At 63.4% G+C, this 49,810-nt stretch carries 53 protein-coding genes and 1 pseudogene; 27 read left to right on the top strand and 27 right to left on the bottom strand.

From position 1 onward, the window contains the following. Both X738_RS88865 and X738_RS88870 read left to right on the top strand, forming a co-directional pair. Positions 1–626 (top strand): annotated as a pseudogene (locus X738_RS88865) (hypothetical protein); the annotation flags it as partial. Between the two features lie 2 nt (positions 627–628). After that, a complete protein-coding gene (locus X738_RS88870) occupies positions 629–910 on the top strand; it encodes a DUF805 domain-containing protein (protein ID WP_023803320.1) in 282 nt (93 codons plus the stop codon). A 60-nt stretch (positions 911–970) separates the two neighbouring features. Here the strand turns inward: X738_RS88870 and leuB are convergent, their stop codons facing one another. The 3 genes from leuB to X738_RS76590 form a co-directional block, all read right to left on the bottom strand. Then, on the bottom strand, positions 971–2,074 hold the full coding sequence (gene leuB / locus X738_RS76580; protein ID WP_023803321.1) for a 3-isopropylmalate dehydrogenase: 1,104 nt from the start codon (positions 2,072–2,074) through the stop codon (positions 971–973). Positions 2,075–2,297: 223 nt separating this feature from the next. Continuing rightward, entirely contained in the window at positions 2,298–2,675 is a 378-nt protein-coding gene (locus X738_RS76585; RefSeq protein WP_023803323.1) for a RidA family protein, read from the bottom strand. Positions 2,676–3,496: 821 nt separating this feature from the next. Beyond that, positions 3,497–4,720 carry an argininosuccinate synthase gene (locus X738_RS76590; RefSeq protein WP_023803324.1) on the bottom strand — a complete coding sequence of 408 codons (1,224 nt, stop codon included), beginning with the start codon at positions 4,718–4,720 and terminating at the stop codon, positions 3,497–3,499. A 171-nt stretch (positions 4,721–4,891) separates the two neighbouring features. Here X738_RS76590 and X738_RS76595 point away from each other — a divergent pair, with 171 nt between their 5' ends. Further along, positions 4,892–5,533, top strand: coding sequence for a LysE family translocator (locus X738_RS76595; RefSeq protein WP_023803325.1), 642 nt, complete (start codon positions 4,892–4,894; stop codon positions 5,531–5,533). Here the strand turns inward: X738_RS76595 and X738_RS76600 are convergent. The 5 genes from X738_RS76600 to X738_RS76620 form a co-directional block, all read right to left on the bottom strand. Then, positions 5,505–5,984, bottom strand: a complete 480-nt coding sequence (locus X738_RS76600; RefSeq protein ID WP_023803326.1) for a hypothetical protein — start codon at positions 5,982–5,984, stop codon at positions 5,505–5,507. The genes X738_RS76595 and X738_RS76600 overlap by 29 nt on opposite strands. Beyond that, positions 5,981–7,216 (bottom strand): 23S rRNA (adenine(2503)-C(2))-methyltransferase RlmN, encoded by a 1,236-nt coding sequence (rlmN, locus tag X738_RS76605; RefSeq protein ID WP_023803327.1) that lies wholly within the window; start codon positions 7,214–7,216, stop codon positions 5,981–5,983. The genes X738_RS76600 and rlmN overlap by 4 nt, the downstream gene beginning before the upstream one ends. Positions 7,217–7,397: 181 nt before the next feature. Continuing rightward, complete coding sequence (locus tag X738_RS76610; protein WP_023803328.1) at positions 7,398–7,901, bottom strand: invasion associated locus B family protein; 504 nt, start codon at positions 7,899–7,901, stop codon at positions 7,398–7,400. A 234-nt stretch (positions 7,902–8,135) separates the two neighbouring features. After that, positions 8,136–8,498 carry a YkvA family protein gene (locus X738_RS76615; protein WP_023803329.1) on the bottom strand — a complete coding sequence of 121 codons (363 nt, stop codon included), beginning with the start codon at positions 8,496–8,498 and terminating at the stop codon, positions 8,136–8,138. Positions 8,499–8,614: 116 nt separating this feature from the next. Continuing rightward, a complete protein-coding gene (locus tag X738_RS76620; protein WP_023803330.1) occupies positions 8,615–8,935 on the bottom strand; it encodes a 4a-hydroxytetrahydrobiopterin dehydratase in 321 nt (106 codons plus the stop codon). A gap of 52 nt (positions 8,936–8,987) precedes the next feature. Between X738_RS76620 and X738_RS76625 the strand changes: the two genes are divergently transcribed. Continuing rightward, a complete protein-coding gene (locus X738_RS76625; RefSeq protein ID WP_023803331.1) occupies positions 8,988–9,506 on the top strand; it encodes a low molecular weight protein-tyrosine-phosphatase in 519 nt (172 codons plus the stop codon). Here X738_RS76625 and thpR read toward each other — a convergent pair. Both thpR and X738_RS76635 read right to left on the bottom strand, forming a co-directional pair. Then, a complete protein-coding gene (gene thpR / locus X738_RS76630; protein WP_023803332.1) occupies positions 9,410–10,006 on the bottom strand; it encodes an RNA 2',3'-cyclic phosphodiesterase in 597 nt (198 codons plus the stop codon). The two genes, X738_RS76625 and thpR, sit on opposite strands and share 97 nt — an antisense overlap. Positions 10,007–10,144: 138 nt before the next feature. After that, on the bottom strand, positions 10,145–10,789 hold the full coding sequence (locus tag X738_RS76635; protein WP_031256803.1) for an arylesterase: 645 nt from the start codon (positions 10,787–10,789) through the stop codon (positions 10,145–10,147). Between the two features lie 84 nt (positions 10,790–10,873). On the opposite strand from X738_RS76635, the gene X738_RS76640 reads away from it, so the two are divergent. The 4 genes from X738_RS76640 (at position 10,874) to X738_RS76655 (ending at position 15,948) form a co-directional block, all read left to right on the top strand. Further along, positions 10,874–11,569 carry an ABC transporter ATP-binding protein gene (locus X738_RS76640; protein ID WP_023803334.1) on the top strand — a complete coding sequence of 232 codons (696 nt, stop codon included), beginning with the start codon at positions 10,874–10,876 and terminating at the stop codon, positions 11,567–11,569. 169 nt (positions 11,570–11,738) lie between these two features. Next, positions 11,739–14,237, top strand: coding sequence for an ABC transporter permease (locus X738_RS76645; protein ID WP_084833937.1), 2,499 nt, complete (start codon positions 11,739–11,741; stop codon positions 14,235–14,237). A 241-nt stretch (positions 14,238–14,478) separates the two neighbouring features. Beyond that, the gene (locus X738_RS76650) at positions 14,479–15,258 is read left to right on the top strand and encodes a Bax inhibitor-1/YccA family protein (RefSeq protein ID WP_023803336.1); all 780 of its coding nucleotides are present in this window, start codon (positions 14,479–14,481) and stop codon (positions 15,256–15,258) included. Positions 15,259–15,375: 117 nt separating this feature from the next. Continuing rightward, positions 15,376–15,948, top strand: a complete 573-nt coding sequence (locus X738_RS76655) for a GNAT family N-acetyltransferase (RefSeq protein WP_023803337.1) — start codon at positions 15,376–15,378, stop codon at positions 15,946–15,948. On the opposite strand, the gene X738_RS76660 is transcribed toward X738_RS76655, so the two are convergent. The 3 genes from X738_RS76660 to X738_RS76665 are packed head-to-tail and all read right to left on the bottom strand — an operon-like array spanning position 15,949 to position 17,574. Further along, positions 15,949–16,335 carry a DUF2794 domain-containing protein gene (locus X738_RS76660; protein ID WP_023803338.1) on the bottom strand — a complete coding sequence of 129 codons (387 nt, stop codon included), beginning with the start codon at positions 16,333–16,335 and terminating at the stop codon, positions 15,949–15,951. A 28-nt stretch (positions 16,336–16,363) separates the two neighbouring features. Beyond that, positions 16,364–16,783: a hypothetical protein gene (locus tag X738_RS85475; RefSeq protein ID WP_156942737.1), complete on the bottom strand. Its 420-nt coding sequence runs from the start codon at positions 16,781–16,783 to the stop codon at positions 16,364–16,366. Further along, positions 16,780–17,574 carry a DUF1223 domain-containing protein gene (locus X738_RS76665; protein WP_031256806.1) on the bottom strand — a complete coding sequence of 265 codons (795 nt, stop codon included), beginning with the start codon at positions 17,572–17,574 and terminating at the stop codon, positions 16,780–16,782. Before X738_RS76665 ends, X738_RS85475 begins: the two co-directional genes overlap by 4 nt. A gap of 178 nt (positions 17,575–17,752) precedes the next feature. On the opposite strand from X738_RS76665, the gene X738_RS76670 reads away from it, so the two are divergent. After that, positions 17,753–18,421: a ceramidase domain-containing protein gene (locus X738_RS76670; RefSeq protein WP_023803340.1), complete on the top strand. Its 669-nt coding sequence runs from the start codon at positions 17,753–17,755 to the stop codon at positions 18,419–18,421. Positions 18,422–18,685: 264 nt separating this feature from the next. Here the strand turns inward: X738_RS76670 and acnA are convergent, their stop codons facing one another. Next, complete coding sequence (gene acnA / locus X738_RS76675; protein WP_023803341.1) at positions 18,686–21,376, bottom strand: aconitate hydratase AcnA; 2,691 nt, start codon at positions 21,374–21,376, stop codon at positions 18,686–18,688. A 285-nt stretch (positions 21,377–21,661) separates the two neighbouring features. Between acnA and ccmA the strand changes: the two genes are divergently transcribed. The 4 genes from ccmA to X738_RS76695 all read left to right on the top strand — a co-directional run bounded on the left by ccmA (position 21,662) and on the right by X738_RS76695 (position 23,867). Beyond that, positions 21,662–22,270 carry a heme ABC exporter ATP-binding protein CcmA gene (gene ccmA / locus X738_RS76680; RefSeq protein WP_023803342.1) on the top strand — a complete coding sequence of 203 codons (609 nt, stop codon included), beginning with the start codon at positions 21,662–21,664 and terminating at the stop codon, positions 22,268–22,270. 39 nt (positions 22,271–22,309) lie between these two features. Next, positions 22,310–22,975: a heme exporter protein CcmB gene (ccmB, locus tag X738_RS76685; protein ID WP_023803343.1), complete on the top strand. Its 666-nt coding sequence runs from the start codon at positions 22,310–22,312 to the stop codon at positions 22,973–22,975. A 149-nt stretch (positions 22,976–23,124) separates the two neighbouring features. Further along, a complete protein-coding gene (gene ccmD, locus X738_RS76690) occupies positions 23,125–23,292 on the top strand; it encodes a heme exporter protein CcmD (protein WP_023803344.1) in 168 nt (55 codons plus the stop codon). Next, the gene (locus X738_RS76695; RefSeq protein ID WP_023803345.1) at positions 23,289–23,867 is read left to right on the top strand and encodes a DsbE family thiol:disulfide interchange protein; all 579 of its coding nucleotides are present in this window, start codon (positions 23,289–23,291) and stop codon (positions 23,865–23,867) included. The genes ccmD and X738_RS76695 overlap by 4 nt, the downstream gene beginning before the upstream one ends. An 89-nt stretch (positions 23,868–23,956) precedes the next feature. Here the strand turns inward: X738_RS76695 and X738_RS86695 are convergent, their stop codons facing one another. Next, on the bottom strand, positions 23,957–24,277 hold the full coding sequence (locus X738_RS86695) for a hypothetical protein (protein ID WP_210163897.1): 321 nt from the start codon (positions 24,275–24,277) through the stop codon (positions 23,957–23,959). Positions 24,278–24,420: 143 nt separating this feature from the next. Here X738_RS86695 and X738_RS76700 point away from each other — a divergent pair, with 143 nt between their 5' ends. Then, positions 24,421–25,338 (top strand): SMP-30/gluconolactonase/LRE family protein, encoded by a 918-nt coding sequence (locus X738_RS76700; RefSeq protein ID WP_023803348.1) that lies wholly within the window; start codon positions 24,421–24,423, stop codon positions 25,336–25,338. A gap of 222 nt (positions 25,339–25,560) precedes the next feature. Here the strand turns inward: X738_RS76700 and X738_RS76705 are convergent, their stop codons facing one another. From X738_RS76705 to X738_RS76740, 8 genes are all read right to left on the bottom strand, one after another. Further along, the gene (locus tag X738_RS76705) at positions 25,561–26,094 is read right to left on the bottom strand and encodes an NADPH-dependent FMN reductase (RefSeq protein ID WP_023803349.1); all 534 of its coding nucleotides are present in this window, start codon (positions 26,092–26,094) and stop codon (positions 25,561–25,563) included. A gap of 39 nt (positions 26,095–26,133) precedes the next feature. Further along, complete coding sequence (locus tag X738_RS76710; RefSeq protein WP_023803350.1) at positions 26,134–26,754, bottom strand: pyridoxamine 5'-phosphate oxidase family protein; 621 nt, start codon at positions 26,752–26,754, stop codon at positions 26,134–26,136. 18 nt (positions 26,755–26,772) lie between these two features. Beyond that, complete coding sequence (locus tag X738_RS76715) at positions 26,773–27,447, bottom strand: septation protein A (protein ID WP_023803351.1); 675 nt, start codon at positions 27,445–27,447, stop codon at positions 26,773–26,775. A gap of 62 nt (positions 27,448–27,509) precedes the next feature. Continuing rightward, entirely contained in the window at positions 27,510–29,360 is a 1,851-nt protein-coding gene (gene ftsY, locus X738_RS76720; RefSeq protein WP_023803352.1) for a signal recognition particle-docking protein FtsY, read from the bottom strand. An 11-nt stretch (positions 29,361–29,371) separates the two neighbouring features. Then, positions 29,372–30,709, bottom strand: a complete 1,338-nt coding sequence (mtaB, locus tag X738_RS76725; protein ID WP_023803353.1) for a tRNA (N(6)-L-threonylcarbamoyladenosine(37)-C(2))-methylthiotransferase MtaB — start codon at positions 30,707–30,709, stop codon at positions 29,372–29,374. After that, entirely contained in the window at positions 30,709–31,593 is an 885-nt protein-coding gene (gene dapF / locus X738_RS76730) for a diaminopimelate epimerase (RefSeq protein WP_023803354.1), read from the bottom strand. Before dapF ends, mtaB begins: the two co-directional genes overlap by 1 nt. A 175-nt stretch (positions 31,594–31,768) precedes the next feature. After that, positions 31,769–31,930, bottom strand: coding sequence for a DUF1328 family protein (locus X738_RS82015; protein ID WP_023803355.1), 162 nt, complete (start codon positions 31,928–31,930; stop codon positions 31,769–31,771). A 91-nt stretch (positions 31,931–32,021) separates the two neighbouring features. After that, the gene (locus X738_RS76740) at positions 32,022–33,032 is read right to left on the bottom strand and encodes an MBL fold metallo-hydrolase (RefSeq protein WP_031256807.1); all 1,011 of its coding nucleotides are present in this window, start codon (positions 33,030–33,032) and stop codon (positions 32,022–32,024) included. A 293-nt stretch (positions 33,033–33,325) separates the two neighbouring features. On the opposite strand from X738_RS76740, the gene X738_RS76745 reads away from it, so the two are divergent. Continuing rightward, the gene (locus tag X738_RS76745; protein WP_023803357.1) at positions 33,326–33,874 is read left to right on the top strand and encodes a protease inhibitor Inh/omp19 family protein; all 549 of its coding nucleotides are present in this window, start codon (positions 33,326–33,328) and stop codon (positions 33,872–33,874) included. A 141-nt stretch (positions 33,875–34,015) separates the two neighbouring features. Then, positions 34,016–35,218 (top strand): cell division protein ZapE, encoded by a 1,203-nt coding sequence (zapE, locus tag X738_RS76750; protein ID WP_023803358.1) that lies wholly within the window; start codon positions 34,016–34,018, stop codon positions 35,216–35,218. A 154-nt stretch (positions 35,219–35,372) separates the two neighbouring features. Here the strand turns inward: zapE and X738_RS87810 are convergent, their stop codons facing one another. Next, positions 35,373–35,531 carry a GNAT family N-acetyltransferase gene (locus X738_RS87810; protein ID WP_023803359.1) on the bottom strand — a complete coding sequence of 53 codons (159 nt, stop codon included), beginning with the start codon at positions 35,529–35,531 and terminating at the stop codon, positions 35,373–35,375. Between the two features lie 45 nt (positions 35,532–35,576). Next, positions 35,577–35,792: a hypothetical protein gene (locus tag X738_RS87815; protein ID WP_245277842.1), complete on the bottom strand. Its 216-nt coding sequence runs from the start codon at positions 35,790–35,792 to the stop codon at positions 35,577–35,579. Positions 35,793–36,031: 239 nt separating this feature from the next. Between X738_RS87815 and mdh the strand changes: the two genes are divergently transcribed. The 11 genes from mdh (at position 36,032) to lpdA (ending at position 47,217) form a co-directional block, all read left to right on the top strand. Then, positions 36,032–37,000: a malate dehydrogenase gene (gene mdh, locus X738_RS76760; RefSeq protein ID WP_023803361.1), complete on the top strand. Its 969-nt coding sequence runs from the start codon at positions 36,032–36,034 to the stop codon at positions 36,998–37,000. A 47-nt stretch (positions 37,001–37,047) separates the two neighbouring features. Then, positions 37,048–38,241, top strand: coding sequence for an ADP-forming succinate--CoA ligase subunit beta (sucC, locus tag X738_RS76765; RefSeq protein ID WP_023803362.1), 1,194 nt, complete (start codon positions 37,048–37,050; stop codon positions 38,239–38,241). Positions 38,242–38,245: 4 nt separating this feature from the next. Continuing rightward, positions 38,246–38,617 (top strand): cupin domain-containing protein, encoded by a 372-nt coding sequence (locus X738_RS76770; RefSeq protein WP_023803363.1) that lies wholly within the window; start codon positions 38,246–38,248, stop codon positions 38,615–38,617. A gap of 22 nt (positions 38,618–38,639) precedes the next feature. Next, complete coding sequence (locus X738_RS76775; RefSeq protein WP_023803364.1) at positions 38,640–38,870, top strand: hypothetical protein; 231 nt, start codon at positions 38,640–38,642, stop codon at positions 38,868–38,870. After that, a complete protein-coding gene (locus tag X738_RS76780) occupies positions 38,860–39,054 on the top strand; it encodes a hypothetical protein (protein WP_023803365.1) in 195 nt (64 codons plus the stop codon). The genes X738_RS76775 and X738_RS76780 overlap by 11 nt, the downstream gene beginning before the upstream one ends. A 15-nt stretch (positions 39,055–39,069) precedes the next feature. Then, the gene (gene sucD / locus X738_RS76785; RefSeq protein ID WP_023803366.1) at positions 39,070–39,972 is read left to right on the top strand and encodes a succinate--CoA ligase subunit alpha; all 903 of its coding nucleotides are present in this window, start codon (positions 39,070–39,072) and stop codon (positions 39,970–39,972) included. A gap of 148 nt (positions 39,973–40,120) precedes the next feature. Beyond that, positions 40,121–43,105 (top strand): 2-oxoglutarate dehydrogenase E1 component, encoded by a 2,985-nt coding sequence (locus X738_RS76790; RefSeq protein WP_023803367.1) that lies wholly within the window; start codon positions 40,121–40,123, stop codon positions 43,103–43,105. Between the two features lie 50 nt (positions 43,106–43,155). After that, on the top strand, positions 43,156–44,463 hold the full coding sequence (gene odhB, locus X738_RS76795) for a 2-oxoglutarate dehydrogenase complex dihydrolipoyllysine-residue succinyltransferase (RefSeq protein ID WP_023803368.1): 1,308 nt from the start codon (positions 43,156–43,158) through the stop codon (positions 44,461–44,463). 68 nt (positions 44,464–44,531) lie between these two features. Next, the gene (locus tag X738_RS76800) at positions 44,532–45,020 is read left to right on the top strand and encodes a hypothetical protein (RefSeq protein ID WP_023803369.1); all 489 of its coding nucleotides are present in this window, start codon (positions 44,532–44,534) and stop codon (positions 45,018–45,020) included. Next, on the top strand, positions 45,017–45,772 hold the full coding sequence (locus X738_RS76805) for an SDR family oxidoreductase (protein WP_023803370.1): 756 nt from the start codon (positions 45,017–45,019) through the stop codon (positions 45,770–45,772). Before X738_RS76800 ends, X738_RS76805 begins: the two co-directional genes overlap by 4 nt. A gap of 38 nt (positions 45,773–45,810) precedes the next feature. After that, positions 45,811–47,217 (top strand): dihydrolipoyl dehydrogenase, encoded by a 1,407-nt coding sequence (gene lpdA / locus X738_RS76810; RefSeq protein WP_023803371.1) that lies wholly within the window; start codon positions 45,811–45,813, stop codon positions 47,215–47,217. Between the two features lie 713 nt (positions 47,218–47,930). On the opposite strand, the gene X738_RS76820 is transcribed toward lpdA, so the two are convergent. After that, entirely contained in the window at positions 47,931–48,998 is a 1,068-nt protein-coding gene (locus X738_RS76820) for a TraB/GumN family protein (protein ID WP_023803373.1), read from the bottom strand. Between the two features lie 114 nt (positions 48,999–49,112). Further along, positions 49,113–49,810 (bottom strand): tyrosine recombinase XerC (locus X738_RS76825; RefSeq protein WP_023803374.1); only part of this gene is annotated, 698 nt, incomplete at its 5' end.

Consider the following 49,810-nt stretch of genomic DNA (forward strand, 5'->3'; position numbering starts at 1 on the left):
GCGGCGGACACGACAGGGGGAAAACTGTAACCCATGTATCCGGTTCAAAGTGTTACCCATCTATCAACTGGACACAGGGCGATGAGGGGCGGCGCAGACTTCGACGATTGGTCGTCTCCAACACGAGTCGCGCGCTATCTTTTGTCTGGAGCGATGCTCCCGCGCACGCACCCCTTGCGGTCTGCCGCAACTTTGAACAGTCTGGCCAGCGGGACGAGGGGCAGGACATGCGCGGCGAAGTGCTTCACTATGACGAGGATCAGGGTTTTGGTTTCGTCTCCGGGGCCGACGGCAACCGCTACACGTTCGCGCGCGAGGATCTGCGCCGAGAGGCGACGATACGCAGGGGCACGGCCATCGAGTTCCAGCCGGCTGGCGGACGGGCACGCGAGGTTTTTTCGATCCGTGTCCAGGCTGCCAGTCCGACGGACGCAACCGTGGCCCCGTCTCAGGCCGGAAATGCGCCCGTGGCGCCGCAACATTTCGGCCGTTTCGCTGAAAATGCTCCCGCCACCGACCTTTGGAGCTACTTCCGGCGGGGCCTGACTGAAAATTACTTCAATTTCGCCGGCCGTGCCCGCCGCAAGAATATTGGGGCTATTGCCTGTTCTGGGCGATCGCGCTGATCGTGGTCGTCGGCGTCGGCCTCTTCATCGACGACGCGATGGGCGATCTTGACGAATTGCCGGCAGCGACGGTCGGTCTTTGCGGCGCGTTTGTGCTGGCGACAATCCCGCCTTGGATCGGACTGAACGTGCGTCGCCTGCACGACATCGGCCTGACCGGCTGGCTTTTTCTGGCGGTGCTCATCCCGACCATTGGCTGGCTGATCATCCTGGTCTTCGCGCTGATCCCGACGCAGGCCCGTGAAAATCAGTGGGGCCCGGTGCCGGCGGGGGTCAGGGCCTAGCTGGTCGACACAGCGATTTTGAGGGACTGGAAGCCGGGCGGACGTCGATCGCCAGCAGGCTTAGCCCAGGAATCTGGCGATGATCGCGTCGCCCATCTCAGCGGTGCCGACCTCGGTCATGCCAGGGGAAAGAATATCCCTAGTGCGCAAGCCCTGGTCGAGCACGGCGGCGATGGCGCTTTCCAGGCGATCGGCCTCAGCCACCATGCCGAAGGAATAGCGCATGGACATGGCGAAGGAGGCGATCATGGCGATCGGGTTGGCGATGCCCTTGCCCGCGATGTCGGGCGCCGAACCGTGCACCGGTTCGTAGAGCGCCTTGCGCTTTTTCGTCTTGGCATCCGGCGCGCCGAGCGACGCCGAAGGCAGCATGCCGATCGAGCCGGTCAGCATGGCGGCGATGTCGGACAGCATGTCGCCGAACAGATTGTCGGTGACGATGACGTCGAATTGTTTCGGCCAGCGCACCAGCTGCATGCCGCCGGCATCGGCCAGCATGTGGTCGAGCTTGACGTCGCCATATCTGGCCTTGTGCGTCTGCGTGACGACCTCGTTCCACAGCACGCCCGACTTCATCACATTGCGCTTTTCCATCGAGGTGACGTGGTTCTTGCGCGTGCGTGCCAGCTCGAAGGCGACGCCCGAGATGCGCTCGATCTCGAAGGTGTCGTAGACTTGGGTGTCGATGCCGCGCTTCTGGCCGTTGCCGAGGTCGATGATCTGCTTGGGCTCGCCGAAATAGACGCCGCCAGTGAGCTCGCGCACGATCAGAATGTCGAGCCCCTCGACCACCTCCTGCTTGAGCGAGGAGGATGCCGCCAGCGCCGGATAGCAGATGGCCGGCCTGAGATTGGCGAACAGCTCCATGTCCTTGCGCAGCCGCAGCAGTCCGGCTTCCGGGCGCACCTCATACGGCACCGCATCCCATTTCGGCCCGCCGACGGCGCCGAACAGCACCGCGTCGGCGGCCATCGCCTTGGCCATGTCGGCATCGGAAATCGCCGCGCCATGCGCGTCATAGGCGCAGCCGCCGACCAGCCCCTCATCGGTGACAAAACCGCTGTCGAGCTTGTCGTTCATGACGGCGATCAGCTTCTTCACTTCGGCCATCGCCTCGGGGCCGATGCCATCGCCGGCGAGCAGGAGAAGATTTTTCGAAGCCATCCGGAACCGTCCTAATTGTGGCGCATGAAATCGGAATCGATTTCGCAAAGCATCATGCGCAGAAACAAAATTCTACAGCGTCCCTTTTCGCGGCCAAAGGACGCGCGGCGCTGTCGTGAGCCGCGGCCTTGCTAAACGCCCAGTGGGCTATGTGCAAGCCTTTGCATCCTTGTCGATGAACGCGCCTCGAAAGGTCGCGCAAGCTCCTGCACCGCCGTCGAACTCAGCGCTTGAGTGCCGTCACTTCGATCTCGATCTTCATTTCCGGCTTGTTGAGCTGACAGACGATCATCGTCGCCGCCGGCCTGATGTCGCCAAAAGCCTCGCCGAGGATCGGAAAGACGATGTCGACGAAGGCCGCGTCGGAGATGTAGTAATGCGCCCGCACCACATCGGCCATCTCAAAACCGCCGTCCTGCAACGCCTTGGCAATCGTCGCCAGGCAATTGCGCGTCTGCGCCTCGACCGTCTCCGGCATCGACATGGTCGCATAGTCGTAGCCCGTTGTTCCGGAAACGAAACACCAGTCGTCCTGTACCACGGCACGCGAATAACCGGCGGCCTTCTCGAAGGGCGAGCCGGTGGAGATCAGTTTTCGCATGGTTCCCTCGCATATTCTTCAGGCGATATTGAGCTGAAGACGTGCCTTCCGGCTATGGGCCAGGCGGGGTGGATCGACAGCGCAAACCGTTATAGGCAGGCATGTCGGCCCTGCGTTCGATCGCAGCGAGGTCGAGCGAGCGGCTCGAACTCCTCAAGGCCCCACCAGAAAGGCAGCGGAACAGGCATCGGCCAACGCAGTGGTCTCCGTCCCGAAAGCCGAGCGGCAGCGAACGTCGATTGTTTCAGCGGCGATTTCATGGCAGGGCGCAAGGACATTCAAGATTGGCCGAAACATCCTCCACTTCGTCATCCTAGGGCGAAGCAAGGAGCGAAGCGACGCGGCGCAGACCCTTGGATCCATGCCGTCACCTCGCGGCAGTGCTCCTGCGGACCAGAACCGAACGCTACCACCCCGTTCCGCGCTCGACCCTTCTGGATTGGTCTTCTCGATCAGTTCGATCTTCCATTGGCGCAGCGGTGGACGCAAGCGCCGTTCTGAGCCGCTGCATTCTTGGGCTGATGTCACGGAATGGATCCCAGGGTCTGCGCTGCGTCGCTTCGCTCCTTGCTTCGCCCTGGGATGACGAGGGCGTAGGAGCTCACGGCTTGTCGCAGACGCTGGNTGTCACGGAATGGATCCCAGGGTCTGCGCCGCGTCGCTTCGCTCCTTGCTTCGCCCTGGGATGACGAGGGCGTAGGAGCTCACGGCTTGTCGCAGACGCTGGTGATTGGCAGCTGGGGCAGGCGGCCGCCAACGACCGTCCATCGTCTCTTTCGGGCTCTGTCTAAGAGCCAAAGCCCTCCGTGCAGAGAAACTGGCTAGCTTTTTCGGCCCCGCGCCGCCAGCGTCCGCAACCTCAGCGCGTTGAGGCGGATGAAGCCTTCGGCGTCCTTCTGGTCGTAGGCGCCGCGGTCGTCCTCGAAGGTGACCAGCGCGTCGGAATAGAGCGTCTTGTTCGACTTGCGGCCGGTGACGATGACGTTGCCCTTGTAGAGTTTCAGCCGCACCGTGCCTTCGACGTCTTCCTGGCTCTTGTCGATCATCGCCTGCAGCATCAGCCGCTCGGGCGCGAACCAGAAGCCGTTGTAGATCAGCTCGGCGTAGCGCGGCATGAACTCGTCCTTGAGGTGGGCGGCGCCGCGGTCGAGCGTGATCGATTCGATCGCCCGGTGGGCTGATATCAGGATGGTGCCGCCGGGGGTCTCGTAGACGCCGCGTGATTTCATGCCGACGAAACGGTTCTCGACAAGGTCGAGCCGGCCGATGCCGTTGTCGCGGCCGAGATCGTTGAGCGCCGCCAGCATCGTCGCCGGCGATAGTTTCTTGCCGTCGAGCGCGATCGGATCGCCCTTCAGGAATTCGATTTCGATCTCGGTGACCTTGTCCGGCGCGTCCATCGGCGAGATGGTGCGCTGGTGGACGAATTCCGGCGGCTCGCTCCACGGGTCCTCCAGCACTTTGCCTTCGGAGGACGAATGCAGAAGATTGGCGTCGACGGAAAACGGCGCGTCGCCCTTCTTGTCCTTCGGCACCGGGATCTGGTGCTGCTCGGCGAAGTTGATCAGGTCGGTGCGCGACTTGAACGACCAGTCGCGCCATGGCGCGATGACCTTGATGTCGGGATTGAGCGCATAGGCCGAAAGCTCGAAACGGACCTGATCGTTGCCCTTGCCGGTTGCGCCATGCGCAATCGCATCGGCGCCGGTTTCTTTTGCGATCTCGACCAGGTGCTTGGAGATCAGCGGCCGGGCGATCGAGGTGCCGAGCAAATAGGTGCCTTCATAGACGGCGTTGGCGCGGAACATCGGGAAGACGAAGTCGGAGACGAACTCCTCGCGCACGTCGACGATGCGAATGTCCTTGATGCCCATCATCTCGGCCTTGCGCTGCGCCGGCTCCAGTTCGCCGCCCTGGCCGAGATCGGCGGTGAAGGTGACCACCTCGGCGCCAAGCTCGGTCTGCAGCCATTTCAGGATGATGGAGGTGTCAAGGCCGCCGGAATAGGCGAGCACGACCTTCTTGACGGCTTTTGCTTTCGACATTTGGCTGTTCCGCGACAGGGTTCTTTGCGGGCGAGGTATCACGGCCTTTCCGGGCTGCGCAAGAGACGAACGGTCCCTTGGTCGCTGCTGGCATACTGGATCAGGCCAGTCGCTGGTGCGGAGAAGACGCTTGCGGTATAGGCTGCGCTTTCTTTATCCAGGGGCCCGCAGATGTCCTTCATTCCCGACACCACCACGCTGATCCAGTTCGCCATCGCCACCGTGATCCTGGCGATCACGCCGGGCCCCGACATGACGCTGTTCGTGTCGCGCACGCTGAGCCATGGCCGCGCCACCGGCTTTGCCTCGATGGCCGGCGCGCTGTTCGGCACGCTGATCCACACCACGCTGGTGGTGGTAGGAATCTCGGCGTTGATCGTCGCCTCGCCGATGTCTTTCCTGGCCCTGAAGATCTTCGGCGCTGCCTATCTCGTCTTCCTGGCGTGGCAAGCGATCACCAAGGGATCGGCGTTTTCGCCCGAGAAGAAGAGCGGGCCGGAGATTTCGCTGTTTCGCGCCTGGGCGGCAGGGCTCGGCGTCAATCTGCTCAACCCGAAGATCATCCTGTTCTTCATGACCTTCCTGCCGCAGTTCGTCTCGGCCCATGATCCCAACGCGCCCGAAAAACTGTTCTTCCTCGGCGCGATGTTCGTCGTTTTGTCGATTCCGGTAACAGCGCCGATGGTCTTTGCGGCAGAAAAATTCTCGGCCGCGATGAAAGCAAGCCCGCGGGTGACGCGCGCCGTCGACTATCTGTTCGCCGGGGTGTTTTCGGCCTTCGCGCTCAAGATCCTGACCGCCCAGGCGAAGTAGACCTTCCGGCTTGGCGCCAGCTTCCGGCCGAGCGCCCGGCGCTCAGCCAGTAGAAAATGCCGCCGACCATGCCGCTGCCGATCACGGCAGCGACGACGCGCGGGTCGGTGATCTCGAAGTTGGCGTCGGCGGTCTGGTGGGCGAAGCCGAGGAAGACCGCCGCGACCACCGCGCCCGCCAGCGCATAGAACAGCCAGTCGCGCCGTCCGAGGATTTCCGAGACGAGAATCGCCACCGCTGCCGGCATAAAGGCGAAATAGGCGACGAACAGCGCAACGAAGGGGATTGAAAAATACAGCGAGGCCGTCGCCGCCGGCTGCACATGCTCCGGCGTATAGCCCAGCGACGCCAGGAACATGACGTTGAGGAAAGCGCTGGCCGCTAGCGCGGCAACGCCATAACCGATCAGGATGATGGCGAAGCGGATGAAGTAGGCGACAAGGCGGGTCACGCCTCGCCGTGCCCCGCGATCATCATTGCTTCCAGCGCGAGCCGATCGACCTTGCGCATGCGCTCGGATTCCGACTTGAGCTGGCCGCAGGCGGCGAGGATATCGCGGCCGCGCGGCGTGCGGATCGGCGAGGCATAGCCGGCATTGTTGATGTAGTCGGCGAATTTCTCGATGGTCTCCCAGTCCGAGCACTGGTAGTTGGTGCCCGGCCACGGATTGAACGGGATCAGATTGATCTTGGCCGGAATGCCTTTGAGCAGCTTGATCAGTCCCTTGGCGTCCTCGATCGAATCGTTGACGTCCTTCAGCATCACATATTCGAAGGTGATGCGGCGGGCGTTCGACAGGCCGGGATAGGCGCGGCAGGCGGCGATCAGCTCTTTCAAGGGATATTTTTTGTTGATCGGCACCAAAAGGTCGCGCAGATCGTCATTGGTGGCGTGCAGCGAGATCGCCAGCATGACACCGATCTCGTCGCCGGTGCGGAAGATCTCCGGCACGACGCCGGAAGTCGACAGCGTGATGCGTCTCTTCGACAGGGAAAGCCCGTCGCCGTCGGACGCGATCAGCAGCGCCTTCTTCACCGCCTCGAAATTGTAGAGCGGCTCGCCCATGCCCATCATGACGATGTTGGACACTTTCCGGCCCTCGGCCGGAACGACCGCGCCATCGGGCGTGTCGCGGTCGGGGAAATCGCCGAGCCGGTCGCGGGCGGTCAGAAGCTGGGCGAGGATTTCCTCCGCGGTCAGGTTGCGCACCAGCTTCTGCGTGCCGGTGTGGCAAAAGGAGCAGGTCAGCGTGCAACCGACCTGTGAGGAGATGCAGAGCGTGCCGCGGCCTTCTTCGGGAATGTAGACGGTCTCGATCTCGACCGGCCGGCCGGCGCCGCGCGGCGGAAAGCGAAACAGCCATTTGCGCGTGCCGTCGGAGGAAATCTGCTCCTCGACGATCTCGGGCCTGGCGACGGTAAAATGCTTGTCGAGCTCGGCGCGCAGATCCTTGGAGATGTTGAACATACCGGCAAAGTCGGAGACGCCGCGCACATACATCCAGTGCCAGAGCTGCTGGGCGCGCATCCTGGCCTGGCGCTCCGGCACGATGCCTGATGCAACGAGCGCAGCGCCAAGCTCGGCGCGGGTCAGGCCGATCAGCGACGGTTTTTCCGCCGGCGCGGCGCGGGGGCGCAACGCGTCACGGGCGCCTTCAGTGGTAAGGTCGAATGAGAGGGTCATTGTTGCGCCAATATAAGCGATTTACGGCCGATTACAGCATCGTGCCCGAAATGAAGCGCGGCGCATAGCACAGCTTGACGGCGGAGTCATGCAGGGGCGATCTTTACCTTCTTCCCACAAGGGGGGGAAGGGAGAGCCGTGCCAGGCCCGGACCCGGCCGCTCACTCAAACCCGGCTTTGGCTATTTGCACTTGGCGATGGACGACAGCGCCGCCGAAATGCCTTTCAGCGAAAAGACATAGGTGGTGGTGTTGCCGCGGCCGGACTTCGCCTGCACCTTCATGTCGCTGCCGGTTTTCATCGCGGCGATCAGCACCGGCTCCTCGGCGGCGTTTTCGACCCAGGCCGACTTGCCGCGGGTGAACATCGAAAAGCTCTTGCCGTCGATGGTGACGGTGGCCTTGGAGTTTTCCTGGAAATTGTAGCCGGCGATGAATTGCGGCTCGTAAGACACTTGCTGTCCCGGCCGCTGGCTGACGAAGAAGAACATGTCGCCATGGTCAAGCGTCGGCGGCTGCTTGTCGGTCGGCACGGTCAACACATAGCAAACCTTGCCGCCCGACGCCTGGTAGCTGTAGGTGCCCCAGGCATTGTGCTGGCCGATTTTGGTTGCCGACTGCGCCAGAGCCGGCGCTGTCATGGCCACCAGTGCCAGGCTCGAAATTGTAGCAATCAATCCGCGCATCGCTTTTCCCATATATGGTGCGGAGGCAGGCCGGCTCGGCGTCCTGCCCGTCGCTTCATTTTGATTTAATCTGGGTTACCAAACGGTGAAGTTCCCTCAGGAAAAGGACATCCACCCCAGGAAACCGCCGCCATCCTTGCGCCCGTCGCTCGAAAGCGGCAGTTGCAACGTCCCTTTCGCGACTTGGATGCCACGAAAGCGGCAAGAGTTTGACTTTTCTGCCTTATCGCCGGCTCAGCCGTTGTCGGCAATCGCCTGTTTGGCGGCGAGCCGATGCGCTGATGTGATGTGGGCTTTGACGGTGGTGATCGCGGCGGTCAGCACGGCGATGTCGTCGGTAAAGCCCAGTCCGAGGACGAAGTCGGGGATGACGTCAGCCGGCAGCACGAAATAGCCCAGCGCCGCCACCAGGATGCCCTTGGCGCGCAGCGGCGTGTTCTTGTCCATGGCGCAGTAGTAGGCGGCGACCAGTTCCTCCATGAACGGGATCTGCCGGGCAGCCCGCTTGGCCGTGCGCCAGAATTTCTCGCGCACTTCGCTCTCGTCGCCCGGCTTGCCGCCAAAGCCGAAGAAATCAAAACCTGATTTTTGCGCCATCAGTCTCTCCTAACGAGGCTGCGCATGGCGTTCCACGCGCGCCTGCCAGCGGAAAATGTGGTGAAAGCCCCAGTCCACTACAAGAGCCCGGCCGTTCCGCGGCCTGAAAAATCAGGCTACGGCGTCGACAGATCTCCAACGACCTGACCGAAATAGCGGCTCATCGTCCTGGCCAGTTCTAAGTCGAGCGCGGTCAGGCCGCCGGCATCATGGGTGTTCAGCGTCACGTTCACGGTGTTGTAGACGTTCGACCAGTCGGGGTGATGGTCGATCGTCTCCGCCGCCAAGGCGACGCGGGTCATGAAGGCGAAGGCTTCGGAAAAATCGCTGAAGGTGAAGCTGCGCGTGATCGAGCCGCCATCCTCGGCCAGCGACCAGCCGTCGAGCCCGGCCAGCGCCTCGGCGACCGCCTCCCTGCCCAGTTTCTCTCTCGCCATGGTCGCTTCCCGTGCTATCTGGATTTGCAGTCTTCAGCATAGTGCCGGATCGATGAGCCCCAAGCCGATAAAATCCATTCTCTTTGTCTGTCTCGGCAATATCTGCCGCTCGCCACTGGCGGAGGGCGTGTTGCGCGCCGTCCTGGCAGAGCGCGGCCTCGATCGGGATATCCTGCTCGATTCGGCCGGGACCAGCGACTGGGAAGCCGGTTCGGCACCCGACCCGCGCTCGATCTCGATCGCCAAGCGGCACGGCGTCGATATTTCCGGACAGACGGCGCGCAAGCTGGCGCCGGACGATTTTTCGCGTTTCGACCTCATTCTCGCCATGGACCGATCGAATCTCCGGGATCTTAAAGCGCTGGTGCCTGCCGCCATGCGCGACCGTGTCCATCTGTTCCTCGAGTTCGCCGAGGGAAAGGTGGGCGACGTGCCGGACCCCTATCATCAGGGGCCGGAGGCGTTTGCCTCGGTCTACCGCATGATCCGCGAAGCGTCGGAGGCGCTGGCGACGCGGCTCGATGCACGGGCATCGGCGCCCGACAGCGGCCAGGCCTCCTCGACGATGTAGGGTCCGCCGCCGACCGAATCGCGCGACGACATCAGGACGAAGCGGCCGACACGGAAGGGCAGCGTCGAAAAATTGCCGCGCGCCGAAAGATACTGGGCGACGTCGAGCGGGCTCGAATTGCGCAACCTGGCCAGCGTCACATGCGGCATGAATTTGCGCGGGTCGGCGGGGATGCCGAGGCGCTGGCAGATGCGCTCGATCTCGGCTTGCAGCGCCGCAAGATCGGGCGAGAAGGAGACGCCGGCCCACACCGCGTGCGGTTTTTTCTGGCCGAAGGCGCCGACGCCGGACAGTGTCAGCGCGAAGGATGGGCGGTGGACACGGTCGAGCGCGTTGGCGATCTCGTCGGCGACATGGCCCTCGACATCGCCAATGAAGCGCAGCGTCATATGGTAGTTCTCGACGTCGATCCAACGGGCCCCGGGCAGGCCGCCCCGGAGCAGGGACAGCGAAAGGGCGGCATCACGCGGTATTTCGAGGGCGGTGAAAAGACGCGGCATGGCAAGCCTCCTGTCCTCGAATCGAACTCTGCCCCTAGCGAATCATCGAAAATCGAGCGGGGCAAGCGGTTTGTTGGTTGCACCTGGCCTAAAATCAAATCGTGCGGGAATGCGGAGCTTCATCGAAATCCGGTCCCTTCAAGAGTTGCCCTTAACCACGGCAATGGCTTTCTCGACATCCGGCAGTACGCGCTCGACCATGCGGTCGATGCCCTTGGCATTCGGGTGCAGGCCGTCCTCAAGTTGCATAGCTGGTTCGCCGGCGACGCCGTCGAGAAAGAATGGATAGAGCGGGACGCCGTGTTTTTCCGCCAGTTTCGGGAAGATCGCGTCAAAGCCGTTCTGGTAGTCGGCGCCGAGATTGGGGGCGGCGCGCATGCCGGCCAGCAGCACGGCGATGTTGCGCTGCTTCAGCTTCGCCAGCATGGCGTCGAGATTTTTTTGGGTGATATCGGGAGAAACGCCGCGCAGCATGTCGTTGGCACCGAGTTCGAGAATGACAAGCTGCGTGCCGTCCGGCACCGACCAGTCGAGCCGCGACAGGCCGCCACTCGACGTATCGCCGGATACGCCGGCATTGGCGACGGTCACATCGTGGCCCTTGGCGCGGAGTGCTGCCTCAAGTTTCCGGGTGAAGCCTTCGTCCGGTCCGAGGCCAAAGCCTGCCATCAGGCTATCGCCGAAACCGACGATCGTGAACGGCTCGGCGCGCGCCGATGAAACGGCGCCGCAAATTTCGAGGAAAAGGAAGAAGGCTGCGGCAAGTCGGTGTTTGAAAGCCATGCGGCCGGGCCCCATATGACCGAGAACATTATACTGGCGGTAGGCGGAATTCTGCCCTCCCTTTCCATATAGGACGATTTTATTTTGACAGAAGCCGTCATCGCGCTGAAAAATGTATCGCTGACGCTCGGCGAAGGAGCGTCTTCCGTCCATGTGCTGAAAGGGGTCAGCCTTGACGTGTCAAGTGGCGAGGCGACCGGCATCGTCGGGCCGTCGGGCTCGGGAAAGTCGACGCTGCTGATGGTTTTGGCCGGTTTGGAAAGGGTCGATTCGGGTACGGTACGGATTGCCGGCGAATTGCTGAACGGCAAGAGCGAAGACCAGATCGCATCGTTTCGTGGGCGAAACATTGGCATTGTCTTCCAGTCCTTCCACCTCATTCCCAACATGACAGCGCACGAAAATGTCGCAGTGCCGCTGGAACTAGCCGGCCATGCCGATCCGTTCGGGGTGGCGGCGCGGGAGCTCGAGGCGGTGGGCCTGAGTGACCGCGTCACTCACTATCCCGGCGAATTGTCCGGCGGCGAACAGCAGCGTGTGGCGATCGCCCGGGCGCTGGCGCCTTCGCCGCGCATCCTGATCGCTGACGAGCCGACCGGCAATCTGGACCAGGCGACGGGACGGCAGGTCGCCGATCTCCTGTTCGCCAAAGCGGCCGAGCGCGTCATGACGCTGGTGCTGGTCACCCACGATCCGGCGCTCGCCGCACGCTGCTCCCGGCAGGTATCGATGCGGTCGGGCCGGATCGAGGATGCGCCATTGCTTAAAGTGACGGCGTAGCGCAATGGCTGATAAGACCCCCTCATCCGGCCCTTCGGGCCACCTTCTCCCCGGCGGGGCGGTGGCGACCTCTTCTCCCCTCGGGGAGAAGGTGGCCGCGAAGCGGCCGGATGAGGGGGTCCCTTGGGCGCGCACCTTTTCACTCGCCTTCCGCTTCTCGCTGCGCGAGATGCGCGGCGGGCTGTCCGGCTTCCTGATCTTCCTTGCCTGCATTGCGCTTGGCGTCGCGGCGATCGGCGGCGTCAATTCGGTGGCCCGGGCGATTACCGCCGGTGTCGCCAACGAAGGCCAGTCGCTGCTCGGCGGCGATCTTCGTTTCCAGCTCAATCAGCGCGCCGCGACGCAAGCCGAGCAGGTCTTTCTTGACGGGCTGGGCACGGTTTCGCACAGCGCCAACATGCGCTCGATGGCGCGGCTCGAGGACGGCTCCGACCAGGCGCTGGTCGAAGCCAAGGCGGTCGACGGCGCTTATCCGCTCTATGGCGCGCTGCAGACCGAGCCGGCGCTGGCGAAGCAGGAATTGTTCGGCGAAAAATCCGGTGTTTTCGGTGCCGCCGCACCCGACCTTTTGTTCGAGCGGCTGAACCTTCGGATCGGCGATCGGCTGAAGCTGGGCAGCGCCACCTTCGAACTGCGCGTCCGGCTCGTCAACGAGCCGGACGCGGTATCCGACGGGTTCGGCTTTGCGCCGCGGCTGATGATCTCGACGGACGGGCTTGCCGCTTCCGGTTTGATCCAGCCCGGCAGCCTGGTTGAGAACGCCTACAAGGTCCGCCTGTCCGTCGGCACCAGCGAGGCGGGCATAAAAGCCATTCAGGATCAGGCGGCGGAGGATTTTCCCGAGTCCGGCTGGTCGATCCGCACGCGCAGCAATGCAGCACCGGCATTGTCCGCCAATATCGAACGGTTTTCGCAGTTCCTGACGCTGGTCGGGCTGACGGCGCTGGTGGTCGGCGGCGTCGGCGTGGCCAATGCGGTGCGCGCCTATCTCGACGGCAAGCGCGGCGTCATTGCCACCTTCAAGAGCCTGGGAGCTTCGGGCGGTTTCGTCTTTGCCGTCTACCTGGTGCAGATCCTGATGATCGCCGTGCTTGGCATCACGCTCGGCGTCGTGCTTGGCGCGCTGATGCCGTTCGCGGCGAGCGCGGCGCTGCAGTCGATCATTCCGGTGCCGGCGGAAGGCGGATTCTATCCCGGCGCGCTCGGCATGGCGGCGCTGTTCGGGCTGCTGGTGACGCTGGCTTTCGCCTTGCTGCCGCTCGGCCGGGCGCGCGACGTGCCGGCGACGGCGCTGTTTCGTGAAATGGGTTTTGAGGGCCGCGGTTTTCCGCGCCCGCTCTACACGGCGGCGGCGCTCGGCATCGCGCTGCTGCTGGCGGCGCTGGCCATTCTGTTTTCCGGCGACCGCTACATCGCCTCGATCTTCGTCGGCGCCACCATTTTTGCTTTTTTGGTGCTGCGCCTTGTCGGCGCGCTGGTGCAGTGGGCCGCCAAAAGGAGCCCGCGCGTTGGCTCGACGGTGCTCAGGCTCGCCATCGGCAACATCCATCGGCCGGGCGCCTTGACGCCGTCGGTGGTGCTGTCGTTGGGACTGGGGCTGACGCTTCTGGTGACGCTGGCGCTGATCGACGGCAATCTCAGGCGGCAGATTTCCGGCAGCCTGCCGGAGCGGGCGCCGAACTTCTTCTTCGTCGATATCCAGAGCAGCGATGTCGATGCGTTCTCGGAGCTAGTCGGCAGGGAGGCGCCGCAAGGCACGCTGGTCAAGGTGCCGATGCTGCGCGGCCGGGTGATGGCGCTGAACGGCGTCGACGTCGACAAGGTCAAGGTCCCGGCGGAAGGGGCCTGGGTGCTGCGCGGCGATCGCGGGCTGACCTACGAGGCCAGAATTCCTGCGAATGCGACGCTGACCGAAGGGACATGGTGGCCGGACAATTATGCCGGCGAGCCGCTGGTGTCGTTTTCGGCCGAGGAAGGCAAAGAGATCGGGCTGAAACTCGGCGATACCGTCACCGTCAACGTGCTTGGCCGCAACGTGACAGCGAAGATCGCCAATTTCCGCCAGGTCGAGTGGGAGACGATGGGCATCAATTTCGTCATGGTGTTTTCGCCCAGCACATTTGCCGGCGCGCCGCACAGCTGGCTGGCGACGCTCACCGAAAAGGGCGCGTCGCCGGCCGACGATGCCCGTCTTCTCAACGCTGTCACCCGTGCCTTTCCCGCGGTGACGACAGTCAGGGTCAAGGACGCGCTCGACATCGTCAATCGGCTGGTGGCGCAACTCGGCACCGCTATCAGGGCCGCGGCTGGGGTGGCGCTGATCGCCTCGGTGCTGGTGCTGGCCGGCGCGTTGGCGGCCGGCAACCGCGCCCGCATCCACGATGCGGTGGTGCTGAAGACGCTGGGCGCCACCAGGAAGACGCTGATCGCGGCCTTTTCGCTGGAATACATGCTGATCGGCCTCGCCACGGCGATCTTCGCGCTGGCGGCAGGCGGCATTGCGGCGTGGTTCGTTGTCGCGCGCGTCATGACGCTGCCATCGCATTTCATGCCCGATGTGGCGGTGGCAACCATTGTCTTTGCCTTGCTGGTCACGGTCGGCATCGGCCTCGCGGGCACCTGGCGGGTGCTGGGCCACAAGGCGGCGCCGGTGCTGCGCAATCTCTGATCTGCAAGGGTCGGCAAGCTCAACGCGACCGGGATTTGGTTAAATCTTGTTAATGTTGGGCTTCGGACGGCCGATAAATCCGGATTTTTGCTACTTCACGAAGCATTACGCCCGGTTACGGTCTTGTTCTTGACGCCAATAACCATCATATTTCGCGGCAGGCATGCTGGAGCCCCGCCAGCGGCGCCTCGGTCCAAATCGACCGGACACCGGACGGGGCAGAAGCAATATGAGGATTTCCATGGCTGAACCCGTTCGCAATTATCAGGCGCGTGCCGTGCCCGGCGTCGGCGTCGATGCTGCTATCGACCAGGGCCTGCGCGCTTATATGATCAAGGTCTACAATCTGATGGGGCTTGGCCTCCTCATCACCGGCCTCGCCGCGGTCGGAACGATCATGCTGGCCACCACCACCGATCCGGCTTCGGCGGTCGCTACGCTGCCGAACGGCGACATGCTGACGTCCTTCGGCTACGCGATCTTCGGCTCGCCGCTGAAATGGCTGGTGATCTTTGCCCCGCTGGCAGCGGTGCTGTTCCTGTCGTTCCGCGTCCAGTCGATGAGCGTTTCGGCCGCGCAGACGACATTCTGGGTCTATGCCGGCCTCGTCGGCCTGTCGCTGTCGTCGATCTTCCTGGTCTACACGACCGCCAGCATCTCGCAGACCTTCTTCGCCACCGCCGCCGCCTTTGGCGGACTGTCGCTCTACGGCTACACGACCAAGCGCGATCTTTCCGGGCTCGGTTCGTTCCTGATCATGGGCGTGGTCGGTCTGATCATCGCAAGTGTGATCAACATCTTCCTGCAGTCGTCGGCGCTTTCCTTCGCCGTTTCGGCGATCGGCGTGCTGGTCTTCGCAGGGCTGACCGCCTACGACACGCAGAACATCAAGGAGATGTATTTCGAGGGCGACGAGACTGATGTCGCCGGCCGCAAGGCGATCATGGGCGCTCTGAGGCTCTATCTCGACTTCATCAACCTGTTCATGTTCCTGCTGCAGTTCATGGGCGATCGCCGTTAACACCGGTCCCTTGCGTCTGTGGACCAGCGAATCTGGAAAGGGCGGCCCAACGGCCGCCCTTTCCTTTTATGCCGGCCTTTGCTGTTATAGAAGGCAGATGAACGGCTTGCATAAATTATGAGCAGCATCACGATACGCGGCGCGACAGCGGTGGATCTCGACCGGATCACCGACATCTATGCCGATGCGGTGATGCACGGCACGGCGAGCTACGAACTGGAGCCGCCCGACCGTGCCGAGGTGGGCGAGCGCTTCGACAGTATGATAGCCGGCGGCTTTCCCTATCTGGTGGCGGAAAAAGACGGCATCGTGCTCGGCTATGCCTATGCCGGGCCCTTCCGGGCGCGGCCTGCGTACCGGTTCATCGTCGAAGATTCTGTCTATGTCGCGCCCGAGGCCAAGGGCCATGGCATCGGGCTGAAGCTGATGCAGGGGCTGATCGCGGCGGCCGAGGCGGCGGGCTTCCGCCAGATCATCGCGGTGATCGGCGACGGTCGGCCGGACAGTGTCTCGGTCCGGCTGCATGAAAAGCTCGGCTTTCGCCATTCGGGCCGTCTGGAAGCCTCCGGCTACAAGCACGGACGCTGGCTCGACACGGTGTTCATGCAACTGCCGATCAATGGCGGGTCTCAGGCTCCGCCTGATCCCAACTCACTGCCGGAACGGAGATTCCGGAAGCACAACAAGTAGTTAGGCCTCGACCAGCTTCAGCGTTCGGTCGAAGACGCCAAGCACGCGGCCAAGTTCCTGGCCGCGCTTGAGGATGCGGCCGCCGGCGGCAATGACGGCGAAAGCGCCTTGCCGGCGCGCCAGCTTCGGATCCTTGACGATCTGGAACAGCGGCACCTCGCTGGTGCGACGGAAGACGGAAAAGACGGCGCGGTCGGCAAGATGATCGATGGCGTAGTCGCGCCATTCATTGGCGGCGACCATGCGCCCGTAAAGCCTCAGGATCTGGTCCAATTCACGCCGGTCGAACCGCACCGGCTGGTCGAGGCGTTCACGTCTTGCCTCATGCAGCGGGATCAGTATTGCGGATGCGTCCCCATCCTCCGTCCCACTGCCGTGATCAGTCATGCCTCGATCCCTTCGAATGAATCTTACACTAATCAAAGTTGGCGCTTTCGCCATGGAATTGCAAGCCCAACTGGGCAAAGGCTGGCGGCGCAACGTTTCCGCGGTGTCCAGTCACGTTTATAAAAACGCCCGTTGAAATTGGTGATGCTTCGCCACAATCCTGCCTTCTTTTAACCGCGCTAATGCCCCAATCTCCGACGAATTTACGGGTGTTGCCTGAGACGGTTCGGTCCGGCACTGGCTCGTAAACCCCAAGCCCCCCGCCCACGGGTCTGCGTCGGATCGAACCAACCTCGGTTTCTCCCTTGGAGAAATCGAGCGCGACGATCCCAAAACCTAAATGACCGGCGTCAGAAGCAAGCTGACGTCGGTTTTTTATTTTATTGGCAGTGAATGCGCGGCCTTCCCTTCTCCCCCTACAAGGGGAGAAGGAGAGGTCACCGCTCAAGGCTTGTGGATCAGGGCGGCGCCCAGGATGGGACCCGGCATGCCGTCCTTGCCCACCGATTGCAGCAGCACGGCGCAGCCGCCCTTCTTGGCAATCACGCTCATCGGCAATTCGTAGCGATGCGCCTTGCCGTGCCACATGCCGGCGGTCTGGATGCCGGAGACGGCGTTCCAATAAGTCATGCTGCGGCCGGTGTTTTCGCCCTTGCCGATCTTGATGGTCTGCGGCGGATCGAAATAGACGATGACGACATGGGCATCGCTGGGGCCGCTCCCGGCATCGCCGGCGTCGATGATGACGCGGTCGCTGGTCCGGCTGACCTTGATGCCGACCTGCATGCCTTCGCCGGATGTTTTCATGCGGGCGAGGGCGCCGTCGACTTCCTCGCGGCGGGCGCCGTTGACATGGCTGCGGCCATTGATGACGGCCTGCGGCGTATAGACCGAGCGGCTGCCGAAGGCACGCATATACTCATACTGCCGCTCGGTGTTCTCCTTGCGGCTCAGCGTGTCCTTCCAACCGAGATAATCCCAGTAGTCGACGTGATAGGCGAGCGCGACGATGTTCTCCTTGGCGGCAAGCTCGGCGAAAAATGCATCGGCCGGCAGGCAGGAACTGCAGCCCTGGCTGGTGAAGAGCTCGACCACGCCCAAGGGCTGGCCGACCAGGGATTTATCTGTCTGGGAGCGGTCGGCCTCGCCGGCAAGCGCATTGGCGGCAAGTCCAGCTCCGGCAAGCACCGAGAGGGCCAGCGCAAACGCCGCAAGCCGCAATGGTCTTCGAGGTGTCATGGCCGTTTCGACTCCCGCCGGTGATGGCCGGCTTTGTTCTGGTTGGCGAAATATGTGGCAGAAGTGGCAGTCAACGGGAAGTCACGTTGCGGTGAAATTCTACCGTTGCGACAAACTGCAAGGGCGCTCCAGGATGGGCTACACTTTAAGGTAGATACCGATTCGGGCGACAATCAGCATGTGGCAAACTCTCCTGACGCCGGTCGACCTGTACTGCGAGCGGGTCGGGCCACAGTTCTGGGCCGAACCGGTCAACCCACTGACCAATATGGCTTTTCTTGTCGCCGGGCTATGGGGTGTCCGGGAGGTGCGCCGGCGCGGCACAGGCATCTTCGCCGAAATGCTGGCCTGGTGGGTGGTGGCGATCGGCATCGGCTCGGCGCTGTTCCACACCTTTGCCAACCATGCCATGGTCTGGGCCGACGTGCTGCCGATCGCCGGGTTCACGCTGGCCTACACGCTGTTCAACCTGCGCCGTTTCCTCGCTATGCAATGGGGCAAGGCGATCGCCATCTTCTTCGCCTTCTATGCCGTCACCGGGTTGTTGACCTGGGCCGTGCCGGACTGGCTGCGCCAGGCATCGAACGGCACGACCGGCTACCTGCCGCCCTTCCTGGCGCTCGCCTTCTTCGGCGCCTGGGTGGCGGCGAGCGGCAACCGCGCCGGCTGGTACAATCTGGCGGGCTCGGCGATCTTCGTCGCGTCGGTCATCTTCAGGACGATCGATCCGCTGGTCTGCGGCAGCTTCCCGCTCGGCACGCATTTCCTGTGGCACATCCTCAACGGGCTGATGCTCGGCGTGCTGCTGGCGGCGGCGGCGCGGTTCGGTAGGGGAATAGGGGAATAGGGGAATAGGGGAATAGGGGAATAGGTATTGTCTTCCCTACTCCCTTACTGCCTTACTGCCTTACTGCCTTACTGCCTTACTGCCTTACTGCCTTACTGCCTTACTGCCTTACTGCCTTACTGCCTTACTGCCTTACTGCCTTACTGCCTTACTGCCTTACTGCCTTACTGCCTTACTGCCTTACTGCCCTACTCCCTTACTCCCTTACTCCCTTACTCCCTTACTGCCCTACTCCCTTACTCCCTTACTCCCTTACTCCCCTCTCTATGCTGCCAGATCGCGCAGCACATATTGCAGGATGCCGCCGTTCTTGAAGTAGTCGAGTTCGTCCAGCGTATCGATGCGGCAGATGATCGGAATGTTCTTCACCGTGCCGTCGCCATAAGTGATCTTCGCGATCATCTTCTGACGCGGCTTGATGGCGCTCAGTCCGTCGATTTCGACCAGTTCGTCGCCCTTGAGGTTGAGCGAGGCCCATGAGGTGCCTTCCTCGAAGACGAAGGGGATGACCCCCATGCCGACCAGGTTCGAGCGGTGGATGCGCTCGAAGGACTGAGCGATGACGGCGCGAACACCCAACAGGTTGGTGCCTTTGGCCGCCCAGTCGCGCGACGAGCCGTTGCCGTATTCGACACCGGCGAAGATGACCAGCGGCACGCCTTCCTTCTTGTACTCCATGGCGGCGTCGTAGATCGATTTCTCTTCCTTCGACGGATAGTGGATCGTGTAGCCGCCCTCGCGGCCGTTCTCACCCAGCATGTGGTTGCGGATGCGGATATTGGCGAAGGTGCCGCGCATCATCACCTCGTGATTGCCGCGCCGTGTGCCGTATTGATTGAAGTCGGCAACGCCGACGCCATGATCGATGAGGTACTTGCCGGCCGGCGAGGCCGCCTTGATCGAGCCGGCCGGTGAGATGTGGTCGGTGGTGATCTTGTCGCCGAACAGGCCGAGCACGCGGGCGCCCTTGATGTCGCCGATCGTGCCGAAGCCCGATGTCATGCCAGCGAAGTAGGGCGGGTTCTGCACATAGGTCGAATTGTTGTCCCAGGAATAGGTCTGGCCTTCCGGCGCCTTGACGTTCTGCCAGTATTCGTCGCCCTTGAAGACGTCGGCATATTTGCGGGCGAACAGTTCGCGCGTCACGTTCTTCTCGATGAACTCCTGGATCTCGACCGAGCTCGGCCAGATGTCCCTGAGGTAGACCGGGTTGCCGTCGCGGTCCTCGCCGAGCGGTTCGGTGGTCAGATCCTTGGTCACGGTCCCGGCCAGTGCGTGGGCGACGACCAGCGGCGGCGAAGCGAGGTAGTTCGCCTGCACGTCGGGCGAGACGCGGCCTTCGAAATTGCGGTTGCCGGAAAGCACCGCGGCAGCAATCAAGCCCTTGTCGTTGATGGTTCTGGAGATCGGCGCCGGCAACGGGCCGGAATTGCCGATGCAGGTGGTGCAGCCGAAGCCGACCAGATTGAAGCCGATCTGGTCCAGTTCCTTCTGCAGGCTGGATTTCTCCAGATATTCGGCGACGACCTGGCTGCCCGGCGCCAGCGATGTCTTGACCCACGGCTTCTGCTTGAGTCCGAGCCGGTTGGCGTTGCGTGCCAGCAACCCGGCGCCGATCAGCACGCTCGGGTTCGACGTGTTGGTGCAGGAGGTGATGGCGGCAATGACGACGTCGCCATGGCCAAGGTCGTAGTCGTTGCCCTCGACGGCATAGCGCTTGTCGATTTCGACCGCCTTCTTGTACTCGGTTTCCATCGCCTTGACAAAGCCGGCCGGAATGCCTTCGAGCGCGACCCGGCCCTCTGGACGCTTGGGTCCGGCCATCGACGGCACGACACTGCCGAGATCGAGCTCGAGCAGGTCGGTGAAGACCGGATCGGCCGACCCGGTATCGCGCCACATGCCTTGCGCCTTGGCGTATGCCTCGACCAGCGCGATGCGGTTTTCCTCGCGGCCGGACATGGTGAGGTAGCGGATGGTTTCGCCATCGACCGGAAAGAAGCCGCAGGTCGCGCCATATTCGGGCGCCATGTTGCCGATGGTGGCGCGGTCGGCCAGCGTCATGTTGGACAGACCCGGACCGAAGAATTCGACGAACTTGCCGACGACGCCCTTCTTGCGCAGCATCTGGGTGACGGTGAGCACGAGATCGGTGGCGGTGACGCCTTCCCTGAGCCTGCCGGTGAGCCGGAACCCGATGACTTCGGGCAACAGCATGGAGACGGGTTGGCCAAGCATCGCGGCCTCGGCCTCGATGCCGCCGACGCCCCAGCCGAGCACGCCAAGGCCGTTGATCATGGTGGTGTGCGAATCGGTGCCGACGCAGGTGTCGGGATAGGCGGTGGTTTCGCCGCCTTCAGTGTTGGTCCACACGACCTGGCCGAGATATTCGAGATTGACCTGGTGGCAGATGCCGGTGCCGGGCGGCACGACGCGGAAGTTGCGGAAGGCCTGCTGGCCCCATTTCAGGAATTTGTAGCGTTCCTCGTTGCGCTCGTATTCAAGCTCGACATTCCTGGCGAAAGCCATCGGCGTGCCGAACTCATCGACGATGACCGAGTGGTCGATGACCAGGTCGACCGGCACCAGCGGATTGATCTTCTGCGGGTCGCCGCCGAGCGAGGCCATGGCATCGCGCATGGCGGCCAGGTCGACCACGGCCGGAACGCCGGTGAAATCCTGCATCAGCACGCGGGCCGGGCGATAGGCGATCTCGACCCCGGCGGTGCCCCTGTCGGTCAGCCAGCCGGCAACCGCCTGGATGCTCTCCTTGGTGACGGAACGGCCGTCCTCGTTGCGCAGCAGGTTCTCCAGCAGCACCTTCATCGAATAGGGCAACTGGGCGATGCCGGTGAGGCCGTTCTTCTCGGCCTCGACGAGATCGTAATAAACATAGTCGGAGCCGCCCGCGGTCAGCGTGCGACGGCAATTGAAACTATCGAGGGATTTTGACACGTGCGATCCGTCCTTGTCTGTTCAGCCTGAAAGGGAACGGACGCCGATGGCATGCAATCACGCGCAAAGGTGCGGGTACGGCCATTTCCGCTGTCCGTTCCCAGCCAACCCGAGCCGTTCAAGGCGGCGCGTGCGCTGGTTCGGCGCTAATTCGCTTCCCGTGCCGACCGCTGGCACGGATGCCCCGCATATAGAGAATTTCCTGGAATAGTTCTAGACAGTCGAACGGCTATTTTGTGCGATGCGGCAGCTGCCGTGGCGCGATGTTTTCGGGACGGGCATGGAATGCGGCTGATCGCCGAAAATCTGGGCGGCGAACGCGGCGGCGAGGCGGTTTTTTCCGGCATCAACTTTGCCCTTGGCAAAGGCCAGGCGCTGATCGTCACCGGGCCGAACGGCGCGGGGAAATCGACACTGCTCAGGATAGTTGCCGGATTGCTGCCGGTGGTGGCAGGCCGTTTACTTGTCGAAGGCGGCGGTGAGGATTTTCCGTCGGTCGCCTCGGCCTGCCACTATCTCGGCCACCAGAACGCGATGAAGACGGCGCTGAGCGTGGCGGAAAATCTGCGCTTCTGGCGCGATTTTTCGGGCGCGGATTTTTTGAGCGCCGAAGAGGCGCTGGCAATGGTCGGGCTTGACGGTATCGGCCATCTGCCGTTCGGCTATCTCTCCACCGGGCAACGCCGCCGCGCGGCGATCGCAAAACTGCTGGTCAGCCGGCGGCCGCTGTGGCTGCTCGACGAGCCGACGGCCGGATTGGACAAGGCTTCGGAAGAGCGATTCGGCGGGCTGATGCGGGAGCATCTGGACGAGGGCGGAATCATTATTGCGGCGACGCATCTGCCACTGGGGTTGGAGGGGGCACAGGAATTGAGGATGGGGGAAACTCGGTAATGTCGGCGTTCCCGCCCCTGGGCAAGGGCATCTAAAACCATGCTAGCCCTCTTCCTGCGCGACATTCGCCTGAGTATCCGGGCCGGCGGCGGGGCGCTGACCGGCGTGATCTTCTTTCTCGCGGTGATCGCCACGATCCCCTTCGGCGTTGGGCCAGACCTCAATCTGCTTGCCCGCATCGGCCCGGCGATCCTGTGGATCGGCGCCTTGCTGGCTTGCCTGCTCGGTCTCGACCGATTGTTCCAGGCCGACCGGGAAGACGGCTCGCTCGATCTGCTGGTGCTCGGCGACGACCGGCAGATGCTGGCGCTGACCGTGCTGACGAAATGCCTGGCGCATTGGGCAGGAAGCGTGCTGCCGCTGGTCATCGCCGCACCCCTGCTCGGCCTATTCATGAATATGGAGCCGATCGGCATCGGCGCCACGGCGCTGACCCTTCTGGTCGGCACGCCGGCGATTACCTTCATCGGCGCTGCCGGTGCGGCGGTGGCGGTGGCACTGCCGCGCGGCGGGCTGCTGATCTCGGTGCTGGTGCTGCCGCTGACCATCCCGGTGCTGATCTTCGGCGTCTCGGCAAGCTATGGCGCGGTGGCGAACCCTGATCCGTTTCTGCAGCCTTTCCTCATTCTTGCCGCGCTGACCTTGTTTCTTGCCGTGCTGGGGCCGGTTGCGGCAGCGTTGGCGCTGCGCCATGGAACCGACTGATTTGGCCGGCCATGTTGGTGATTACAGGGCGTCAAAGGCTGCGGCGCTGCTGTCGATTGCGAAGCCGATGGCGCAGGGTTAAAGGAAGGCATGTTGGAACGAAGCGAAATGGTCCGGCTGAAAGGTTTTGCACCGGAGGAGCGACCCCTATGAGCGCGCATGCGCTCTATGTGACCGCTGCCTATGCCATTACGGCCGTGGTGCTGGCCGGGCTGATCGGCTGGATCCTGCTCGACCAGCGTGCACGCAGACGAGACCTCGCCGAGCTGGAAGCGTCCGGCGTGCGGCGGCGCTCCGACAAGGCGGGGAAATCATGAGCATGGAGACGGAAACGCCGGCGCGCTCACGCCGCCTGATCGTGCTGTTGCCGCTGCTGATTTTCCTCGGGCTGGCGGGGCTGTTCCTGACGCAGCTGCTGTCCGGCCGCGACACTTCGGAAGTGCCATCGGCGCTGATCGGCCTGCCGGCGCCGCAGACCAATCTGCCGGCGCTGGAGGGCATGAATTTGCCGGGGCTCGATTCCAGGCAGTTTGCCGGCAAGGTCACGCTCGTCAACGTCTTCGCGTCGTGGTGCGGGCCGTGCCGCGACGAACATCCGCTGCTGCTGGCGCTGTCGCAGGACAAGCGCTTCGTCATCGCCGCCCTCAACTACAAGGACCAGCCGGAAAACGCCCGCCGGTTCCTCGGCGATCTCGGCAACCCGTTCCAGGCGATCGGCGTCGACACGGCAGGGCGCGCGGCGATCGACTGGGGGGTCTACGGCGTGCCGGAAACCTTCGTCGTCGGCAAGGACGGCAAGATCGCCTACAAGCACGTCGGCCCGCTGACGCCGGGCTCAGCACAAGCGCTGCTGCTGCCGGAGATCGAGAAGGCGCTGGCAGCACCCGGCTGATGGCCCCGCCGTTTCGTCATCCTTGGGTCTTCACTCCGCTTTGCGTCGTTACGCCCAAGGATTACGAACGTGATAGGTCGACCGAAGATTCAGCCGTAGACCTGCTTGTGGACCTGGTAGAGCATTTCGCTGCGGTCGGCGCGCATGTCGGCCAGATCGCGGCTGGAAAACGAATCGATTTCGGCGATGAGGCGGTTGTATTGCCGGCGCTTGGCGATGCTGGTGCGAGCGCGGCTCATTAGGCTGTCGAGAATCATAGCGAGGTTCCTTCTGTGCCGCATTGTTGCGGCAGGTTGTTCCTCCCTGATCGATACGCAGCATGACATAGTTATGGTGCATCGCAAAAAGAAGATGTTGCAATGCACCATTGCGCTGGGCGCATAGCCGGTTAACGGCGCATGGGCGGTCATTTGGGTTTTGCCATCTGTGCAAGGGCGGCGTTGCCCGTCTCCGTCAAGATGCGGTGAGACCGGTATCAACGATCTTGCCATATCGATCGCCGGCTGGCTTGATCGCGCCGGCACCAACGATTTGCACGACCCGGGAGAAAACCATGGCCGCCGAAGACTACGAAATTCTCGATCCACGCTTTGCGCGGCTGTTCAACGGCAATGCGCAGGTGGACAAGCTGTTCACCGGATGCCGGTGGGCCGAAGGACCGGCCTGGTTTGCGGCCGGCCGTTATGTGGTCTGGTCCGACATCCCCAACAACCGGATGCTGCGCTACGACGAGACCGACGGCAGCGTCAGCGTGTTCCGCCAGCCGTCGGGCAATTCCAACGGCAACACCGTCGACCGGCAGGGCCGGCTGGTCACTTGCGAGCATTCGGGCCGCCGCGTCAGCCGCACCGAGCATGACGGCTCGATCACCACCATCGCCGACAAATGGCGCGGCAAGCGGCTGAACTCGCCCAACGATGCGGTGGTCAAGTCCGACGGTTCGATCTGGTTCACCGACCCGACCTACGGCATCGATACGGATTATGAGGGCGAGAAGGCCGAGAGCGAGATCGGCGCCTGCCATGTCTACCGGGCCGACCCCGGCACCGGCGAGATCGAAGCGGTGATCACCGACATGGTCAGGCCCAACGGGCTTGCCTTCTCGCTCGACGAGAGCAAGCTCTATGTCGTCGATACCGGTCGCACGCATGGCGCGCAGAATCCGGCGCATATGCGGGTGTTCGATGTCGACGGGGCCGGCAAGAAGGTCTCAGGCGGAAAGGTCTTCGCCGATTGCACGGCCGGCCTGTTCGATGGTTTCAGGCTCGACGACCAGGGGCGCATCTGGACCAGTGCCGCCGACGGCATCCATTGCTACGATCCGGACGGGACGCTGATCGGCAAGATCAAGGTGCCGGAAGTCGTCGCCAATTGCGTGTTCGGCGGCAACAAGCTGAACTGCCTCTACATCGCCGGCACGACCTCGCTCTACATGGTCCGGCTGATGGTCAACGGCGCAAAGACATTTTGAGCGGCCGCGGGGTTTTCGAAGAGGTCGCTGCGCGCGACTGGTTCGGCGGCGAGACCAATGTCGAGACGTTGAGACGGAAGGAAGTTTGCGAGAGGCTGCGGGACAGCGCCCCCCTCTGCCCTGCCGGGCATCTCCCCCACGTAGGGGGAGATCGGCAGCTTTGTCGCCGACGCCCTTAGCGTTCGCTCCGCCCCGGGACAACGAAAGCACGGTGGCCGCCGCTTAACGCGACCGGATGAAATCGGCGAAGGCCGAAATGGCGTTGTGCATTGCCAGTTGGCTTGCCGGCTCCGATAGGATTTTGTCCACCTCCGGTGGCCTCTTGCCGAGCAGGGCGATTTCGAGCGCGGTGTCTTCAAAAAGCGCGAAAGACATGGTGCGCATGATCTCGGCCAGAGCCGCGCGGGCAAACAGCGAGCGCGGCGAGGCGTGCACCAGCATGGCCGGCTTGGCGACAGCGGCGTCGCGCGACACCAGCCAGTCGAGCGCGTTCTTCAGCCCGCCCGGCACCCCATGGGCATACTCAGGGCAGGAGACGATCACACCGTCAGCGGCGGTGACCGCGTCGATCAGCGCGGATGCTTGCGGTGGCGTCCGCTCGCCTTCGTCATCCGGATTGAAAATCGGCAAGCGGCCTAGCCCGTCATAGACGATGACGCGGCAGCCGGTCGGCGCATTTTGCGCCAAACCCGCGGTCAACGCTGAATTGGTTGAGGCGGCGCGCAGGCTGCCAGAGATTGCAAGGATGTTGAGCAAAGGAATGGAGATCAGCTTGGACGATTCGTGGTCGGCACACTACCACATGGTGTGTTTGTATTCTTCGTCCAGCCAGCGGTCGGTCGCCTCGGCCGAATCGGCAAGCGCCAGCTGGTCGCGCAGGATCTGGCCGAGCGTCGGCAGCGTCGCGCGGTCGTACCAGGTTTCCGGCTTCCACAGATCGGAGCGCATGAAAGCCTTGGCGCAATGCATGTAGGCGGCCTTGACCGTCACCAGGACGACGCTTTGCGGTTCCTTGCCGTCGACGGCGAGCCGCTCGCGCAAAGCCGCATCGACGGTGATGCGGGCGTCGCCGTTGACGCGCAGCGTCTCGTTCATGCCCGGGATGAGGAAGAGCAGCCCGACCGAAGGGTTGAGAAGAATGTTCTCCAGCGTGTCGAGCCGGTAGTTGCCTGGCCGGTCGGGGATGGCGATGGTCTTCTCGTCGAGCACGGCGGCAAAGCCCGGCCTATCGCCCTTCGGCGTCACATCGGCATTGCCGGCGCCGTCCGAGGAGCCAATCAGCACGAAGGGGCTTTTGCCGATGAAGGAACGGCCGTGGCCATCCAGCGCCTTCAGTTCCTTGCGGATCGAGCCGTCGGTCGGCCGAGGCGTCTTGTAGATCGTTCTCAGCTCTTCGCGCGTGGTGACGAATTCCATGCCCTCTCCTTAAAATCGTTACTTGCCGGGCTTCCCTTCCGTTCCGGTCTTGCCTTCAAGCGAATGGCGCATGATCAGCGGCATCTGGCTGAAGGTGAAAAGAAGGGTGATCGGCATGATGCCCCAGACCTTGAAGGTAACCCAGGCGTCGGTGGAAAAATTCCGCCAGACCACTTCGTTGACAAGGGCCAGGAACAGGAAAAACAGGCCCCAGCGGAAGGTGAGTTTCTTCCAGCCCTCGGCATCGAGGCTGAAGGCCGAATCGAAGACGTAGCCGAGCAGCGACTTGCCGAAGAACAGGCCGCCGAGCAGCACGCCGCCGAACAGCATGTTGACGATTGTCGGCTTCATCTTGATGAAGATGTCGTCCTGCAGGTAGAGCGTCAGCGCGCCGAAGACGAAGACGACGACGCCCGACACCATCGGCATGATCGGCAAGGTGCGGGTGAGCAGCCAGGACGCGGCCAGCGCGATCGCGGTCGCGGCCATGAACAGGCCGGTGGCGACGAAGATCGGTCCGCCGAATTCGGCCAGCACCGGAAACTTCTGCGACAGCCATGCGCCACGGGCGTTGGCGAAGAAGAACACCATCAACGGGCCGAGCTCCAGCACCAGCTTGAGCAGAGGATTGACGCCTTCCTTCTTCTGTTTCTGCGGGTCGGACGGGTCGCGTTCGAGGATGCGCGGGTTCATAGGCTTTCCTTCTTGCGCATGATCCTGGTCCAAAAGTCTGCAACTTTTTGGGATCAAGCTTGTTACGCCACTCCAGCGATCGCCCTGGCGAACTCGCTTGCGGAGAATGGTTCGAGGTCGTCGACCTGTTCGCCGACGCCGATGAAATAAACCGGCAATTTATGCTTTGCCGCAATCGCCACCAGAATACCGCCGCGTGCCGTGCCGTCCAGCTTGGTCATCACCAGGCCGTTGACGCCGGCGACATTGCGGAAGATCTCGACCTGATTGAGCGCGTTCTGGCCGGTGGTGGCGTCGACCGTCTGCAGCACGGTGTGCGGCGCCTCCGGATCGAGCTTGCCCAGCACCCGGACGATCTTTTCGAGTTCCGCCATCAGCTCGGTCTTGTTCTGCAGCCGCCCGGCGGTGTCGATGATCAGCACGTCGGAGCCGGCTTGCCTGGCCTGTTCGAAGGCATCGTAGGCGAGGCCGGCGGCGTCGGCGCCAAGCTTCGAGGCGATGACCGGCGACTTGGTGCGCTCGCCCCAGATCTTCAATTGCTCGATCGCGGCGGCACGGAACGTGTCGCCGGCGGCGAGCATCACCGACAGGCCGCCGTCGGTGAGCTTTGCCGCCAGCTTGCCGATGGTCGTGGTCTTGCCGGTGCCGTTGACGCCGACGACAAGGATGACATGCGGCTTGTGGCTGAGGTCGAGCTCCAGCGGCAAGGCGACATGGGTCAGCACCTTCTCCACCTCGGTCGCCATGATGGCGCGGACTTCCGTCTCGGAGACGTCCTTGCCGTAGCGGCTGGCAGCCAGCGAATCGGTGATGCGCAAAGCCGTCTCCATGCCGAGATCGGCGCGGATCAGCACGTCCTCCAGATCCTGCAGCGTGTCCTCGTCGAGCTTGCGCTTGGTGAAGACGCCGGCGATGTTGCCTGACAGTTCCCGGGAAGAGCGGGCGAGCCCCTCCTTCATGCGCTGGAACCACGAGCGTTTCGGTGCCGGTTCCGGCGCCTTCTGCGGTTCGGCTCTCTGCTCGACCTTCCTGGTGACGGTGACCTTGCCGGGAGCCGGCTTTGGCTCCGGCGGCGGTTGTGGAACGGGCTCGCGCTTTACCTCCGCCTCGATGGCCGAGGTCCCGAGCGAAGCTCGGGGGTGGGGGTGACTGGCGCTGGCGCCGGCGCTGTCACCCCACCCCGCCGCTTCGCGGCGACCCTCCCCATCGAGGCGAGGGTGGGGCGCTGGAATGGCTTCAGGTTCGGGCGCGATCTCGGTAAGGACCGGCTTCGCCTCGATCGGCGCTGGCTGGCGAATGGGGGGCGGGATTTCGGCCGTCGGTGCGGCATCTTGCGCAGGTCCGCGCTGCCCCTCACCCTTACCCTCTCCCCGTGAAGGACGGGGAGAGGGGGGCGTCAGCGCAGCCGCTTCTTCCTCGGCCTCTGCGGGAGTGGTTCCGGCGGCGCGATCAGCACCCTTCTCCCCGTCCCTATACGGGGAGAAGGTGCCGGCAGGCGGATGAGGGGCGGCGCCAGCCGCTGATGATGGAAGCTGAGTGGACGCTTCGACGGACGCAGGTTCGGGTTGTTTCTTCGGGGCGATTTCCGGCTGCTCGGGCTCAGGAACGTCCTGCGGCTCCGGAGTTGGCTCGGGAATGACGGGAGCAGCCGGAATCTGCTCTGGCTCTTCGACCGGATCAGGCTCCGGCTGAGCAGGCTCGGCCTCTTCAACAGGCACCGGCTGTGCCGGAGGCGCAGCTTCGGGCCAAGGCTCTTCGCGTTTCAAAAATTCCGGAACGGCTTGCTCGGCCGCCGGTTTCAGTGCCTCGAGCGCGTCCCATTTGATCGGCGGCAGCGGTGCGGTCTCGTCGATCCGCTCCTCGACCACTTCCTTCTTGCCGAACGAAAATATCTTCTTGAGAAAACCAGCCATGTTCTTGCGTCTCAGGCGGCGCGGGCGGCAAGCGGCGCCGCGATCAGTCTGACACCGTCATCGCCGGCGATATCGGCCTTAACGATTTCGCCCGGCGCACCCTCGGAGATCGCGGCAAGCGTAAACCCTTCGGTGCGGCCGAGCCCGTCGCGCTCGATCAGGATCGACTGGCGTGTTCCGGCGAGCGAGGAAAGGTGGCTGCGATAGGCGGTGTCACCGGCGGCGCGCAGCCGTGCCGCACGCTGCTTGACCAGTTCGCGGCGAAGCTGCGGCATGCGCGCGGCGGGGGTGCCTTCGCGCGGCGAAAACGGAAAAACGTGGAGATGCGTCAGCCCGCATTCCTCGACGATCTCCAGCGATTTTTCGAACATGGCGTCCGTCTCGGTCGGGAAGCCGGCGATGATGTCGGCGCCGAAGACGATACCGGGACGCAATTTGCGCAAATCCTGGCAAAAACGGATCGACTGATCCCGGTTGTGCCGGCGCTTCATCCGTTTCAGGATCATGTCGTCACCGGACTGCAGCGACAGATGCAGATGCGGCATCAGCCGAGGCTCGGTGGCGATGGCGTCGAGCAGATCGTCGTCAGCCTCGATCGAATCGATCGAGGAAAGGCGCAGGCGTTTCACGTCAGGCACCTGCTTCAGGATTGTCTTGACCAATTTGCCGAGTTTCGGGCTACCCGGCAGGTCGGCGCCGAAACTGGTCATGTCGACGCCGGTCAGCACGATCTCGGCATAGCCATTGCCGCACAGCCGCTTGACCTGCTCGACCACGGCGCCCATCGGCACCGAGCGCGAATTGCCGCGGCCATAGGGGATGATGCAGAAGGTGCAGCGGTGGTCGCAGCCGTTCTGAACCTGGACGAACGCCCGCGCCCGGCCTTCGATGGCGTCGACCATGTGGCCGGCCGTCTCGCGCACCGAAAAGATATCGTTGACGCGAGCCTTCTCGGTGTCGTTGACGCCGAAATCCGGCAGCGCGCGATAGGAATGCGCCTTCAGCTTTTCCTCATTGCCAAGGACGAGATCGACCTCGTCCATGGCGACGAAATTCTGCGGCTCGGTCTGCGCGGCGCAGCCGGTGACGATGATGCGGGCCTGCGGGTTCTCGCGGCGGGCCTTGCGGATCGACTGTTTCGCCTGGCGCACCGCCTCGCCGGTGACGGCGCAGGTGTTGAAGATGATGGCGCCGCCTTCCAGCGCGCCAAGGCCGGCGCTTTCCGCCTCTCGCCGCATCACCTCGGATTCGTAGGTGTTCAGCCGGCAGCCGAAGGTGACGACGTCAATACCCTTGGAGAAAACGGGATTCCCGGAAAGAGCGGGACCCTTCTTGGCAAGGGGAGCCATCAGGCGGCGCTTTCGGTGTCGCGGGCCCACACGCCGGTCGCCGGGTCGAAGCTGCCGGAAAATTCCCATTCGGCGGCGCCGGTGAGGATGACGTGGTCGTCGCCGCGCCACTCGACATGCAAGGAGCCGCCGCCGGGCGTCACCAGGGAGACGCTGCGTCCGGTCCGCCTGGTGCGCGCGGCAGCGACGGCGGCGGCACAGGCCGCTGTGCCGCAGGCCTTGGTCAGGCCGGCGCCGCGCTCCCAGGTGCGGATGACCATCGTCTCGGTCGAGGTCACCCGCGCGATGGTGATGTTGGCGCGTTCGGGGAAGATCGGGTGGTTTTCGAGCAGCGGACCGAAGCGGTCGAGCTCATAGGACCAGACGTCGCGGTCGACCCAGAAGATGGCGTGCGGATTGCCCATCGACACGACCGAGGGCGAGTGCAGCACCGGCGCGTCGATCGGGCCGACCTGCAGCTCGATCATGCGGGTATCGCGGAATTCCTCGGCGAGCGGAATATCCTGCCAGCCGAAATGCGGCTTGCCCATGTCGACCGAGATCAGCCCGTCGGCATGTTCTTCAGCGTTGAGGATGCCGGCGACGGTCTCGAAGGCGAATGTCTTCTGGCCGGTCTCGGCGGCAAGCGCCTGCACCACGCAGCGCATGCCGTTGCCGCAGGCCTGCGCGCCGGTTCCGTCGGAATTCAGGATGTCGATGAAAAAGGCAGTGCCCGGCGTTCTGGCGTCGTGGATCGCCATGATCTGATCGAACTTCGTCGCGGCATCGGCATTGAGCGCAAGGGCGGCAGCCGGCGCCACCCGGTCGGCGCGACCACGCATGTCGGCAACGATGATTTCGTTGCCGATGCCGTTCATCTTGGCGAAGAGCGCAGTGCTTGCCATGGTTCGAAAGGTCTCATGCCGGTTTGGCGCCTATATGGCGGATAGCGGCCGGAATTACCAGTGCGAGACGCCAGCGCGACGTGCGTCGACTTGGACGCACAAAGTACGCACTGACATTTTTAAACCTGCGCATCGTGCTTCCTGAAAATCGATCCGATTTTCGGGCGGATGCGGTCTATGCCACCGCCAAGACGCCAAGCATGACCAGCAGGAAGATGATCAACACAATGCCGATGAGAATGCGGGCGCCGGTGGCGGCGGCTCCGGCCAATGCCGGCATGCCGAGCAGGCTGGCCGCGGCCGCGATTATCAGAAGAATCACAATCCATTTGATCATCGGAAATCCCTCGCAGCCGACGGTTGTGGACCACCACCAACGCGTTTACGACGTCCCGGGTTCCCCCGGGGGCCTCTGAGGGGTCGCCAGCCTAGAGCGCCGGCACGTCCCAGACTTCGCCGGGACGCAGGGCGCGAAAGCGTTCTTGCGGGACACCTTGATCGTTGAGGGCCTCACCCAGCTTTCTTGCCGGCTCGTCGATCGGCTCGTTGGTGAGCCGGAACGTGCCCCAATGGCAGCCGGCGGCATAGGCGGCGTTGCACAACAGCATGCCTTGCACCGCCTCCTCCGGGTTCTGGTGGTGTGGCGCCATGAACCAGCGCGGCTCGTAGGCGCCGATCGGCAGGATGGCGAGGCGGAAGCCGCCGTGCCTTGCGGCCATCAGCCGGTAGTTGATGCCATCGTGGAAACCGGTGTCGCCGGCGAAATAGACCTTCCCGCCCGGCGTCTGGACCACAAAACCCGCCCACAGCGCCATGCGCCGGTCGCGGGTGCCGCGCGCCGACCAGTGGTGCACCGGCTCGACATGGACGGCGACGTCGTTGCCGATCTCGACCCGCTCGCCCCAGTCATGCACGGAAAGCCGCATTCCGGGAACGCCATCGTCGATGATGGCGTCGTTGCCGAGCGGCGTCAGCACCAGCGGGTCATGCTTTGTCTTCAGCCGCTTCAGCGTAGCGAGGTCCAGATGGTCGTAGTGGTTATGGCTGACCAATACGAGATCGATCGGCGGCAGACTGGAAAAGGCGATGCCGGGCGGATTGACCCGTTTCGGCCCGGCAAAGGGGAGCGGCGAGGCGCGCCGCGACCAGACCGGGTCGGTGAGGATGTTCAGGCCGGCTGTCTGGATGAGCAGCGTGGAATGGCCGACCATGGTCAGCCTCAGTTCGGAGCCGTCGACCCGTTTGGCCGGTGTCGCCTGATGAAACGGACTTGGATTCGCCGACGGCCATTTCGAGCGTTCGCCGCCCAGCTGCCACTTCAAAAGATCGGAAAAGCGGGCAGGCAACTTGCCGTTGGGATTGAAGAACAAGGTGCCGTCGAAATGATCGCTGGGCGGCCCGCTATAGTAGCGGTTGGCCGCCCTTTTCCTCGCAGCCAAGATTTCGCCTCCGGCAAGGTTCGGTTTCATCAGAGATAGGACCGAAGCGGGCTGGCGCAAGCATTTGGCGGCCGGACGCCAGGGGCAGGCCTGTCCTGGCAAACCGCTGCGCAGTCTCGCGTCAGACCCCCAGGACAGGTTTTCGGGCGGCACGCATTTGTGGCAAAGTTGCAACAGGTGCCGCCGCAAATGCTATTTTAACTATACAGGGTTGAAATTTTGCCACCTTCTCCGTCTTGGTAAGGGGGATATTGTGCGGACGGCAGCCCGGCCGGATCCGACGGAGGTTTGAAATGAATTTTTCGAAAACCGGTCTGCTTGCCGTATCGCTGGCCGCGCTCTTTGCGAGCGGCTGTTCAACGTCACGGTTCTCGCCGATGGACCAGCAGCCGGCGCCGCTGCAAGCCGCGCCCTCCGGCACGGTGACCGCAAACCAGCTGCCGCCGCCGGCGTCGCCTGGCACCGCCGACCCGTCGAAATTTCCGACGGCGCCGCAAGGCACGCTAAACCCGCAGGTCGCCTCGCTGCCGCCGGACGGAACGGCTCCGGCCGGAGCCCCGGATCTTACCGCAAGCAGCGTCGCCGGCGTGTGGAAGGCCAGCGTGTCCGGCCAGAGCTGCCAGGTGGCGACGCCGCAAACCAAATTCGGCTCCGGCTATCGGGCTGGACCACTGCATTGCCCGGCACCGATCGACGGCATCAAATCCTGGAACGTCGCCGGCAAGCAGTTGACGCTGTACGACGCGAACGGCGGCACGCTGGCACGGCTCTATTCCTCGGGCGGAGAGAAATTCGACGGCCAGACTTCCAACGGCCTGCCGATCTCGCTTACAAGAGGCTGACCCGCCCGCCCTTATTGTTTTTACGCGATTCCGAAAACCGCTACACGCTTTTCCCGGAATTGCTCTCTTTTGTTTTTACGCAATTCCGGACAGAAAACCGCTACACATTTTTCTTGGAATTGCTCCGGAACGACGTGACCGATGCATCTGCGTGACGGCCTTCAGACCCATGCGACCGTCCGGCAGCGTTACGACCATTGGGTCGATACGGGCGTGATCGACCGCGATCCGGCGCAGGAGCGGGTCGTCGCGGCACTCGATCGGTTGATCGACGAGATTTCGGCAAAACGGCTGGCGCACAAATCGAGCGCGCTGGGCTGGCTGTTCGCTCGCAAGCGCGAGACGCGCGAGGCCGTCAAGGGCCTCTATATCCACGGCGGCGTCGGCCGTGGCAAGACCATGCTGATGGACATGTTCTTCGAGCTGGTGCCGGTCCGGCGCAAGCGCCGTGTGCATTTCAACGACTTCATGGCCGATGTGCAAGACCGCATCCAGAAGCACCGGCAGGCGCGTAAAGAGGGCACCGTCAGGGAAGACGACCCGATCGCGCCGGTGGCCCGCGCGTTGGCCGAGGAAGCCTGGGTGCTGTGCTTCGACGAGTTTTCCGTCACCGACATCGCCGATGCCATGATCCTGTCGCGGCTGTTCTCGGCGCTGTTTGCCAACGGCGTCGTGCTGGTCGCCACGTCCAATGTCGCGCCGCAGGATCTCTACGGCGACGGCTTGAACCGCAAGCTTTTCCTTCCCTTCATCGGAATCCTGGAGCGGCATGCGCAGGTGATTGCCCTCGATGCCGACAAGGACTATCGGCTGGACAAGCTCAGCCGCCTGCCGGTCTATGTCACCCCTGCCGATGCCGCGGCCGATGCTGTCCTCGACGAGGCCTGGAAAGTGATGACGCATGGCAGGCCGACGCAGGCAGCGGCCCTGACGGTAAAGGGCCGGCAGGTCGTCGTGCCGCGCGCCGCCGGCGAAGCGGCGCGGTTTTCATTTGCCGATCTCTGCGAAAACCCGCTCGGTGCCCGCGATTTCCTGGCGATTGCCAGCCGCTTCTCGACCGTCTTCATCGATCATGTGCCGGTGCTTGGCGAAGGCATGCGCAACGAGGCGAAGCGCTTCATCCTGCTGATCGACACGCTCTACGACCATCATGTGCGGCTGGTGGTGAGCGCCGCCGCACCGCCAGCGGAGCTGTATACGGCTAGGCGCGGCAACGAGGTCTTCGAGTTTGAGCGCACCGCGTCGCGGCTGATCGAGATGCAGAGCCACGAATGGCTGGAAGACTGGGTGGAGAGGCAGAAGGCGCGGGTGGTGCCTGCGGAGGCGAGGCAGGTTCGGGCCTGAACCCCAAGGGCCCCTCAAGGGGGGAGATCAGATGTCGCCTCGACCTTCGCCAGTTTCCAGCGTTGTGGAAGAGGCCCGTCGTCAAAACCGCCGATCTCCCCCCATGTGGGGGAGATGTCCGGCAGGACAGAGGGGGGCGCTGTCCCGCCGGCGTCTATAGTCGATACACATACATGACGAACGCCTCCGCCGGCCCGTGCGGCTCCTTGCGCGACTCATAAAGCGCCTGGGCCGCCACATTGTCCGGCTCGGTGCCGACCCAGGCCTCCTCGCAGCCATGCTCCCGGCCGAGCTCAAACATGGCGTCGAGCATCTTCGTCGCTATGGCCTGGCGCTGGAAGGCCGGCGCACGCCGACTTCAGAGTTCGCTCACCTTGTCCGGGTGGCGGTGGATGACGGCCGCGCATTGGCCGACGACTGTGCCATCGGCCAATGCCACGATCATGAAATGACCGGGTTCGCGGAGATACGCTGCCAACCGATCCAGCCTGACGGGTTCATCGAACACATCTTCGGCGACCCGCATCACAAGGGCGTCATCGCCGGAAAACAGCCTTCCTATTTCCATCTTCAATGCGTAACTTTCCCAAGTCGGCTCAATTCTTTTGACGTTTACGTAAATCCCAATCCATCTAACCGATTGAAAAATCTCACTCCAAAATAATCGTTTGAATATTTTATGCGCCGGGGCTATTGGGTGCGGCGAAATCCTTGCGGCTTCCCCGCTGCATTCCGGCCTCCTTCCTCGACGCCGTCATCCAATTCGTTAAGGGATTTGGGCGCCGTCACAGTCTAAAGGGAAAACATCCTGACATGGCACGCAACAAGACAGCGCTCATCGGCTCGGGCATGATCGGCGGCACGCTCGCCCACATGATCGGCCTCAAGGATCTCGGCGACGTTGTGCTGTTCGATATCGCCGAGGGCATCCCGCAAGGCAAAGGGCTGGATATCGCGCAGTCGTCGCCGGTCGATGGGTTCGATTCGAGGCTGACCGGCGTCAACGATTATGCCGGCATAGAGGGTGCCGACGTCTGCATCGTCACCGCCGGTGTGCCGCGCAAGCCGGGCATGAGCCGCGACGACCTTCTCGGCATCAATCTGAAGGTCATGGAGCAGGTTGGCGCGGGTCTCAAGAAATACGCGCCGAAAGCCTTCGTCATCTGCATCACCAACCCGCTCGACGCCATGGTCTGGGCGCTGCAGAAGTTTTCCGGCCTGCCGAAGAGCCATGTCGTGGGCATGGCCGGCGTGCTCGACAGTTCGCGCTTTCGCTATTTCCTGGCCGAAGAATTCAAGGTGTCGGTCGAGGATGTCACCGCCTTCGTGCTCGGCGGCCATGGCGATTCCATGGTGCCGATGATCCGCTATTCGACGGTCGCCGGCATCCCGCTGCCCGACCTCATCAAGATGGGCTGGACCTCGAAGGAAAAGCTCGACCAGATCGTGCAGCGCACCCGCGACGGCGGCGCCGAGATCGTCGGCCTGCTCAAGACCGGCTCGGCCTTCTACGCACCGGCCGCCTCGGCGATCGCCATGGCCGAAGCCTATCTCAAGGACAAGAAGCGCGTGCTGCCCTGTGCTGCGCATCTCTCCGGCCAGTATGGTGTCAAGAACACCTATGTCGGCGTGCCGGTGGTGATCGGCGCCGGCGGTGTCGAGCGCGTCATCGAGATCGAGCTCGGCAAGGCCGAGCAGAAGATGTTCGACAATTCGGTGGCGGCGGTGCAGGGCCTGTGCGAGGCTTGCGTCAAGATCGCTCCGCAACTCGCCGCCAAATGATCCGCCGCCAAGTGACCCGCCAGTAAAGTGATCTGGAGACAACGCGCATGAACATCCATGAATATCAGGGCAAGGCGCTGCTGAAGGGCTTTGGCGCACCGGTGGCCGAAGGCGTGCCGGTGTTTGGGGCAAGCGAGGCGGAAGCTGCCGCCAAGGCACTGCCCGGCCCGCTCTATGTGGTAAAAAGCCAGATCCATGCCGGCGGTCGCGGCAAGGGCAAGTTCAGGGAACTCGGCCCCGACGCCAAGGGCGGCGTCAGGCTGGCGAAATCGGTGGCCGAAGTGGTCGCCAACGCCAAGGAAATGCTTGGCCACACGCTGGTCACCAAGCAGACCGGCCCGGCGGGCAAGCAGGTCAACCGCCTCTACATCGAGGATGGCGCCGACATCGAGCGCGAGCTCTATCTGTCGCTGCTGGTCGACCGCTCCGTCGGTCGCATCGCCTTCGTCGTTTCGACCGAGGGCGGCATGGACATCGAGGCGGTCGCCCACGACACGCCGGAAAAGATCATCACCGTCGCCATCGACCCGGAAAAAGGCATAACGGCGGATGATTTGAAAGAACTCAACGGCGCGCTGAAGCTCGACGGCGACGCCGCCAAGGACGGCGAGACGTTGTTCCCGATCCTCTACAAAGCTTTCGTCGAGAAGGACATGAGCCTGCTCGAAGTCAACCCGCTGATCGTCATGAAGAATGGCCGGTTGCGCGTGCTCGACGCAAAAGTGTCGTTCGACAACAACGCGCTGTTCCGCCATCCCGACGTGATGGAGCTGCGCGACATCACCGAAGAGGACGAGAAGGAGATCGAGGCGTCGAAATACGACCTCGCCTACGTCGCGCTCGACGGCAATATCGGCTGCATGGTCAACGGCGCCGGCCTCGCCATGGCGACGATGGATATCATCAAGCTCTACGGCGCCGAGCCCGCCAACTTCCTCGACGTCGGCGGCGGTGCGTCGAAGGAGAAGGTGACGGCGGCGTTCAAGATCATCACCAAGGACCCGGCGGTCAAAGGCATCCTGATCAACATCTTCGGCGGCATCATGAAGTGCGACATCATTGCCGAGGGCGTTATCGCGGCGGTCAAGGAAGTCGGTCTGCAAGTGCCGCTGGTGGTGCGGCTGGAAGGCACCAATGCCGAGCTCGGCAAGAAGATCATCAACGACAGCGGGCTCAACGTCGTCTCGGCCGACGACCTAGACGACGCAGCCAAGAAAATCGTGGCGGCGGTGAAGGGCTGATCTGGTGCCTCCGCACAAGATAAACCTGGTCGAGGCGGCGGATCAGAAGATCAAAAAGGTTTTCGATCCGCATATCGCCGGCGACGTCAACGACGCCCAGGTCAAGATCGCCAAATTCGGTGACGTCTTCGACTGGCACGCGCATGACGACGAGGACGAAGCCTTCCTGGTGCTGCGCGGCCGCATCGCCATCGATTTTCGCGACGGCACGGTGGAGCTTGGCAGCGGCGAGTTCATCGTCGTGCCGCGCACCATTGAGCACCGGCCGCGCTCGCTGAGCGAACAGCCGGTGGTGCTGATGTTCGAGCCGGCGACGACGCTCAACACCGGCAACGCCAAGAGCGACCTCACAGTCGCCGATCTCAAGCGGCTTTAGGGAGCTTGTGCGGGGAAGAGAAATGAAGAACATCACTCTGGCGGTCGAAGACGAGGTTCTGGAGCAGGTCAAGCTGACGGCCGCTGAACAGGGCACGACCGTCGACGCCTTGGTGCGGGAGTTTTTCGCGACAGTGGCCGCGAAGCGCCATGCCAACGACGGGGCTCGGCAAGCCCTGCTTAGGCTTGCCTACGAGGCTTCAGGCGACATGGGCAGCAAGACTTGGAACCGGGCAGCTCTCCATGACCGCTGAGTGCCGCCTCGACACGAACATTCTCGTCTGTGCCGCCATCGGACACGATTCCAAGCGCGCGGAGTATGGCGCAATCATCGCCGCCGCCGAGCGCCTTGGCGTCAAGACACTTTACACCGAAGACCTCAACCACGGGCAGGCCTACGGATCCGTGGTCGCCGTCAACCCCTTCCGCACTCACTGATCAGGTCGCTAAAAAATGTCCATTCTCGTCGACAAGAACACCAAGGTGCTCGTGCAGGGCCTGACCGGCAAGACCGGCACGTTCCATACCGAACAGGCGCTGGCCTATCACGGGACAAAAATGGTCGGCGGCATCCACCCGAAGAAGGGTGGCGAGACGTGGACCGGCGCCGCGGGCGAGAGCTTGCCGATCTTTTCCACCGTCGCTGAAGGCAAGGCGAAGACCGGCGCCAATGCATCTGTCGTCTATGTGCCGCCGGCAGGCGCCGCCGAGGCGATCCTGGAGGCGATCGAAGCCGAAATCCCGCTGATCATCTGCATCACTGAGGGCATCCCGGTGATCGACATGATCAAGGTCAAGGCGCGGCTCGACCGCTCGACATCGCGGCTGATCGGTCCCAACTGCCCCGGCGTCCTGACACCCAACGAATGCAAGATCGGCATCATGCCCGGCAACATCTTCCGCAAGGGCTCGGTCGGCGTTGTTTCCCGCTCGGGAACGCTTACCTATGAGGCGGTATTCCAGACCACCAATGTCGGTCTCGGCCAGACCACCGCCGTCGGCATCGGTGGCGACCCCGTCAAAGGCACGGAGTTCATCGACGTGCTGGAGATGTTCCTCGCCGACGACGAGACACAGTCGATCATCATGATCGGCGAGATCGGCGGCTCGGCCGAGGAAGACGCCGCGCAGTTCCTCAAGGACGAAGCCAAGCGTGGCCGCAAGAAGCCGATGGCCGGTTTCATCGCCGGGCGCACGGCCCCGGCCGGCCGCACCATGGGTCACGCAGGCGCGGTGATTTCCGGCGGCAAGGGCGGCGCCGAGGACAAGATCGCGGCGATGGAATCGGCCGGAATAAAGGTTTCGCCGTCGCCGGCTCGGCTCGGCACGACGCTGGTCGAAGCCATAAAAGGTTAAGGCAGTAAGGGAGTAGGGCAGTATGGGAGTAGGGGAATAGGAAGAACGGGACGAACGATGGCAAGTGCCTGGTTCTCCCTACTGCCCTACTGCCTTACTGCCCTACTCCCCTCCAAAACAGGAGACGGAGCCAGGCTCCGCGGAAAAAATGGCAAGACAAGATCAGGCCAACGACCAATTTTCGCTTACCTCTTTCCTCTATGGCGGCAATGCCGATTATATCGACGCGCTCTACGCCGCCTATGAGGACGATCCCGCTTCGGTCGATCCCGAATGGCAGGATTTTTTCGCGGCGCTGAAGGACGATGCCGGCGATGTCCGCAAGAATGCCAAGGGCGCCTCATGGGCCAAGCCCTCGTGGCCGCTGCAGGCCAATGGCGAACTGGTGTCGGCGCTCGACGGCGATTGGGGCATCGTCGAGAAGCACATCGAGAAGAAGGTCCAGAACAGGGCGGTGATGAACGGCGTCGCCCTGTCCGACGCCGACGTCCATCAGGCGACGCGCGATTCAGTGCGCGCCATCATGATGATCCGCGCCTACCGCATGCGTGGCCATTTGCACGCCAATCTCGACCCGCTCGGCATCGCCAAGCTCGAGGATTACAACGAGCTGTCGCCGGAAAACTACGGCTTCACATCAGCCGACTACGACCGCCCGATCTTCCTCGACAATGTGCTCGGGCTCGAATTCGGCACCATCCGGCAGATGCTCGACATCCTGACCCGCACCTATTGCTCGACGCTCGGCGTCGAGTTCATGCATATTTCCGATCCCGAGGAGAAGGCCTGGATCCAGGCGCGCATCGAGGGCACCGACAAGGAGATCTCCTTCACCGCCGCCGGCAAAAAGGCGATCCTGCAGAAGCTGGTCGAGGCGGAAGGCTTCGAGCAGTTCATCGACGTCAAGTACAAGGGCACCAAGCGCTTCGGCCTCGACGGCGCCGAGGCGCTGATCCCGGCGCTGGAGCAGATCGTCAAGCGCGGCGGCCAGCTCGGCATGAAGGAGATCGTGCTCGGCATGGCGCATCGCGGCCGGTTGAACGTGCTCTCCCAGGTGATGGCCAAGCCGCACCGCGCCATCTTCCACGAGTTCAAGGGCGGCTCGGCCGCGCCCGACGAGGTCGAGGGCTCGGGCGACGTGAAGTACCATCTCGGTGCTTCGTCGGACCGCGAGTTCGACGGCAACAAGGTGCACCTGTCGCTGACCGCCAATCCATCGCACCTGGAAATCGTCGATCCGGTGGTGATGGGCAAGGCGCGGGCCAAGCAGGACTCTCTGTTCGGCCGCAGCCGCGAAGAGATCGTGCCGCTGGAAGAGCGCGCCAAGGTGCTGCCGCTGCTCCTGCATGGTGACGCCGCCTTTGCCGGCCAGGGCGTGATTGCCGAAATCCTCGGCTTGTCCGGCTTGCGCGGCCACCGCGTCGCCGGCACGCTGCACTTCATCATCAACAACCAGATCGGCTTCACCACCAACCCGCGCTTTTCGCGCTCGTCGCCCTATCCGTCGGATGTCGCCAAGATGATCGAGGCGCCGATCTTCCACGTCAATGGCGACGATCCGGAAGCCGTGGTCCATGCCACCAAGGTGGCCATCGAATTCCGCATGAGGTTCCACAAGCCTGTCGTGGTCGACATGTTCTGCTACCGCCGCTTCGGCCACAATGAGGGCGACGAACCGGCCTTCACCCAGCCGATCATGTATCGCAACATCCGCAACCATAAGACGACGGTGCAGATCTATGCCGACCGGCTGATCGCCGAAGGCCATATCGGCCAGGCCGAATTCGACAAGCTGAAGGCCGACTGGCGGGCACATCTCGAGCAGGAATTCGAGGTCGGCCAGCACTATAAGCCCAACAAGGCCGACTGGCTGGATGGCGCCTGGTCGGGCCTGCGCACAGCCGACAACCAGGACGAACAGCGGCGCGGCAAAACCGCCGTGCCGGTCAAGACGCTGAAGGAAATTGGCAAGAAGCTGACCGAGGTGCCGAAGGAATTCGAGGCGCACAGGACGATCATGCGGTTTCTCGAGAACCGCCGCCAGGCGATCGAGTCGGGCGAAGGCATCGACTGGTCGACGGCCGAGGCGCTGGCCTTCGGCGCCATCCTGCTCGACGGCAATCCGGTCCGGCTGTCCGGACAGGATTCGGAGCGCGGCACGTTCTCGCAACGCCACTCCGTGCTCTACGACCAGCGCGACGAGACACGCTACATCCCGCTCAACAATCTGTCGGCGGCGCAGGCCGGTTTCGAGGTCATCAACTCGATGCTGTCGGAAGAGGCCGTGCTCGGCTTCGAATATGGCTACAGCCTGGCCGAGCCGAAGGCGCTGACGCTTTGGGAAGCGCAGTTCGGCGATTTCGCCAACGGCGCCCAGGTGGTGTTCGACCAGTTCATCTCGTCGGGCGAGCGCAAGTGGCTCAGAATGTCGGGCCTCGTCTGCCTGTTGCCGCATGGCTATGAAGGCCAGGGGCCGGAACATTCGTCGGCCAGGCTCGAGCGATTCCTGCAGCTTTGCGCCGAAGACAACATGCAAGTGGCCTACTGCACGACGCCGGCCAACTACTTCCACATCCTGCGCCGGCAGTTGAAGCGGGATTTCCGCAAGCCGCTGATCCTGATGACGCCGAAGTCGCTGCTGCGCCACAAGCGGGCGGTGTCGACACTGCCGGAGATGTCGGGCGAAAGCGCGTTCCACCGGCTGTTGTGGGACGATGCCCAGCAACTCCCCGGCCAGGCGATCAAGCTCACCAAGGATTCGAAGATTCGCCGCGTCGTGCTCTGCTCGGGCAAGGTCTATTACGACCTCTACGAGGAGCGCGAGAAGCGCGGCATCAACGACATCTACCTGCTGCGCGTCGAACAGCTCTATCCGTTCCCGGCCAAGGCGCTGATCACCGAACTGTCACGCTTCCGCAACGCCGAGATGGTCTGGTGCCAGGAGGAGCCCAAGAATATGGGCGCCTGGTCGTTCATCGATCCGTATCTGGAATGGGTGCTGGCGCATATCGACGCCAAGCACCAGCGGGTGCGCTATACCGGCCGGCCGGCCGCCGCGTCGCCGGCGACCGGGTTGATGTCGAAGCATCTCGCCCAGCTTGCCGCCTTGCTCGAAGACGCGCTCGGTGAATAGAACAGAGTTCGGCGAATAGAACAGAACCGACAGAAGAACGGACAGGCACAATGGCTACCGAAATCCGCGTCCCCACTCTTGGCGAATCCGTCACCGAGGCGACCATCGGCAAATGGTTCAAGAAGGTGGGCGACGCGATCGCCACCGACGAGCCGCTGGTCGAGCTCGAAACCGACAAGGTCACGGTCGAAGTGCCGGCCGCGGCCGCAGGAACGCTCAGCGAGATCGCCGTCAAGGAAGGCGAGACGGTCGAAGTCGGTGCTTTGCTCGGCATGATTTCGGCGGGCAACGGGGCAAAGGCGGCAGCACCCGAAGCCGCGAAGCCGTCAACATCCGAAGCGAAGCAGGACGCGGTATCGCAGGCCTCGGCGCCGACCGCCGCAGCCACCGTCAAGCAAGCCGCGGCCGAGACCGCAAAGATCGCCGGCGATGCCGGGCCGATCGAGGCGCGCGCGATGCCGCCGGCGCCAGCGGCGGCGAAGCTGCTGGCCGAGAGCAATCTCGCGGTCGACCAGATCTCGGGTTCCGGCAAGCGCGGCCAGGTGCTCAAGGGCGACGTGCTCGACGCGATCGCCAGGGGCGCTCCGTCGCAGCCTTCCGAGACGCCGAAGGCCCCTGCGCCGGTCGCCGCCCGTGCGCCGTCCTCGGCCGACGACGCGTCGCGTGAAGAGCGGGTGCGCATGACCAAGCTGCGGCAGACCATCGCCCGCCGCCTCAAGGAAGCGCAGTCGACCGCCGCCATGCTGACCACCTTCAACGAGGTGGACATGAGCGCGGTGATGGCGCTCAGGAGCAAATACAAGGATGTGTTCGAGAAGAAGCACGGCGTGAAGCTGGGCTTCATGGGCTTCTTCACCAAGGCCGTCACCCATGCGCTGAAGGAAATCCCTTCCGTCAATGCCGAGATCGACGGCACCGACATCATCTTCAAGAACTACGCCCATATCGGCGTCGCAGTCGGCACCGAAAAAGGCCTCGTCGTGCCTGTCGTGCGCGATGCCGACCAGATGGGAATAGCCGAGATCGAGAAAGATATCGGCAGGCTGGGCATCGCCGCGCGTGATGGCAAGCTGTCGGTCGCCGACATGCAGGGCGGCACGTTTACGATTTCCAACGGCGGCGTTTACGGGTCGCTGATGTCGACGCCGATCCTCAACGCGCCGCAGTCGGGCATTCTGGGCATGCACAAGATCCAGGAGCGGCCGGTGGTGGTCGGCGGCCAGATCGTGATCCGGCCGATGATGTATCTGGCGCTCTCCTACGATCACCGCATCGTCGACGGCAAGGAAGCGGTGACCTTCCTGGTGCGGGTCAAGGAAAGCCTGGAGGATCCGGAACGGCTGGTGCTCGATCTCTAGGCCCGGTCGAGGTGAGCCGGAGAATGGATCTGCGCCACCGAATGAGTTCCTCTCGTTTGCACTCCGGAATGTTTTTCGCAGCTGTGCTCGCGGCCGGCATTGCGCAGGCGGGATCGGCAGCCTTTGCCGCATGCCCGCTCGAACTCGCCGTCTATGGCGATGCCGAAAGTGCGGCCGAGATCGATTTCAGGCCGACCGTGGGATCGGCTGTCGTCACCAACACCTTCAAGATGGTGCTCGATAACGATGTCGTTCTCGACGGGATCGTCATGTGGACGCAAGGCGTGGCGCGGCCGCATGGTTCGCTGATGTACAAATGCCCGACAGGCGACGTCACCGGCGACGAGCTCGCCGCCTGCACGCTGTGGGAGGGGGTCGTCTACAGTGCGGATGACAAGGGCAACATCGCTCTGTTGCCGGCCGAAGGGGTAGATGCTCCGAAGACCCTGATCTTTCCCGACCTCGGACCGTCGCTGCAGAGGTCGACCGCCTATGGCGCCAACGGGTTTTCAATGGTGCCGTGGGATGTTTTTTCGTTGAGGGGCTGTCAGGAATGAGCGCGGCCAAAAAAGTGCTGCTGGTGGCCGGCGGCGGCCGCGGCATCGGCGCTGCCACATCCAGGCTTGCCGTCACGGCTGGATACCGTGTTGCGATCAACTACGCATCGAATGAGGCTGCTGCCACGGCGCTTGTCGAGGCAATCGAACAGGCCGGCGGCGAAGCGCTGGCCATCAAGGGCGACGTTGGCAGCGAGGCCGATATCCAGGCGATGTTCGAGAGGATCGATCATGTCTTCGGGCCGCTCGATGCGCTCGTCAACAACGCTGGCGTGGTCGACCAGAGGGCGCGTGTCGACGAAATGAGCGGAGCACGGCTGGAGCGCATGATGCGCATCAACGTCATTGGCCCCATGCTCTGTGCCCGCGAAGCGGTGAAGCGCATGTCGACCAGCCATGGCGGCAACGGCGGCGCCATCGTCAATGTCTCCCCGATTGCAGCGAGAATTGGCGGGCCGGGCGAATATGTCGACTACGCTGCCTCGAAGGGCGCGATCGATTCTTTCACGATCGGCCTGGCGCGCGAGGTAGCCGGCGAAGGCATTCGCGTCAACGCGGTCAGTCCAGGGATTGTCGATACCGAAATTCATGCCTCCGGCGGACAGCCGGATCGCGTCGAGAGGATGCGTCACGGCGTGCCGATGCAAAGGGCGGGGACCACCGAAGAGGTCGCCGCGGCAATTCTCTGGCTCCTGTCGGACGGGGCGTCCTATACGACAGGCGCGAATTTGGAAGTGGGCGGCGGCCGCTAATCCCAGCCAAGGCTGAGTGCAGACCAGAAGGACAAATCATGGCTTATGACGTCGTTATCATCGGATCGGGACCAGGCGGCTATGTCTGCGCCATCAAGGCGGCGCAGCTCGGCCTGAAAACGGCGGTGGTCGAGAAGAACCCGACCTTCGGCGGCACCTGCCTCAATATCGGCTGCATCCCGTCCAAGGCGCTGCTGCATGCCTCCGAGATTTTTTCTGAGGCCGGCCACTCCTTTGATACACTCGGCGTCGAAATCAGCAAGCCGAAGCTCAATCTGGAAAAGATGATGGCGCACAAGGACGCGACAGTGGCGTCCAACGTCAACGGCGTCGCCTTCCTGTTCAAGAAGAACAAGATCGACAGCTTTCGCGGCACCGGCAAGGTCCTGTCCGCCGGAAAAGTGTCGGTGACCGGCGAGGACGGCAAGGTCGAGGAGATCGAGACCGGGAACATCGTCATCGCCACCGGCTCCGACGTCGCCGGCATTCCGGGGGTAAAGGTCGACATCGACGAGAAGGTAATCATGTCGTCGACCGGCGCGTTGTCGCTGGGCAAGGTGCCGGGCCACCTGGTGGTGGTCGGCGGCGGCGTCATCGGGCTGGAGCTCGGCTCGGTATGGGCGCGGCTCGGCGCCAAGGTGACCGTCGTTGAGTTCCTCGACACCATTCTCGGCGGCATGGACGGCGAGGTCGCCAAACAGTTCCAGCGCATGCTGTCCAAGCAAGGCATCGAATTCAGGCTCGGCGCCAAGGTGACCGGTGTCGCCAAGGCCACAAAGGGCGCCACCGTCACCTTCGAGCCGGTCAAGGGCGGCGCGGCCGAGACGGTTGAGGCGGATGGGGTGCTGATCGCGACCGGACGCCGGGCCTATTCGGACAGTCTCGGGCTGAAGGATGCCGGGGTCGAGGTCGACGAGCGCGGCCGAGTCAAGACCGACGGCCATCTCACGACCAATGTCCCCGGCATCTACGCCATCGGCGACGTCATCGCCGGGCCGATGCTCGCCCACAAGGCCGAGGACGAGGGCGTGGCGGTGGCCGAGATCATTGCCGGCCAGGCCGGCCATGTGAATTACGGGGTGATCCCGAACGTCGTCTACACCAGTCCGGAAATCGCCTCGGTGGGCAAAACAGAGGAAGAGCTGAAGTCGGCCGGCATCGACTACAAGGCCGGCAAGTTTCCGTTCAGCGCCAATGGCCGGGCGCGCGCCATGCTGCATACCGACGGCTTCGTGAAGATCCTGGCGGACAAGCAGAGCGACCGCGTGCTCGGCGTCCACATCGTCGGCTTCGGCGCCGGCGAGATGATCCACGAGGCGGCGGTGCTGATGGAGTTCGGCGGCTCGTCGGAAGATCTTGCCCGCACCTGCCACGCCCATCCGACGATGTCGGAAGCGGTGAAGGAAGCGGCACTGGCGACCTTCTTTAAGCCGATCCACATGTAGGCCTTCCCAAGGAACTCCGGCAGCCATCTGACGGCTCAAACAAAAACGGCCCGCTTTTCAGCGGGCCGTTCGTATTTGAAGTCAGCAGCCGATCACTGCGGGGCTGGTGCGGGCGCCGGAGCAGGTGCTGGCTCTGCGGGTGCCGGAGCCGGCGCCGGAGCTGGTTCTGCTGGCGCCGGAGCGGGCGCTGGTTCTGCCGGCGCCGGGGCAGGTGCAGGCTCTGCAGGGGCCGGGGCAGGCGTCGGTTCAGCGGGCGCTGGCGCCGGGGCCGGCGTGGTTGCAGCTGGCGGTTCACCAGGCTCTGGCGCCTCACCGCTTGTTCCAAAAATATAATAAGCGACAATGGCCAGGATAACGACGACCAGGGCAATCAGCCAGCCGGTGCTGCCGCCACCCGACTTGGGAGGGGGGGTCGGAGTGGTGTACGGGTCGTTTGGATTCGCCATAAAAGTGTCCTCCGTGGATGAAAAGTATCAATCAACACACATCAACGCGCAATCGTTGAACAGGTTTCACGCTAGGAATCGAAAACGCCGACGACGGGGCATACTTCGCCGAGAATCGTTTGTCTGCAAGCACTTTACTCGCAAAACTCGCAGTGATCGAGCCAAATTAGACCTTTCGACCGTCCTGCACGGAGACAAACCTCCGGCGACTCGGGCAAAGCGTCGTCCCGAATCACGCCTTGCCGGACCCGCAACTCAACCGTGCAACTAGTCGACGGCGGTGACAGTGTAGCCGGCCCTGCGGAAATCCTCGACCAGGCCCTCTGAGCCAGGCAGGTGCAGGGCGCCGACCGCCATGAACACGTTGCCCTTGGCGAGGATCGGCCTGGCATGGTCGATCATCACCTTGTTGCGGCTGGTGATCATGATTTCCTCGAAGGCGGCATAGCTTGCCGAATCGTCTTCGCCGCCGGGAAGGACTGCACGAAACAGCGGCCAGAGCATGCCGGTGTCGCCGCGCTGGTAAAGCACGATCATGGTTTCATTGACGTCGTTCACCCTGTCGCCGAGCTTCAGCGTGTCGACGAGGCCCTTCATGTGAAACGCAAGCGGCAGCGAGGCCATGGCGCGAAGCTGGTCGGCGACCGTCTCCAACCCATCGACCGCCTTGCCTGAGGCTTTGGCGTCCTCTGCAAGCTTGATGTCGAGCACCGGCGTGCCGCCGGCCTGGCGGGCCAGTTCACAGGCCGGGAGCGCGACCATGGTCGACAGCATCCAAGGCTTCATCTTGGCAACGCTCGCCGGTGGAATGCCGCGCGCGTCGAGCGCCTTGTTCACCGCCGCCGCATCCTCCGGCGACAGCAGCGAGGACAGCGTGGTGCTGTCGGTGAACATCATCAGTTCGGGCTCTTTCAGGAACGCCGCCATCATCTTCTGCTTGTCGACCACTTCCGTGGTCTCGATGACGACAGTGTCGGCGGCGTCAAAGGCCTTTTGCGCGGCGGGCGGCAGCGTGGTCACGCGCGGGTCGGTCATGTGCATGGTGCCGAACAGGAAGGACGGTCTTTCGCCCGCCTTTTCCAGTTTCCACAACAGGCCCTTGCCGTTCGGTGTCGCTGCCGCTTCCGTCTCGATCTTGCGGTAGGCGGCCGGGTCGTCCTTCTGTAAGGCCGACAGCATGTCGGCGCCGGCGCAGACCGGGGTTTCAGCACGTGCCTTGCCGGCGGCGAGCAGCGCGACGACGAGGAAAGTGAGGAAGAACAGGACGTTCAGCGCGACGAGCAGCTTTAGCGAAGCAAAGGCCGTGCGGTCGGCGATGGCAAGGACGCGTTTCATGGCTCGCTTTTAGAGACAAAGAACGGCGAAACGGTTAACCGGCGCGGCAAAATTGTCTCGGACATCGTTCCACGGCGCATATCCTGGCTGCAACTTTGCGAAATCATGCGTCGGCTACGCCCGCGGGTGGGCCGCTTCATAAATTTCGAGCAGCCTCGCAGTGTCGACGCCGGTATAGATCTGCGTCGTCGACAGGCTGGCGTGGCCCAAGAGTTCCTGGATGGTGCGCAGATCGCCGCCGCGCCCAAGCAGGTGTGTGGCGAAGGAATGGCGCAACGCATGCGGCGTGGCGGTGTCCGGCAGATTGAGCGCCGAGCGTAGCTTGGCCATGTCGCGCTGGACGATAGCCGGGTTGAGCGGCCCGCCGCGGGCGCCGCGAAACAGCAGGCCCTTCGGATCGAGATGATAGGGGCAGAGCCGCCGGTACTGGGCGATCGCCCGCAGCGCGACCGGCAGCACCGGCACCAGCCGCGTCTTGCCGCCCTTGCCGGTGACGCGCAGCACCGTTTCATCAGGCGACGACAGATCGGCGCCGGACAGGCCGAGCGCCTCGGAAATGCGCAGGCCCGAGCCGTAGAGCAGCGTCAGCACGGCGGCGTTGCGGGAGGCGATCCAGGGTTCCTCCGCCAGCTGGCCTTCCACCGAAACGACGTGTTTCGCATCGCTGGCCGTCAGCGGCTTGGGCAGCGACTTCGGCTGCCGTGGCGCGCGCAGTGCCGCAGCACCCGCCGCATTGACGAGGCCGCGCCGCTCCAGAAAGCGCAGCAGCGAGCGGATGCCGGCGAGCCCCCGCCCGAGCGTGCGGGCGCCGG

This window comes from Mesorhizobium sp. L48C026A00, assembly GCF_000502375.1.
Classification (GTDB): Bacteria; Pseudomonadota; Alphaproteobacteria; order Rhizobiales; family Rhizobiaceae; genus Mesorhizobium; species Mesorhizobium muleiense.

Excerpts from the sequence above, each read along its gene's own strand:
- X738_RS76610 (WP_023803328.1), bottom strand. The coding sequence starts at position 7,901 with ATGCGCGGATTGATTGCTACAATTTCGAGCCTGGCACTGGTGGCCATG.
- X738_RS76820 (WP_023803373.1), bottom strand. The coding sequence starts at position 48,998 with ATGAAACGCGTCCTTGCCATCGCCGACCGCACGGCCTTTGCTTCGCTA.
- sucD (WP_023803366.1), top strand. The coding sequence starts at position 39,070 with ATGTCCATTCTCGTCGACAAGAACACCAAGGTGCTCGTGCAGGGCCTG.
- X738_RS76700 (WP_023803348.1), top strand. The coding sequence starts at position 24,421 with ATGGCCGCCGAAGACTACGAAATTCTCGATCCACGCTTTGCGCGGCTG.
- ccmB (WP_023803343.1), top strand. The coding sequence starts at position 22,310 with ATGCTAGCCCTCTTCCTGCGCGACATTCGCCTGAGTATCCGGGCCGGC.
- X738_RS76590 (WP_023803324.1), bottom strand. The coding sequence starts at position 4,720 with ATGTCGAAAGCAAAAGCCGTCAAGAAGGTCGTGCTCGCCTATTCCGGC.
- X738_RS76620 (WP_023803330.1), bottom strand. The coding sequence starts at position 8,935 with ATGGCGAGAGAGAAACTGGGCAGGGAGGCGGTCGCCGAGGCGCTGGCC.
- X738_RS76645 (WP_084833937.1), top strand. The coding sequence starts at position 11,739 with ATGCGCGGCGGGCTGTCCGGCTTCCTGATCTTCCTTGCCTGCATTGCG.
- X738_RS76660 (WP_023803338.1), bottom strand. The coding sequence starts at position 16,335 with ATGACTGATCACGGCAGTGGGACGGAGGATGGGGACGCATCCGCAATA.
- X738_RS76625 (WP_023803331.1), top strand. The coding sequence starts at position 8,988 with ATGAGCCCCAAGCCGATAAAATCCATTCTCTTTGTCTGTCTCGGCAAT.
- X738_RS76805 (WP_023803370.1), top strand. The coding sequence starts at position 45,017 with ATGAGCGCGGCCAAAAAAGTGCTGCTGGTGGCCGGCGGCGGCCGCGGC.
- X738_RS76695 (WP_023803345.1), top strand. The coding sequence starts at position 23,289 with ATGAGCATGGAGACGGAAACGCCGGCGCGCTCACGCCGCCTGATCGTG.
- thpR (WP_023803332.1), bottom strand. The coding sequence starts at position 10,006 with ATGCCGCGTCTTTTCACCGCCCTCGAAATACCGCGTGATGCCGCCCTT.
- X738_RS76800 (WP_023803369.1), top strand. The coding sequence starts at position 44,532 with ATGTTTTTCGCAGCTGTGCTCGCGGCCGGCATTGCGCAGGCGGGATCG.
- X738_RS76790 (WP_023803367.1), top strand. The coding sequence starts at position 40,121 with ATGGCAAGACAAGATCAGGCCAACGACCAATTTTCGCTTACCTCTTTC.
- X738_RS76655 (WP_023803337.1), top strand. The coding sequence starts at position 15,376 with ATGAGCAGCATCACGATACGCGGCGCGACAGCGGTGGATCTCGACCGG.
- zapE (WP_023803358.1), top strand. The coding sequence starts at position 34,016 with ATGCATCTGCGTGACGGCCTTCAGACCCATGCGACCGTCCGGCAGCGT.
- odhB (WP_023803368.1), top strand. The coding sequence starts at position 43,156 with ATGGCTACCGAAATCCGCGTCCCCACTCTTGGCGAATCCGTCACCGAG.
- X738_RS76780 (WP_023803365.1), top strand. The coding sequence starts at position 38,860 with ATGACCGCTGAGTGCCGCCTCGACACGAACATTCTCGTCTGTGCCGCC.
- lpdA (WP_023803371.1), top strand. The coding sequence starts at position 45,811 with ATGGCTTATGACGTCGTTATCATCGGATCGGGACCAGGCGGCTATGTC.
- X738_RS76775 (WP_023803364.1), top strand. The coding sequence starts at position 38,640 with ATGAAGAACATCACTCTGGCGGTCGAAGACGAGGTTCTGGAGCAGGTC.
- X738_RS76585 (WP_023803323.1), bottom strand. The coding sequence starts at position 2,675 with ATGCGAAAACTGATCTCCACCGGCTCGCCCTTCGAGAAGGCCGCCGGT.
- mtaB (WP_023803353.1), bottom strand. The coding sequence starts at position 30,709 with ATGGCTCCCCTTGCCAAGAAGGGTCCCGCTCTTTCCGGGAATCCCGTT.
- ccmA (WP_023803342.1), top strand. The coding sequence starts at position 21,662 with ATGCGGCTGATCGCCGAAAATCTGGGCGGCGAACGCGGCGGCGAGGCG.
- sucC (WP_023803362.1), top strand. The coding sequence starts at position 37,048 with ATGAACATCCATGAATATCAGGGCAAGGCGCTGCTGAAGGGCTTTGGC.
- X738_RS87810 (WP_023803359.1), bottom strand. The coding sequence starts at position 35,531 with ATGCTCGACGCCATGTTTGAGCTCGGCCGGGAGCATGGCTGCGAGGAG.
- X738_RS76595 (WP_023803325.1), top strand. The coding sequence starts at position 4,892 with ATGTCCTTCATTCCCGACACCACCACGCTGATCCAGTTCGCCATCGCC.
- mdh (WP_023803361.1), top strand. The coding sequence starts at position 36,032 with ATGGCACGCAACAAGACAGCGCTCATCGGCTCGGGCATGATCGGCGGC.
- rlmN (WP_023803327.1), bottom strand. The coding sequence starts at position 7,216 with ATGACCCTCTCATTCGACCTTACCACTGAAGGCGCCCGTGACGCGTTG.
- X738_RS76665 (WP_031256806.1), bottom strand. The coding sequence starts at position 17,574 with ATGACACCTCGAAGACCATTGCGGCTTGCGGCGTTTGCGCTGGCCCTC.
- dapF (WP_023803354.1), bottom strand. The coding sequence starts at position 31,593 with ATGGCAAGCACTGCGCTCTTCGCCAAGATGAACGGCATCGGCAACGAA.
- ccmD (WP_023803344.1), top strand. The coding sequence starts at position 23,125 with ATGAGCGCGCATGCGCTCTATGTGACCGCTGCCTATGCCATTACGGCC.
- X738_RS76615 (WP_023803329.1), bottom strand. The coding sequence starts at position 8,498 with ATGGCGCAAAAATCAGGTTTTGATTTCTTCGGCTTTGGCGGCAAGCCG.
- X738_RS76715 (WP_023803351.1), bottom strand. The coding sequence starts at position 27,447 with ATGAACCCGCGCATCCTCGAACGCGACCCGTCCGACCCGCAGAAACAG.
- X738_RS82015 (WP_023803355.1), bottom strand. The coding sequence starts at position 31,930 with ATGATCAAATGGATTGTGATTCTTCTGATAATCGCGGCCGCGGCCAGC.
- leuB (WP_023803321.1), bottom strand. The coding sequence starts at position 2,074 with ATGGCTTCGAAAAATCTTCTCCTGCTCGCCGGCGATGGCATCGGCCCC.
- X738_RS76650 (WP_023803336.1), top strand. The coding sequence starts at position 14,479 with ATGGCTGAACCCGTTCGCAATTATCAGGCGCGTGCCGTGCCCGGCGTC.
- X738_RS86695 (WP_210163897.1), bottom strand. The coding sequence starts at position 24,277 with ATGACCGCCCATGCGCCGTTAACCGGCTATGCGCCCAGCGCAATGGTG.
- X738_RS76670 (WP_023803340.1), top strand. The coding sequence starts at position 17,753 with ATGTGGCAAACTCTCCTGACGCCGGTCGACCTGTACTGCGAGCGGGTC.
- X738_RS76635 (WP_031256803.1), bottom strand. The coding sequence starts at position 10,789 with ATGGCTTTCAAACACCGACTTGCCGCAGCCTTCTTCCTTTTCCTCGAA.
- X738_RS76710 (WP_023803350.1), bottom strand. The coding sequence starts at position 26,754 with ATGGAATTCGTCACCACGCGCGAAGAGCTGAGAACGATCTACAAGACG.
- X738_RS76745 (WP_023803357.1), top strand. The coding sequence starts at position 33,326 with ATGAATTTTTCGAAAACCGGTCTGCTTGCCGTATCGCTGGCCGCGCTC.
- ftsY (WP_023803352.1), bottom strand. The coding sequence starts at position 29,360 with ATGGCTGGTTTTCTCAAGAAGATATTTTCGTTCGGCAAGAAGGAAGTG.